Annotated in this window: 55 protein-coding genes and 1 tRNA gene (2 of these 56 only partly in view); 32 read left to right on the plus strand and 24 right to left on the minus strand. The window is 71.8% G+C overall.

The genetic code is table 11. The annotated features are described in order from the left end of the window. Positions 1-254, plus strand: the 3' portion of a protein-coding gene (locus ACFY1S_RS02720; RefSeq protein WP_357980217.1) for a YqgE/AlgH family protein. 337 nt of this gene lie to the left of the window's left edge; 254 of the gene's 591 nt are visible here — the last part of the coding sequence; the start codon falls outside the window, past its left edge; its stop codon occupies positions 252-254. An 87-nt stretch (positions 255-341) separates the two neighbouring features. Continuing rightward, positions 342-414, plus strand: a tRNA-Ala gene (locus tag ACFY1S_RS02725). A gap of 137 nt (positions 415-551) precedes the next feature. Here the strand turns inward: ACFY1S_RS02725 and ACFY1S_RS02730 are convergent. Beyond that, positions 552-674: a 50S ribosomal protein L36 gene (locus ACFY1S_RS02730; RefSeq protein ID WP_030490864.1), complete on the minus strand. Its 123-nt coding sequence runs from the start codon at positions 672-674 to the stop codon at positions 552-554. Between the two features lie 138 nt (positions 675-812). Here ACFY1S_RS02730 and ACFY1S_RS02735 point away from each other — a divergent pair, with 138 nt between their 5' ends. Continuing rightward, a complete protein-coding gene (locus tag ACFY1S_RS02735; RefSeq protein ID WP_387112092.1) occupies positions 813-1712 on the plus strand; it encodes a lytic polysaccharide monooxygenase in 900 nt (299 codons plus the stop codon). Between the two features lie 64 nt (positions 1713-1776). Here the strand turns inward: ACFY1S_RS02735 and ACFY1S_RS02740 are convergent, their stop codons facing one another. Together ACFY1S_RS02740 and ACFY1S_RS02745 are read right to left on the minus strand one after the other, a co-directional pair. Continuing rightward, a complete protein-coding gene (locus ACFY1S_RS02740; RefSeq protein ID WP_387112094.1) occupies positions 1777-2835 on the minus strand; it encodes a Kelch repeat-containing protein in 1059 nt (352 codons plus the stop codon). A 47-nt stretch (positions 2836-2882) separates the two neighbouring features. Further along, on the minus strand, positions 2883-3311 hold the full coding sequence (locus ACFY1S_RS02745) for a DoxX family protein (protein WP_387112096.1): 429 nt from the start codon (positions 3309-3311) through the stop codon (positions 2883-2885). A 111-nt stretch (positions 3312-3422) separates the two neighbouring features. Between ACFY1S_RS02745 and ACFY1S_RS02750 the strand changes: the two genes are divergently transcribed. Further along, positions 3423-3998, plus strand: a complete 576-nt coding sequence (locus ACFY1S_RS02750; protein ID WP_387112099.1) for a TetR/AcrR family transcriptional regulator — start codon at positions 3423-3425, stop codon at positions 3996-3998. Between the two features lie 98 nt (positions 3999-4096). On the opposite strand, the gene mgrA is transcribed toward ACFY1S_RS02750, so the two are convergent. Continuing rightward, positions 4097-5092: an L-glyceraldehyde 3-phosphate reductase gene (gene mgrA, locus ACFY1S_RS02755; RefSeq protein ID WP_387112102.1), complete on the minus strand. Its 996-nt coding sequence runs from the start codon at positions 5090-5092 to the stop codon at positions 4097-4099. Between the two features lie 70 nt (positions 5093-5162). Between mgrA and ACFY1S_RS02760 the strand changes: the two genes are divergently transcribed. From ACFY1S_RS02760 to ACFY1S_RS02795, 8 genes are all read left to right on the plus strand, one after another. Continuing rightward, complete coding sequence (locus ACFY1S_RS02760; protein ID WP_387112104.1) at positions 5163-6143, plus strand: aldo/keto reductase; 981 nt, start codon at positions 5163-5165, stop codon at positions 6141-6143. A 5-nt stretch (positions 6144-6148) separates the two neighbouring features. After that, positions 6149-6646, plus strand: coding sequence for a hemerythrin domain-containing protein (locus ACFY1S_RS02765; RefSeq protein ID WP_387112107.1), 498 nt, complete (start codon positions 6149-6151; stop codon positions 6644-6646). A 55-nt stretch (positions 6647-6701) separates the two neighbouring features. Then, entirely contained in the window at positions 6702-7946 is a 1245-nt protein-coding gene (locus ACFY1S_RS02770; RefSeq protein WP_387112110.1) for a histidine kinase, read from the plus strand. Continuing rightward, on the plus strand, positions 7943-8593 hold the full coding sequence (locus tag ACFY1S_RS02775) for a response regulator transcription factor (RefSeq protein ID WP_357980237.1): 651 nt from the start codon (positions 7943-7945) through the stop codon (positions 8591-8593). The genes ACFY1S_RS02770 and ACFY1S_RS02775 overlap by 4 nt, the downstream gene beginning before the upstream one ends. Before the next feature lie 76 nt (positions 8594-8669). Continuing rightward, positions 8670-9746 (plus strand): hypothetical protein, encoded by a 1077-nt coding sequence (locus ACFY1S_RS02780; protein ID WP_387112112.1) that lies wholly within the window; start codon positions 8670-8672, stop codon positions 9744-9746. 58 nt (positions 9747-9804) lie between these two features. Further along, positions 9805-11265 (plus strand): magnesium chelatase, encoded by a 1461-nt coding sequence (locus tag ACFY1S_RS02785; RefSeq protein WP_387112115.1) that lies wholly within the window; start codon positions 9805-9807, stop codon positions 11263-11265. A gap of 2 nt (positions 11266-11267) precedes the next feature. Further along, positions 11268-13220, plus strand: a complete 1953-nt coding sequence (locus ACFY1S_RS02790; protein WP_387112118.1) for a VWA domain-containing protein — start codon at positions 11268-11270, stop codon at positions 13218-13220. A 28-nt stretch (positions 13221-13248) separates the two neighbouring features. Continuing rightward, positions 13249-13713 (plus strand): hypothetical protein, encoded by a 465-nt coding sequence (locus ACFY1S_RS02795; RefSeq protein WP_387112121.1) that lies wholly within the window; start codon positions 13249-13251, stop codon positions 13711-13713. A gap of 148 nt (positions 13714-13861) precedes the next feature. On the opposite strand, the gene ACFY1S_RS02800 is transcribed toward ACFY1S_RS02795, so the two are convergent. Further along, positions 13862-14869 carry a GlxA family transcriptional regulator gene (locus ACFY1S_RS02800; protein WP_387112124.1) on the minus strand — a complete coding sequence of 336 codons (1008 nt, stop codon included), beginning with the start codon at positions 14867-14869 and terminating at the stop codon, positions 13862-13864. A 1-nt stretch (position 14870) separates the two neighbouring features. On the opposite strand from ACFY1S_RS02800, the gene ACFY1S_RS02805 reads away from it, so the two are divergent. Further along, positions 14871-16226, plus strand: coding sequence for an MFS transporter (locus tag ACFY1S_RS02805; RefSeq protein WP_387112127.1), 1356 nt, complete (start codon positions 14871-14873; stop codon positions 16224-16226). 13 nt (positions 16227-16239) lie between these two features. Here ACFY1S_RS02805 and ACFY1S_RS02810 read toward each other — a convergent pair whose 3' ends face one another. The 3 genes from ACFY1S_RS02810 to ACFY1S_RS02820 are packed head-to-tail and all read right to left on the minus strand — an operon-like array spanning position 16240 to position 17784. After that, the gene (locus ACFY1S_RS02810; protein WP_387114254.1) at positions 16240-16944 is read right to left on the minus strand and encodes an RICIN domain-containing protein; all 705 of its coding nucleotides are present in this window, start codon (positions 16942-16944) and stop codon (positions 16240-16242) included. Between the two features lie 46 nt (positions 16945-16990). Continuing rightward, positions 16991-17275: a DUF427 domain-containing protein gene (locus tag ACFY1S_RS02815; RefSeq protein ID WP_387112130.1), complete on the minus strand. Its 285-nt coding sequence runs from the start codon at positions 17273-17275 to the stop codon at positions 16991-16993. A 38-nt stretch (positions 17276-17313) separates the two neighbouring features. Next, entirely contained in the window at positions 17314-17784 is a 471-nt protein-coding gene (locus ACFY1S_RS02820) for an aminoacyl-tRNA deacylase (protein ID WP_387112132.1), read from the minus strand. Between the two features lie 94 nt (positions 17785-17878). Between ACFY1S_RS02820 and ACFY1S_RS02825 the strand changes: the two genes are divergently transcribed. From ACFY1S_RS02825 to ACFY1S_RS02860, 8 genes are all read left to right on the plus strand, one after another. Continuing rightward, complete coding sequence (locus tag ACFY1S_RS02825) at positions 17879-19276, plus strand: FAD-binding oxidoreductase (protein ID WP_387112135.1); 1398 nt, start codon at positions 17879-17881, stop codon at positions 19274-19276. Next, positions 19273-20616: a class I SAM-dependent methyltransferase gene (locus ACFY1S_RS02830; protein WP_387112138.1), complete on the plus strand. Its 1344-nt coding sequence runs from the start codon at positions 19273-19275 to the stop codon at positions 20614-20616. The genes ACFY1S_RS02825 and ACFY1S_RS02830 overlap by 4 nt, the downstream gene beginning before the upstream one ends. A 100-nt stretch (positions 20617-20716) precedes the next feature. Then, positions 20717-21274 (plus strand): helix-turn-helix domain-containing protein, encoded by a 558-nt coding sequence (locus tag ACFY1S_RS02835; RefSeq protein WP_364367605.1) that lies wholly within the window; start codon positions 20717-20719, stop codon positions 21272-21274. Further along, positions 21267-22130, plus strand: coding sequence for an SRPBCC family protein (locus ACFY1S_RS02840; protein WP_387112141.1), 864 nt, complete (start codon positions 21267-21269; stop codon positions 22128-22130). Before ACFY1S_RS02835 ends, ACFY1S_RS02840 begins: the two co-directional genes overlap by 8 nt. 121 nt (positions 22131-22251) lie before the next feature. Next, positions 22252-22485, plus strand: coding sequence for a zinc-ribbon domain-containing protein (locus ACFY1S_RS02845; protein ID WP_387112144.1), 234 nt, complete (start codon positions 22252-22254; stop codon positions 22483-22485). Positions 22486-22843: 358 nt separating this feature from the next. Beyond that, complete coding sequence (locus ACFY1S_RS02850) at positions 22844-25201, plus strand: putative bifunctional diguanylate cyclase/phosphodiesterase (protein ID WP_387112146.1); 2358 nt, start codon at positions 22844-22846, stop codon at positions 25199-25201. A 50-nt stretch (positions 25202-25251) separates the two neighbouring features. After that, positions 25252-26010, plus strand: a complete 759-nt coding sequence (locus ACFY1S_RS02855; RefSeq protein WP_387112148.1) for a MerR family transcriptional regulator — start codon at positions 25252-25254, stop codon at positions 26008-26010. 55 nt (positions 26011-26065) lie between these two features. Continuing rightward, positions 26066-26836, plus strand: coding sequence for a hypothetical protein (locus ACFY1S_RS02860; RefSeq protein ID WP_387112151.1), 771 nt, complete (start codon positions 26066-26068; stop codon positions 26834-26836). Positions 26837-26843: 7 nt separating this feature from the next. On the opposite strand, the gene ACFY1S_RS02865 is transcribed toward ACFY1S_RS02860, so the two are convergent. Continuing rightward, on the minus strand, positions 26844-28172 hold the full coding sequence (locus tag ACFY1S_RS02865; RefSeq protein ID WP_387112155.1) for a serine hydrolase: 1329 nt from the start codon (positions 28170-28172) through the stop codon (positions 26844-26846). A gap of 156 nt (positions 28173-28328) precedes the next feature. On the opposite strand from ACFY1S_RS02865, the gene ACFY1S_RS02870 reads away from it, so the two are divergent. Beyond that, positions 28329-28613, plus strand: a complete 285-nt coding sequence (locus ACFY1S_RS02870) for a putative quinol monooxygenase (RefSeq protein ID WP_387112157.1) — start codon at positions 28329-28331, stop codon at positions 28611-28613. An 8-nt stretch (positions 28614-28621) separates the two neighbouring features. Here ACFY1S_RS02870 and ACFY1S_RS02875 read toward each other — a convergent pair whose 3' ends face one another. Together ACFY1S_RS02875 and ACFY1S_RS02880 are read right to left on the minus strand one after the other, a co-directional pair. Continuing rightward, on the minus strand, positions 28622-30157 hold the full coding sequence (locus tag ACFY1S_RS02875) for an SLC13 family permease (protein ID WP_387112160.1): 1536 nt from the start codon (positions 30155-30157) through the stop codon (positions 28622-28624). Between the two features lie 52 nt (positions 30158-30209). Then, positions 30210-31805, minus strand: coding sequence for a gluconokinase (locus tag ACFY1S_RS02880; RefSeq protein WP_387112163.1), 1596 nt, complete (start codon positions 31803-31805; stop codon positions 30210-30212). 194 nt (positions 31806-31999) lie between these two features. Here ACFY1S_RS02880 and ACFY1S_RS02885 point away from each other — a divergent pair, with 194 nt between their 5' ends. The 6 genes from ACFY1S_RS02885 to ACFY1S_RS02910 all read left to right on the plus strand — a co-directional run bounded on the left by ACFY1S_RS02885 (position 32000) and on the right by ACFY1S_RS02910 (position 37513). Next, positions 32000-33142, plus strand: coding sequence for a hypothetical protein (locus ACFY1S_RS02885; RefSeq protein WP_387112166.1), 1143 nt, complete (start codon positions 32000-32002; stop codon positions 33140-33142). A gap of 45 nt (positions 33143-33187) precedes the next feature. Continuing rightward, positions 33188-33715 (plus strand): hypothetical protein, encoded by a 528-nt coding sequence (locus tag ACFY1S_RS02890; RefSeq protein ID WP_387112168.1) that lies wholly within the window; start codon positions 33188-33190, stop codon positions 33713-33715. A gap of 128 nt (positions 33716-33843) precedes the next feature. Beyond that, positions 33844-34974 carry an epoxide hydrolase family protein gene (locus ACFY1S_RS02895; RefSeq protein WP_387112170.1) on the plus strand — a complete coding sequence of 377 codons (1131 nt, stop codon included), beginning with the start codon at positions 33844-33846 and terminating at the stop codon, positions 34972-34974. Positions 34975-35077: 103 nt separating this feature from the next. Continuing rightward, positions 35078-35848 (plus strand): metalloregulator ArsR/SmtB family transcription factor, encoded by a 771-nt coding sequence (locus tag ACFY1S_RS02900; protein ID WP_387112172.1) that lies wholly within the window; start codon positions 35078-35080, stop codon positions 35846-35848. Next, positions 35829-36224 carry a VOC family protein gene (locus ACFY1S_RS02905; RefSeq protein ID WP_387112174.1) on the plus strand — a complete coding sequence of 132 codons (396 nt, stop codon included), beginning with the start codon at positions 35829-35831 and terminating at the stop codon, positions 36222-36224. Before ACFY1S_RS02900 ends, ACFY1S_RS02905 begins: the two co-directional genes overlap by 20 nt. A 95-nt stretch (positions 36225-36319) precedes the next feature. Beyond that, entirely contained in the window at positions 36320-37513 is a 1194-nt protein-coding gene (locus ACFY1S_RS02910) for a hypothetical protein (RefSeq protein WP_387112177.1), read from the plus strand. 25 nt (positions 37514-37538) lie between these two features. On the opposite strand, the gene ACFY1S_RS02915 is transcribed toward ACFY1S_RS02910, so the two are convergent. Next, positions 37539-37967, minus strand: coding sequence for a VOC family protein (locus ACFY1S_RS02915; RefSeq protein ID WP_387112180.1), 429 nt, complete (start codon positions 37965-37967; stop codon positions 37539-37541). Positions 37968-38042: 75 nt separating this feature from the next. Here ACFY1S_RS02915 and ACFY1S_RS02920 point away from each other — a divergent pair, with 75 nt between their 5' ends. Continuing rightward, on the plus strand, positions 38043-38342 hold the full coding sequence (locus tag ACFY1S_RS02920) for a multiprotein-bridging factor 1 family protein (RefSeq protein ID WP_387112183.1): 300 nt from the start codon (positions 38043-38045) through the stop codon (positions 38340-38342). A gap of 10 nt (positions 38343-38352) precedes the next feature. Here ACFY1S_RS02920 and ACFY1S_RS02925 read toward each other — a convergent pair whose 3' ends face one another. The 5 genes from ACFY1S_RS02925 to ACFY1S_RS02945 form a co-directional block, all read right to left on the minus strand. Further along, entirely contained in the window at positions 38353-41436 is a 3084-nt protein-coding gene (locus tag ACFY1S_RS02925; RefSeq protein ID WP_387112187.1) for a DUF3427 domain-containing protein, read from the minus strand. 247 nt (positions 41437-41683) lie between these two features. Then, positions 41684-42202, minus strand: coding sequence for a flavoprotein (locus ACFY1S_RS02930; protein ID WP_387112190.1), 519 nt, complete (start codon positions 42200-42202; stop codon positions 41684-41686). Positions 42203-42316: 114 nt separating this feature from the next. Next, positions 42317-44026, minus strand: a complete 1710-nt coding sequence (locus ACFY1S_RS02935; RefSeq protein ID WP_387112193.1) for a PQQ-dependent sugar dehydrogenase — start codon at positions 44024-44026, stop codon at positions 42317-42319. 28 nt (positions 44027-44054) lie between these two features. Then, on the minus strand, positions 44055-45110 hold the full coding sequence (locus ACFY1S_RS02940; RefSeq protein ID WP_387112196.1) for an SMP-30/gluconolactonase/LRE family protein: 1056 nt from the start codon (positions 45108-45110) through the stop codon (positions 44055-44057). A 212-nt stretch (positions 45111-45322) separates the two neighbouring features. Beyond that, positions 45323-46204: a fibronectin type III domain-containing protein gene (locus ACFY1S_RS02945; RefSeq protein WP_387112199.1), complete on the minus strand. Its 882-nt coding sequence runs from the start codon at positions 46202-46204 to the stop codon at positions 45323-45325. Positions 46205-46464: 260 nt separating this feature from the next. Here ACFY1S_RS02945 and ACFY1S_RS02950 point away from each other — a divergent pair, with 260 nt between their 5' ends. Next, complete coding sequence (locus tag ACFY1S_RS02950) at positions 46465-47151, plus strand: hypothetical protein (RefSeq protein ID WP_387112202.1); 687 nt, start codon at positions 46465-46467, stop codon at positions 47149-47151. On the opposite strand, the gene ACFY1S_RS02955 is transcribed toward ACFY1S_RS02950, so the two are convergent. Then, a complete protein-coding gene (locus tag ACFY1S_RS02955; protein ID WP_387112205.1) occupies positions 47056-47424 on the minus strand; it encodes a DUF4180 domain-containing protein in 369 nt (122 codons plus the stop codon). The two genes, ACFY1S_RS02950 and ACFY1S_RS02955, sit on opposite strands and share 96 nt — an antisense overlap. Then, positions 47417-47869: a helix-turn-helix domain-containing protein gene (locus tag ACFY1S_RS02960; RefSeq protein ID WP_387112208.1), complete on the minus strand. Its 453-nt coding sequence runs from the start codon at positions 47867-47869 to the stop codon at positions 47417-47419. Before ACFY1S_RS02960 ends, ACFY1S_RS02955 begins: the two co-directional genes overlap by 8 nt. Before the next feature lie 128 nt (positions 47870-47997). Between ACFY1S_RS02960 and ACFY1S_RS02965 the strand changes: the two genes are divergently transcribed. Then, positions 47998-51213: an ATP-binding protein gene (locus ACFY1S_RS02965; RefSeq protein ID WP_387112211.1), complete on the plus strand. Its 3216-nt coding sequence runs from the start codon at positions 47998-48000 to the stop codon at positions 51211-51213. 25 nt (positions 51214-51238) lie between these two features. On the opposite strand, the gene ACFY1S_RS02970 is transcribed toward ACFY1S_RS02965, so the two are convergent. After that, positions 51239-52207: an alpha/beta hydrolase gene (locus tag ACFY1S_RS02970; RefSeq protein ID WP_387112214.1), complete on the minus strand. Its 969-nt coding sequence runs from the start codon at positions 52205-52207 to the stop codon at positions 51239-51241. A 38-nt stretch (positions 52208-52245) separates the two neighbouring features. Beyond that, entirely contained in the window at positions 52246-52551 is a 306-nt protein-coding gene (locus ACFY1S_RS02975) for an antibiotic biosynthesis monooxygenase (protein ID WP_364367513.1), read from the minus strand. 157 nt (positions 52552-52708) lie between these two features. Between ACFY1S_RS02975 and ACFY1S_RS02980 the strand changes: the two genes are divergently transcribed. Beyond that, a complete protein-coding gene (locus ACFY1S_RS02980) occupies positions 52709-53614 on the plus strand; it encodes an AraC family transcriptional regulator N-terminal domain-containing protein (protein ID WP_387112217.1) in 906 nt (301 codons plus the stop codon). A gap of 64 nt (positions 53615-53678) precedes the next feature. Here ACFY1S_RS02980 and ACFY1S_RS02985 read toward each other — a convergent pair whose 3' ends face one another. The 3 genes in view from ACFY1S_RS02985 to ACFY1S_RS02995 are tightly spaced (at most 25 nt apart) and all read right to left on the minus strand, a layout consistent with a single transcriptional unit that may run on beyond the window. Continuing rightward, positions 53679-54536 (minus strand): ABC transporter permease, encoded by an 858-nt coding sequence (locus ACFY1S_RS02985; RefSeq protein ID WP_387112220.1) that lies wholly within the window; start codon positions 54534-54536, stop codon positions 53679-53681. Next, entirely contained in the window at positions 54533-55546 is a 1014-nt protein-coding gene (locus ACFY1S_RS02990; protein ID WP_387112223.1) for an ATP-binding cassette domain-containing protein, read from the minus strand. Before ACFY1S_RS02990 ends, ACFY1S_RS02985 begins: the two co-directional genes overlap by 4 nt. A 25-nt stretch (positions 55547-55571) precedes the next feature. After that, positions 55572-55844: the end of an NADPH-dependent FMN reductase gene (locus tag ACFY1S_RS02995; protein WP_387112226.1), read on the minus strand. 282 nt of this gene lie beyond the right edge of the window; the window shows 273 of its 555 coding nt (coding positions 283-555); the start codon falls outside the window, past its right edge — the gene reads right to left on this strand; its stop codon occupies positions 55572-55574.

The raw sequence follows: 55844 nt of genomic DNA on the forward strand, positions 1-55844 counted from the left end.
CGATCGACCTGTCGGTCGACCCGGAGCGGCTGCGGGAGAGCATCGGCGGCATCCGGGTGTTCGCCGGCTACTCGGGCTGGGGCAGCGGCCAGTTGGAGCAGGAGATCGAGGACGGTTCCTGGTTCGTGCTGGACGCGCTGCCCGGCGACGCGTTCGTCGACCGTCCGGACGACCTGTGGCCGATGGTGCTGCGCCGGCAGGGCGGGATGATGGCGGCGGTGGCCCACTTCCCCCCGGACGTGGCGCTGAACTGACCCGGCGGTGGGGGCACCCCGCGAGATGACCATGCCGGCCGGTCTGTGTATAGTTTCCCAGTGCCCGGGCGACCGGGACGACAGCAAGGGGCCGTGGCGCAGCTGGTAGCGCACCACACTGGCAGTGTGGGGGTCAGGGGTTCGAGTCCCCTCGGCTCCACCTTGCGGACGCGGGTGAACGGCCCGGTTGATGATCATCAACCGGGCCGTTTCCTGTTGTCCACCCGACGCGAAAACGCCCTGACCGGAGTGACCCGGTCAGGGCGTTCGTCGACTGTATGTCCGGTAAGGGCGGGATCAGCCCTGGCGGCTCTTCCACTGCGGGTTCGCGCGGTTCACCACGACGACCCGGCCCCGACGGCGGACCACCACCGAACCCGGCTTCTGCTTCAGCGCACGCAACGAGCTACGTACCTTCATGTCTGCCTCCTCGGCCTGGGGGTCTGGCCTGAATCCGTACCGCCTATCGGAACGCCGGGGCCGGTGCCGGGATTCCCGGCCACCCGGCGTCGAACCTTTGACCTCCCGCGCCCGTACCACTGCCCGGGAGGTCACGCCATGACCATGCGCCGAGTGCTAGCCGCCGTGCTGGTCGCTGCCGCGACCGTGCCGCTGGCCGGCACGCCCGCCGCCGCGCACGGCGCCCCGACCGACCCGGTGAGCCGGGCGGCGGCGTGTGGACCGCAGGGCCGGTACGCGACGACCGCCGCCTGCCGGGCAGCCGTCCGGGCCGGCGCTGCCGTGCGCGAGTGGGACAACGTGCGCGTCGCCGCGATCAACGGCCGGGACCGGGAGCGGATCCCGGACGGCGAGCTGTGCAGCGGAGGCCTGTCCGCGTACCGGGGACTGGACCTGCCCCGGGCCGACTGGCCGTCCACCGAGCTGATCCCGGGCGCCACGTTCACCTTCCGGTACCGGACCACCATCGAGCACCGGGGCACCTTCCGGCTCTACGTGACACGCCCCGGCTACGACCCCCGCGAGCGACTCACCTGGGCGGACCTGGAGGCGCGCCCCTTCCTCACGGTGACCGACCCGCCGGTACGGGCCGAGGCGTACCAACTCGCGGGCCGGCTGCCGGCGGGCCGCGAGGGTCGGCACCTCATCTACACGATCTGGCAGAACTCCACCACACCGGACACCTACTACTCCTGCTCCGACGTGGTGTTCCGCAAGGCGAAGAGCAGTGCGACGAAGAGTGCGCCCGCTGCTCCGCGTACCGCCGCGAGCCGGCCGGCGGGCACCGAACCGGAGGTGGCGGCGGCGGCCGACCCGGGTGTGCCTGTGGCGTCGGTGACCGACCTCGGCAACCGGTGGCCGGTGCTGGCCGGCGCTGCCACCGTGCTGCTGCTGGCGTTGCTGATCACCGCCGGCTGGCGACGCCGGAGCGTCGCGGCGCCGGCCGGCCGGCAGTGCGGGGTACGCAACCACCGGGCCGGGCGGCGCCGGATCTGGTGACCCGACCCGCCCGACACCCGGTGGCGCTCAGTCCAGGTGCCTGTCGAACGGCACCTGGCCGGCCTCACCCGAGGTTCAGCTCCAACGTGTCGGCGCTTGCCCCGCCGCCGCAGGTGAGCGCCCCCGCCACGAAGTAGCCGCGATCGCCGACCCGGGCGGCGCCCAATCCGTGCCGGCCCTGCGGCAACGGCGAAAGCGTGGTCCAGCGGTCCTTGCGGGGGTCGTACGCCGTCACGTCGTCGTAGGTGGTCTCGTCCGGCCTGCACTCGCCGCCGGCGTACACGATCCGGCCGTTGAGCACGACTGCGGCTCCGGCGGAGCGGGGCGTCGGCAATGGGGCTGCCCTGCTCCACCGTCGGGTCCGGGTGTCGTAGACGTCATGGCGTGCGAGGCTGTCCTCCCCGTCTGCGACCCGGCCGCCGAACACGTGCACGCGATCGCCGAGGACGGCGACTCCCGCGTGGTCGCGCGGCTCGACCGGCAGTGGCTCGGCCGTGGACCAGCTGCGTCGCGCCGGGTCGTACGTCAGGTGGGTCCGGACGGTGCCGTACCCCATGGAGATCGGCGGATCCGGCAGGGTGACGACGGTGTGAGAGTCCCGTCCGCCGAGCAGGTGCAGCTTTCCGTTCACCGCCGCGACGCCGACCGAGCCCAGTTTCTGGGGCATGTCCGGCAGCCGGCTCCAAGCGTCGCGCAGCGGGTCGTAGGCGTAGGCCACCTGCTGCGGGTGCATGTGCACGATGTCGGTGAAGCCACCGAAGGCGTACAACTTTCCGTTCAGCCCGGCCACGCCGACGTGCGTGAGAGGGCGCGGCAGGGGTGCGTGCTGCCGCCACCTGTCGGTACGCGGGTCGTAGCTGGTCACCAGGGTCGTCGCCCACGTTGGCTGCTCGTCGCCGTTCTGCACGGTGCCACCGACGACGTAGACGCGGCCGTCGAGCGCGGCCACCCCTACCTCCGCCCGTGCCGTGTTCATCGGCGCCCTGTCGCTCCACACAGCTCGATCGTGGCCGGTGGGTGACTGTGCCTGCGCGCTGTCGGCCGACGTCACCTGCCCGAGGCCGGCGACGGACAACGCCGCTGCCGCCAACGTCGCCGCGACGATGCGATAGTGCCTCTTCAACTCTGCTCCAAAGTGGGTAGTGGCCGACGGCTCGGTGGTGCGGTGTGTCATGCCCGAGGCGCGATCGGGGCCTTCGCGTGGCGACCCCAGGCGACGAAGAGCGCGAGCACGATGAACAGGACGTTGACGGGCGTGTCCGCGGCCTCTCCCCGGGAGAGGTGGAAGACGATCGCGGAGGCTTGCAGCGCGACGCACCCGAGAGCTGCGAGCACTGTCACGCCGGGCCTGATCCGGGTGAGTGAGGGCAGGAGCACGCCGATCCCGCCGAGGATGTCGAGTGCCGCGGTCGCGTAGAACAGGCCCGGTGGGACCTCGCCTGCCCAGGCGAACGCCTCGGCGACCCGCTCGATGGGCGTGACGATTTTCCAGACGCCGCCACCCGCGAAGATCAGCGCGAGGGCTCCCTGGGCGGCCCACAGGCCGATGGTGAGTGCGCTGACGGGCGGTGTCCGCAGCGTTTGTGCAGGGTCGGTCATCACGAGGTCCTCTCGGGGAAGCATGCTTCTAAAACTAGCCTAGTCGCTCAGTAATGAACAGTCTGTTTGGAAGTTGTCGGATGGTTTGGCTGTTCGGTAGGGTCGGTGATCGTGGAGCAGGAAGCCGACAGCGTCGATCCGAGGGTTCAGCGGACCCGGCGGGATGTCGTCGACGCGGCCACGGCGCTGTTCCTGGAGCAGGGTTGGGCGGCGGTGACCCACGCCGAGGTCGCGCGCCGGGCGGGCTACTCCAAGGCGACCCTCTATGCACACTGGCCAACGCGCCTGGACCTGGTTCGGGCGTCGGTCGATCAGATGTGTGCCGCGGTCGGGCACCCCCAGTTGACCGGCGACCTACGCCACGACCTGATAGCGGGCTTGCTCGACTTCGGGCAGGACCTCGCCGACGGGCACCTGGTCAGGGTTTTCGGCGGGCTCCTTGAGCGGGCCGGCAGTGACCCCGTCGTCGATGAGCTGCGCGAGCGGCTCTACGCGGCCGGGACCCGGTCGCTGGACTCGGCCCTCCGCTCTCACCTGCGGGCCGAGGATGTCGAGCCTTCGCTGGCGCTCCTGGTGGGCGGGGTGCTCGTGCGCGCGGGTTTCCAGGCTCGACCGGCGGATCGGCCCTTCGTCGAAGACCTTGTCGATCGGGTCCTGGCCGCGGCGAGGCGGGACGACGCGCGATAACCGTCCGGCCGTTGCCGGGACACCCTGCCCGACAACCGCGTCGGCCGGCACCCCCGGGAAGGGTGCCGGCCAACGTCGTATCGGGGTATCGCGGGCGCTCAGCCCAGCAGTCGGTCGATCTCGGCCAGTTCGTCGGCCGTGAAGTCGAGGTTGTCGAGCGCGGCGATGTTGGTCTCCAACTGCTCGACGCTGCTCGCGCCGATGATGAGGCTTGTCATCCGCGGGTCACGCAGCGCCCAGGCCAGCGCGAGCTGCGCGAGTGACTGGCCGCGCCGCTCGGCGAGCCCGCCGAGCCCCCGGATGGTGGCCATCTTCTCGTCGCTGAGGTCGCTCTCGTTGAGAAAGACGCTGGTACGCACCCGCGAATCCGCCGGGATGCCGCCCAGGTAGCGGTCGGTCAGCAGGCCCTGAGCGAGCGGGCTGTACGCGATGCAACCGGCGCCTACCTGCTCCAGCGTGTCGAGCAGGCCGTCGTCCTCGGTCCAGCGGTTGAGCATCGAGTACGACGGCTGGTTGATCAGCAGCGGCGTGCCCAGCTCGCGCAGGATCGCGGCCGCCCGCGTCGTCTGCTCCGAGTTGTAGTTCGAGATGCCCACGTAGAGCGCCTTGCCGGAGCGGACGACGGCGTCCAGCGCGCCCATCGTCTCTTCGAGGGGGGTGTCCGGGTCGAACCGGTGCGAATAGAAGATGTCGACGTAGTCGAGCCCCATCCGGCCCAGCGACTGGTCCAAGGAGGAGATCAGGTTCTTGCGCGAGCCCCACTCGCCGTACGGTCCGGGCCACATGAGGTAGCCGGCCTTGCTGGAGATGACCAGCTCGTCCCGGTACGGCTTCAGGTCGGTGGCGAGGAGCCGGCCGAAGTTCTCCTCCGCCGAGCCGGGCGGCGGGCCGTAGTTGTTGGCCAGGTCGAAGTGGGTGACACCCAGGTCGAAGGCGCGCCGGACGATGTCGCGCTGCCGTTCGAACGGGCGGTCCGGGCCGAAGTTGTGCCACAGCCCGAGGGAGACGGCGGGCAGCCGCAGGCCACTGCGTCCACTGCGCCGGTAGGTCATGGTGTCGTAGCGGTCATCCGCGGCGAGGTAGGTCACGATCATGAGCCTAGCTCCGGCCGGCGGTGCCGGAGATCGGGCTTGCGAAGCCGGACACCGGGGTAGTTTCGACGCCATGCGGTTCATCTCGCTCGACACCCCCAAGCCGTTGTCCAAGATCGGGTTGGGTACCTGGCAGTTCGGCTCCCGGGAGTGGGGCTACGGGTCGGACTTCGAGCGGCAGGCGGCCCAGATCGTCCGGCGGGCCGTGGAGTTGGGCGTCACGGTGTTCGACACCGCCGAGATCTACGGCTTCGGCCGCAGCGAACGGATCCTCGGTGCCGCCCTCGGCGACGACCGACCAAAGGTCACCGTCGCGTCCAAGATCTTTCCGGTGGTGCCGGTGGCCGCCGTGGTGCAGCAACGGGCGGTCGCCTCGGCCGCCCGGCTCGGCGTCACCCGCATCGACCTCTACCAGGTGCACCAGCCCCACCCGCTGGTCGCCGACCACACCACCATGCGCGGCATGCGCGTGTTGCAGGACGTCGGGCTGGTCGCCGAGGTCGGGGTGAGCAACTACGGGCTGCGCCGGTGGCAGGTCGCCGAGGCGGCGCTGGGCCGGCGGGTGCTCAGCAACCAGGTCCGCTACAGCATGCTCGACCGCGCCCCCGAACAGGACCTGCTGCCGTACGCGCGGCAGGCCGGCCGGGTCGTCATCGCCTTCAGCCCGCTGGCGCAGGGCTTCCTGTCCGGCCGCTACGACGCGAAGAACCCACCCTCCGGCGCGGTCCGGCGGGCCAACCCGTACTTCCTGCCGGAGAACCTGGAACGCGGCGCCACCCTGATCGAGACGCTGCGCCAGGTCGCCGACGCGCACGACGCCACCCCCAGCCAGATCGCGCTCGCCTATCTGCTGCGCCACCCGAACGTGCTGGCCATCCCCGGCGCGTCAGGGGTGGAGCAGATGGAACGCAACGCCGCCGCCGCGGACATCGACCTCGCCGACGACGAGTACGCGGCGCTCGCCGAGGCCGCGAAACGCTTCCGACCGGTCACCGGCCTCGCCGCGATGCCCGCCATGGTGCGCGCCCGGCTCGCCGGCTCAACGGGAAAGTGAGCACAGTGGACGACATCACCGCGCTGATCCTGGACGACCACGCCGCCTTCCGGCGCGGCTTCGCCCGCCTCGACGACGCCCGCGACGAGCAGGAACTGCTCGCCATCTGGGATGCCCTCGCCCTGCACCTGGACATCCACGCCGAGGCGGAGGAGGCCATCCTCTACCCGCACCTGGTCAAACACGGCGACGACGGCGAGGACGAGACAGCCGACGCGATAGGCGACCACAACAAGATCCGCGACGCCATCGCCGAGTCGAAGCTGCACCCGGTCGGCTCGAAGCAGTGGTGGGAGGCAGTCGGCACGGCCCGCCGGGAGAACAGCGAGCACCTGGCCGAGGAGGAGGACGAGGCCCTGCCCGACTTCCGCCGGCACGCGGGCTTCGAGCTGCGTGCCGAGTTGGGCCAGCGCTGGCTGACCTTCTACGGCGAGCACAAGAACGGCCGCGACCTGCCGTTCCGCGACAACGACCCGCAGGAGTACGTCGCCGACCACCGCTGAGATCTCCCCGCTGCGGGGGAGTCGCGGGGAGGGGTGGGCGCAGCAGAATGACCGCATGACCTTCCGCGCGGCACTGGCCCCGCTGGTGGCCGGCAGCACCTGGCGACGCGGAGTTTTCCTGCTGCTCGGTGGTGTGCTGGCGCTGCCGTACGGGGTCCTCGCGGTGACCTTCGCGCAACTGCTCACCGACTCGACGATCCCCCGCCCACTGGTGTACGCCCTCCTGGTGATCGCGGGGCTGATCGCCGTGGTGCCGCTGCTGCTGGACGGCAGCCGGGCCCTGGAGATCGCCGCCGTACGGGCGCTGCTCGGCGTCGACCTGCCCGACCCCGCGCCCGGGCACCGCGGCGACCGGGAGAGCCGCCTGCGCAGCGCGCTCTGGATCGCCACGCACCTCACCATCGGCGCGCTGGTGATGATCGCGCTGTTCAGCGCGCTGCCGATGGCGCTGGCTTTCATCGCCCAGCAGTTCGGAGTGGGCGCCGAGATCACCAGCCGGGAGCGGTTCGGCCCGCTCGACGGACGGGACGGCGGCTGGCTGACGCTGACCGGGGTGGCCCTGCTCGTCGGCCTCGGCTACGCGGTCGCCGGGCTCGGCGCACTGGCCGTGTCGATGGCGCCTGTGCTGCTCGGCCCCGCGCAGGCCGAGCGGATCGCCGCGCTGGAGGCGCGGGCCACCCGGCTGGCCGAACGCAACCGACTGGCCCGGGAACTGCACGACTCGGTAGGTCACGCGCTGACCGTGGCCACCCTCCAGGCCGGCGCGGCTCGCGAGGTGCTCGACACCGATCCGGAGTTCGTCGGGCGGGCGCTCGCCGCCATCGAGGAGGCTGGACGGACCGCGATGGACGAGCTGGACCACGTGCTGGGGCTGCTCCGCGAGACAGGTGGCGACAGGCCACCCGCGGCACCGCAACGTACCCTCGCCGACCTGGACCGGCTGGTCGCCGACACACGTGCGGCCGGGCTGACCGTGCACGCGCAGCGCGTCGGCGACCCGGCGCGACTGCCCGCGATCGTCTCCCGGGAGGGCTACCGGATCGTCCAGGAAGGACTGACCAACGCCGCCCGGTACGGGTGCGGGCCTGTGACGCTGCGCCTGGACCTGCGGCCGGACGCGCTGGAGCTGGAGCTGGTCAACACGATGAGCCGCCCCGACCGGGCCGACACGGGGCGGTCCGGTCGGGGCCTGGACGGTATGCGGGAACGGGTGCTGCTGCTCGGCGGTCGACTCAGCGTGGGGCCGGACGGCGACCGCTGGCTGATCCGGGCCCGACTGCCCTACGAGGACGCACGATGACCACGGGTGTGCTCATCGTCGACGACGACGAGTTGATCCGGGTCGGGCTGCGGGCCATCATCGACGCCCAACCCGACCTGCGGGTGCTCGCCGAGGCCGCCGACGGCGCCGAGGTTCCGCCCCTGGTCGCTCGGCACCGGCCCGACGTGGTGCTGATGGACGTACGGATGCCAGGCATCGACGGCATCCAGGCCACCCGCCACCTGCTGGCCACCTCGGCCGACCCGCCCCGGGTGCTGGTGGTCACGACGTTCGCCAACGACGAGTACGTCTACGAGGCGCTGCGCGCCGGCGCCTCCGGATTCCTGCTCAAACGGGCCCGACCCGCCGAGGTGGTGGAGGCCGTACGGGTCGTCGCGGCGGGCGAGTCGCTGCTCTTCCCGGCCGCTATCCGCCAGCTGGTCGGGGCGTACGGGCCGGTCGGCGGCGATCGGCTGCGCGCGGCCCGGCTCACCGAGCGGGAGGCCGAGGTGCTGCGGCTGATGACCACCGGCCGGTCCAACCCGGAGATCGCCGCGCACCTGGTGGTAGGGGTGGAGACGGTCAAGACGCACGTCGGCAACGTGCTGGCCAAGCTGGGTGTCCGGGACCGCACGCAGGCCGTGATCGCCGCCTACGAGTCCGGCTTCGTCACCCCGTCCGGCTGACCGGTCCCCCACCCGGGGGAGCGGATTCACCGCGGGCCGGGAGGGATCCGGCGGGCTGTCGGCCGAGGCTCAGAGCATGACGACAATCACTGCATCCCGAGCCCGTACCGGCTCCCGCTGGCCCGACCGACTCGCCCCACTGGCCGCCGGTTGGCTCGGCCTGTGGGGCGTACTCGCCCTGGTCGGCACACTCACCGGCGCCGGCTATCCGTTCGGCGCGAACGACACCCACGGCGGCGACGTCAACCTGCTGCGCCTGGTGCCGGTGGACCTGGCCACCCCGCTCTTCGCAGGCGTCCTGCTCACCGCCGCGGTGGCCGCCCTGGCCATGAGCCGCCCCGCGGTCCACCCGCCCGGTCCGCTGCGGGCGCTGCTCGCCGGCTACGCCTGGGCTGTGGCGTTCGGACTCGCCGTCGTCGTCCCGGACGCACGGGTGCTGATCGTCCTCGGCTACCTGCCGATCCTGATCGTCGGCGCGCCGTTCGGCTGGCCACCGATCGAGTACTCCGACGTCTTCAACTGGGCGCTGTTCGGCAGGTTCGCCGCGCTGGCCGGCGGGCTGCTGCTGGCCGGGGCCGTGCTCGCCTGGCAGCGCCGCGCCGCAGGGGCCTGCGTCGGTTGCGGGCGGGACGGCACCGACCGGGGGTGGACCACCCCGGCCGCCGCCGCGCGCTGGGGTCGGTGGGCCGCCGGCATCGCGGCGGCGATTCCGCTGGCGTACGCGGTGACCCGGTTCGCCTGGGCGGCGGGCATCCCGCTCGGCATCTCCCGCGAGTTCCTGACCGAGATGCAGGACACCGGACTGGTCTGGGCCGGGTTCGGGCTGGGCGCCTTCGCCACCGTCGGCGCGATCCTCACCCTCGGCCTGGTGCAGCGCTGGGGCGAGCGGTTCCCACGCTGGATGGTCGGGCTCGCCGGTCGCCGGGTGCCGGTGCTGCTTGCCGTGGTGCCGGCCACCCTGGTCGCCATCGCCGTGACCGCGGCCAGCCTGGGGCTGCTCAGCAACCCCAGGTTCTGGGAGCTCACCGGCGAGGTCAGCCTGACCGGGGCGCCGATGCTGCTCTGGCCGCTGTGGGGCGTGGCGCTCGGCGCGGCCACGTACGCGTACCACAGGCGCCGCCGGGGAGCCTGCCGGCGCTGCGGCCGGGGCTGAGGGTGGGATCGGGGGTGCCCCCCGCGATGCCGGGGCACCTCCGCGAATGTGAGCTAGCGTGGGTCGGGTGACTGCGCCCAACCCGGTAATCCCGGTTCCACCGGCCGACCTGCCCGGCACGCTCGGCGTGCTACGGACGGCCGGTCACCAGTACCGCACCGTCAAGCAGGAACTCCGCGACAACCTTCTCGCCCGGATGCGTTCCGGCGAGCCCCGTTTCCCAGGCATCGTCGGCTACGACGACAGCGTGCTCCCCGAGGTCGAGCGCGCGCTGCTCGCCGGGCACGACATGGTGCTTCTCGGTGAGCGCGGCCAGGGCAAGACCCGTCTGATCCGCTCGCTCGGCGCGCTGCTCGACGAGTGGACACCTGTCATTCCCGGCTCGGTGCTCAACGAGCACCCGATGCACCCGCTCACCCCGGCGTCCCGTGCCCAGGTCGCGGAGGCCGGCGACGACCTGCCGGTCGGCTGGCTGCACCGCTCGATGCGCTACGGCGAGAAGCTGGCCACCCCGGACACCAGCGTCGGCGACCTGATCGGTGACGTCGACCCGATCCGGATCGCCCAGGGTCGTACGCTCGGCGACCCGGAGACCATCCACTTCGGGCTGGTACCCCGTACCAACCGTGGGATCTTCGCCGTCAACGAGCTGCCCGACCTGGCCGAACGGATCCAGGTTGCCCTGCTCAACGTGCTGGAGGAGCGGGACATCCAGGTCCGTGGCTACCAGCTGCGCCTCCCGCTGGACCTGCTCCTGGTGGCCAGCGCCAACCCGGAGGACTACACCAACCGGGGCCGGATCATCACCCCGCTCAAGGACCGGTTCGGCGCGGAGATCCGCACCCACTACCCGATCGAGCTGGAGCTGGAGTTGGCGCTGATCCGGCAGGAGGCCGACATGGTCGCCGAGGTGCCGGAGCACGTGCTGGAGGTGCTGGCCCGGTTCGCCCGCGCGGTACGCGAGTCACCGTCGGTGGACCCGCGCTCCGGCGTCTCCGCCCGGTTCGCCATCGCGGCCGCCGAGACCGTCGCCGGCGCCGCGCTGCGCCGCGCCGGACTGCTCGCCGCCTCCGCCGATGCGGACGACCGGGCGGAGGCCGCGGTGGCCCGCGTCGGGGACGCCGTGTCGGTGACCAGCACGCTGCGCGGCAAGGTGGAGTTCGAGAGCGGCGAGGAGGGGCGGGAGATCGAGATCCTTGCCCACCTGCTGCGCACCGCCACCGCCGAGACGTTCCGGGCGCACCTGTCCGGGCTGGACCTGTCCGGCTTCACCGCCCTCGTCGACGACGGCGCGGCGATCGAGACCGGCGAGCTGGTAAGCGCCGCCGAGCTGCTGCGCCAGGTTGGCACCGTACCGGGGCTGGCGAAGGTCCTGGACCGGCTCGGCCTGGGCGACGCGCCCACCCCGGAGGAGGCTGCCGCCGCCGTCGAGTTCGTGCTGGAAGGGCTGCACCTGACCCGTCGGCTCGGCAAGGACGTCACCGACTCCGGGCGCACCGTCTACGGCGGCCGGGGCTGACCGTGGCCGGCAACCGGTTCCGGTACGGGCAGTGGAACGGCGGGCCGGACCCGCTGGCACCCCCGTACGACGTGCGTGCGGCGGTCGACGCGGTCGGCGCCGAGGTGCTGGCCGGCGGCAGCCTGCGCGAGGCGCTGCGTGACCTGCTGCGCCGGGGCCCGCAGGGGCGCGCCGGCCTGGACGACCTGGCCGCCCGGGCGCGGCGACTGCGCCGCGAGGCGATGCGTCGGGGCGATCTGGACGGCGCGGTGACCCGTGCCCAGGCACTGCTCGACCAGGCCCTCGCCGCCGAACGGGACGAGCTGCGGGGCCGCGACGACGACGCGGCGCGGTTCGCCGAGGCGGTGCTGGACAACCTGCCCCGCTCCACGGCGCGGGCGGTGCAGGAGCTGTCCGGCTACCAGTGGGCGAGCGAGGACGCCCGCCACTCGTACCAGCAGATCCTCGACCAGCTCCGCGACGACGTGCTCGGTCAGCGCTTCGCGGGACTGCGCGACGCCGTCCGCGCGTCCGCCGACCCGGCCGCCCAGCAGCGGCTCGCCGAGATGATGGGCGACCTGAACGACCTGCTGGCCCGGCACGCCCGCGCGGAGGACACCACCGACGCGTTCGCCGAGTTCATGCGCCGGCACGGCGACTTCTTCCCGGAGAAGCCGGAGACCATCGACGAGTTGATCGACGTGCTGGCGCGTCGCGCGGCGGCCGGCGAGCGGCTGATGAACTCGCTGTCCGAGCGGCAGCGCGCCGAACTGGCCGGCCTCATGCAGCAGTCGCTCGGCGACCGCCTCGCCGGGGAGCTGTCCGCGCTCGACGCGAACCTGCGGTCGTTGCGGCCCGACCTGCGGTGGGGCCGTGGTGAGCGGGTCCGCGGCGACCAGCCGTTGGACTACGCCGACGCGGCCGGCGCGCTCGGTGAGATCGGCGAGTTGGACGACCTGCTGGACCAGCTCGACCAGGAGCACCCCGGCGCCACCCTGGACGACGTGGACGTCGACGCGGTGGCCCGTACGCTCGGTCGGGACGCCGCCGACGACGTCCGCCGGCTACGCGAGCTGGAGCGGGAGCTGCGTCGGCAGGGCTGGGTGAGCCGGGACGCGGACGGGCTGACGCTGAGCCCGAAGGCGCTGCGCCGGCTGGGCGGGACCGCCCTGCGGCGGGTCTTCGCCGACCTGACCGCCGGACCCCGGGGCCAGCACGACCTGCGTTCGGCGGGTGCGGCGGGCGAGGTCAGCGGCGCGTCCCGCCCCTGGGAGTACGGCGACGAGCAGCCGCTGGACGTCGTCCGCACGCTGACCCGGGCGGTCCGCCGGGCCGGTCCGACGGTTCCGCTGCAACTCGCCGCCGACGACTTCGAGGTGGTGGAGACCGAAAAACGCGCCTCGGCGGCTGTGGTGCTCTGCGTCGACCTGTCGTACTCGATGATCTCCCAGGGTCGTTGGGGGCCGATGAAGCAGACGGCGCTGGCGCTGGCGCACCTGATGGAGACGCGTTTCCCGCAGGACGCGTTGCAGATCGTCGGCTTCGGTCGGGAGGCGATGACGCTCACCCAGCAGGAGTTGGCGGCGGTGGAGCCGGACATGGAGCAGGGCACGAACCTCCAGCACGCGTTGCGGCTGGCGGGGCGGCACCTGCGCCGGCACTCGGACGCCGAGCCGGTGGTGCTGGTGGTCACCGACGGTGAGCCGACCGCGCACCTGGACCCGGACGACGGGGAGGCGCTGTTCCACTGGCCGCCGCTGCCGGAGACCATCGAGGCGACCGTCCGGGAGGTGGACCGGTTGAGCCGCTACGGGGCGACGCTCAACCTGTTCATGCTCGGCGACGACCCGGGCCTGCGCCGTTTCGTCGACGCGGTGGCCCGCCGCAGCCGGGGCCGCATGTTCACCCCGGACACCGACGACCTGGGCGAGTACGTGGTCAGCGACTATCTCCGCTCCCGCCAATCCCGCCGCTAAGTCCGGCCGGGGCGGGTTGACTGGACGGATGGAGAGTGGGGGTTTGCGCCGGGCGTACGGCGGTGTGTTCGCCGAGCTTGACGCCTGGGAGTTCGAGGCGGCTCCGCAGGGGCAGCTCAGCGCCGACCAGATCGTCGCGCATCTGGTCGCCAACGACGAGCTGATGATCCAGGCCACCGAGGCGTTGCTGGCGGGATCGCCGTTCGCCTACTACGAGCTGGAGGAGGACATCCACCGCCCGCAGCTCGACGCGCTGGTCGCCGAGCAGGGCGGCCTGCGCGGCCTGACCGCGCTGCTGCACGGCACAAGCGACCGCCTGTGCGGGCTCGTCGATCAGCTCGGCCTGGCCGCCGAGACCCCTGTCGAGACCCACCTGCGCGAGGGCTTCGACCTCGTCGTCGACGAGCCGCTGCCCTGGTCCCGCACCCTCGACCTGCACGCCCGCGTCCACCTCCCCAAACACCAGGCGCAACTCCACATGCTCCGCCCCTGACCCCACCCCCCACCCCACCCACCCCACCCCACCCCACCCCACCCGCCGATCTTGCACTTGCTGTGCCGACAAAATGGGGTGCATGAGGCAATCCGGCAACCGCAAGTGCAAGATCGGCGGGGTGGGGGGCGGGGTGGGGGGTGGGGGGTCAGGTCTCGACCAGCTCAGGACGGGGGTGGAAGGTGCGGCGGTAGGTGGACGGGGCTACGCCGATGCGCTGGCGCAGCTGTTGACGCAGCGCGGCGGTGGTGCCGAAGCCGCAGCGGCGGGCGATCTGGTCGACGGTGAGGTCGGTGGTCTCCAGCAGCAGCCGGGCGTGGTCGGTGCGCTGTTGCAGCAGCCACTGCGCCGGGCTCAGCCCGGTCTCCGAGCGGAACCGCCGGGTGAAGGTGCGCACGCTCATCCGGGCCTGTTCGGCCAGGTCGCGCAGGGCGATCGACTCGTGCAGCCGCTGCCGGGCCCACTCCCGGGCGGCCGCGGTGCTGGCGTCGGTGGCCCTGGGCACCGGGCGTTCGATGTACTGCGCCTGGCCGCCGTCCCGCCACGGTGGCATGACGCAGCGGCGGGCTGCCCGGTTGGCCACCTCGCTGCCGTGGTCGAGGCGGATGACGTGCAGGCAGAGGTCGATGCCGGCGGCCACCCCGGCCGAGGTGAGCATCCGGTCCTCGGCGATGAAGAGCACCCCCGGGTCGAGGTCGACCCGCTGGTGCAGGCGGCGGAACTGCTCGGCGTACGCCCAGTGGGTGGTGGCCCGCCGTCCGTCGAGCAGGCCGGCGGCGGCCAGGACGAACGCCCCGGTGCAGATCGACATCACACGTGCGCCCCGCTCGTACGCCGACCGCAGCGCGTCGGCCACCTCCGGCTCGATGCTGCCGGCGGTCAGCGCGTTGCCGTCGTGGATGCCGGGGACGATCACCGTGTCGGCGGTGTCGAGCAACTCCAGACCGTGGTCGGGGAGGACCTGGTAGCCGGCCGTGCTGCGGACCGGCCGGCCGCCGGGCGTGCACACCCGCACGTCGTAGAAGTGCGAGCCGTCGGCGCTCCGGGCGGTGCTGAAGACCTGGGACGGGGTGCCGAGGTCGAGGCCGACGACATGGTCGAGGGCGAGGACGGCGATCCGGTGCGGGCGTACGCTCATGGCCCGATTATTGCGCATGATGGCTTTCCGGCCACTCGTCGTGGACCGCGCCCCTGCCGAGACTTGTGACGTGACAGGGAAACGTCGTCTGCACCCCGCCTGGCTCGTCGCCGCCGTCGCCTTCGTGGCGTTGGTCGGCGCCGCCGGCTTCCGCGCCACGCCGTCGGTGCTGCTGCACCCGCTGCACGAGGAGTTCGGCTGGCCACTCGCCACCATCTCCGCCGCCGTCTCGGTCAACCTGCTGCTCTACGGGCTCACCGCGCCGTTCGCCGCCGCGTTGATGGACCGGTTCGGCATCCGCCGGGTGGTTTCGGTGGCGTTGCTGCTGGTGGCCGCGGGCAGTGGGCTGACCGTCTTCATGACCGCGAGCTGGCAACTGTGGCTCTGCTGGGGTGTGCTCGTCGGTCTGGGCACCGGCTCGATGGCGCTGGCGTTCGTGGCCACCGTCACCGGTCGCTGGTTCGTCCACCGCCGGGGCCTGGTCACCGGGGTGCTGACCGCCGGAGGGGCGGCCGGGCAACTCGTCTTCCTTCCGCTGATCGCGGTGCTGGTACGCGACAACGGTTGGCGCACGGCGGCACTCGTCGTGGCCGGGGCGGCGCTTGTGGTCGTACCCCTTGTGCTGTGGCTGCTGCGCGAACACCCGGCGGATCTCGGCCTGCCCGCCTACGGCGCGACCGAGGTCGTGGCGGCACCGCCGCCGGCCGGCGGTGCGGCGACCCGGGCGTTGGGCGCGCTTGCCGCCGCGGCCCGGACCCGGCCGTTCTGGCTGCTGGCCGGCGGGTTCGCGATCTGCGGCGCGACCACGAACGGCCTCGTCGGCACCCACTTCGTGCCAGCCGCGCACGACCACGGCATGACCGAGACCACCGCGGCGGGGCTGCTCGCGCTTGTCGGCCTGTTCGACATCGTGGGCACGATCGCCTCCGGCTGGCTGACCGACCGGGTGGACAGCCGGCTGCTGCTCGGCGCCTACTACGCGCTGCGGGGGTTGTCGCTGCTGGTGCTGCCGAGCCTGTTCAGTGGCACTGCCCGGCCGAGCATGCTGGTGTTCATCATCTTCTACGGCCTGGACTGGGTGGCCACGGTGCCGCCGACGGTGGCGCTGTGCCGGGAGTACTTCGGTGGCGCGGGAGCGGTGGTGTTCGGCTGGGTGTTCGCCGCGCACCAGCTCGGGGCGGCGGTCGCGGCGACGGGGGCGGGGCTGGTCCGGGATCGGCTCGGCGACTACGCGCTGGCCTGGTACGTGGCCGGTGCCCTGTCGATAGGCGCCGCCGGGCTGTCGCTGCTGCTGCGTCGGAGGCCGGGTCGGCCCGTGCCGGAGGCCGTCCTGGCCGCCGCCACCGCGCCCCGGGCCTGGAGCTACCGGGGCTGAGCGGGTCGGACGGTCAGCCGAGGGTCCACTGTTGGGCGGGGCTGCCGTCGCAGGCGCGCTGCCGGATCTCGTCGTCGGGCTCGTCGCCGTCGTCGTCGGCCTGCCCGCACTTGCCGCTGTGCGCGGCCACCAGCAGCACCGGGCCGGTGCCGGTGGGGGACAGCCGCCATTGCTGGTTGGCCCCGCCGTGGCAGGGGAACTGGAGCAGCCGCGCGCCGTCGTCGGTGCTGGCGCCCTCGACGTCGAGGCACTGCCCGTGGGCGGCGTTGGTGAGCGACACCACGTCCGCGCCGGCCGGGTTGACGACCCACTGCTGCTCCGGCCCGCCGGTGCAGACGGCCAACTCGGCTCCCGCCTCCTTGTCGTCGCCGTCGAGCCCCAGGCAGAGCCCGGACGCGACCCGCAGCACCCGGGGCCCGGTGGTCGGCGCCACCGAGGGCGTCGGTGACGGTTCGGCGGACGGGGTCGGGCTCGGCTCGGCCTCCGGGGTGGTGGGCTCCGCCGCGCTGGACGGCGCGCCGACCGTGGCCGGCACCACCGGATCGCCACCGCCGCCGAGCAGGCCTGTCGCGAAGACCACCCCGAGGAGTACGCCCACCAGCCCTACCCCGAGCGCCACCCGCAGCAGCGGGTCGGCGAGCGGGCCGGAACGTGCTGCCCGTCGACGACCGCCGTAGACGGTGCCGGCGGGGTCGGGGCGTTCCTCGGGCGCGGACATACGGGTCATCCTCACCCACCGCCGTCGGCCACGGCCAGTCGGTGGGTCAGTCGACGACCCGGACGTCCTTCCAGAACGCCACCCGGTCACGCACCATCTCGGCGTCCGGCTTGGGGTCCGGGTAGTACCAGACCGCGTCCTGGCTGCTGCTGCCCTCGTGTTCGAGGGAGTAGTAGGAGGCGGTGCCCTTCCACGGGCAGACGGTGTGTGTCGCGGACTCGCGGATCAGGTCGTCACGCAGGGCGGAGCGGGGGAAGTAGTGGTTGCCCTCCACCAGCACGGTGTCGTCGCTCTCGGCGACGACCAGGTCGTTCCACACGGCTTTCGGCATGCCCCAACACTAGGCCGTCCCGACGCCCGTGGCAGTCCTCAGCGGGTGGGCTGCGGGTCGGTGACGTCGGCCACCGTGGCGTCGAGGGCGGTGATCGCGGCGTCGGCGTCGACAGCGATGGCGAGGCCCCGTTCGCCGGCACCGAGGGTGATCTCCCGTCCGCGCAGCCGCTCGTCGGCGATCACCGGCCAGGCAGTGCTCGCGCCGAACGGGGTGATCGTGCCGCGTTCGTAGCCGGTGGCGGCCAGGGCGCCGGCGGCGTCCGGCATGGAGAGCCGGTGCACGCCGAGCAGGGCGCGCAGCTTGGGCCAGGAGATGACCCGGTCGCCGGGGGTGAGCACGAACAGGTGGTCGTCGGCGCCCCGACGGACGACTATCGTCTTGACCACGTCCGCGACGGCCACTCCCCGGACCGCCGCGGCCTCGGCCAGGCTGCCTACCGCGCCGTGACTGACCAGCCGGTACGGCAGTCCGGTGGCGTCCAGGGCGGCGATCGCGGGCGACGGCATGACCGCCACGGTAACCGCCGGGCCTGCTGCGGGACGGGAAACGACCGGTGAGGACATCCCACGATTTCCCGGGGTGCAGGCGTAAGGTGATCACATGCGCGCTGAGCGTGTGGATCACCCCATTGACCATGATGAAGCGGTGGACACGCTGCGGCGGTCGTACGCCGCGGTGCCCACTGGCGAACCTGTCCGGCTCGCCAAACGCACCTCCAACCTGTTCCGCCCCCGGTCCGCACCACGGACCCCGGGCCTCGACGTCAGCGGCCTGAACGGCGTGCTCGCGGTCGATCCGACCGGGCGCACGGCCGACGTGCAGGGCATGTGCACGTACGAGGACCTGGTCGACGCGACCCTGCCGCACGGGCTGATGCCGCTGGTGGTGCCGCAGTTGCGCACCATCACGCTTGGCGGCGCGGTGACCGGCCTCGGGATCGAGTCGACCTCGTTCCGCAACGGCCTGCCGCACGAGTCGGTACGGGAGATGGACATCCTCACCGGCACCGGTGAGATCGTCACCGCCCGCCCCGAGGGGGAGCACGCCGACCTGTTCGCCGCGTTCCCCAACTCGCTGGGCAGCCTCGGCTACGCGACCCGGCTGCGCATCGAGCTGCAACAGGTCGGCCGGTACGTGGCGTTGCGCAACATCAGGTTCACCACGCTTGAGGCGCTCACCGACGCGATAGCCGAGGTGACCGCGACCCGGTCGTGGGCCGGCGAGCCTGTCGACGCCATGGACGGGGTGATGTTCAGCCCCGGCGAGGCGTACCTGGTGTTCGGCACGTTCACCGACGCGGCCGGCCCGCCCAGCGACTACACCGGCCAGGCGATCTACTACCGGTCGCTGCGCCAGCGCACCCGCGACGTGCTCACGGCGTACGACTATCTCTGGCGCTGGGACACCGACTGGTTCTGGTGTTCGGCGGCGTTCGGCGCGCAGCACCCGGTGGTGCGTCGACTCTGGCCGTCGCGGTACCGGCGCAGCGACTTCTACCACCGCCTGGTCCGGCTGGAACACCGGCACCAGGTGGCGGCGCGGATCGACAGGCTGCGCGGCCAGCCGGCCCGGGAACGGGTCGTGCAGGACGTCGAGATCCCGCTGAACGAGACGGCTGACTTCCTGCGCTGGTTCGCCAGCACAGTGGGGATGAACCCGGTGTGGCTGTGTCCGCTGCGACTGCGTGAGCCGGCGGGTCCCGGTTCGGCGCGGTCCTGGCCGCTGTATCCCCTCCGGCCGGGGCAGGACTACGTCAACATTGGGTTCTGGGGGAGCGTGCCGATCGCGCCGGGCGCCGCCGACGGCGACGTCAACCGCACGATCGAACGCATGGTGTCGGAGTCGGGCGGCCACAAGTCGCTCTACTCCGACGCGTACTACGACCGGGACGCCTTCGATCGCCTGTACGGCGGCGACACGTGGCGGGCGGTGAAAGACCGCTACGACCCGGACCACCGGCTGACGGGACTGTACGAAAAGGCGGTAGCACGAGCATGAGCCTGACCGACAGAGATCAGGGGGCGGCGAGCGTCCCCGCCACCCCGCCGGCGGGGGGCCGGCACACGGGTCCGACCGTCGCGGATGTCGTCCGCGCCGTCACCGCCGGGCCGCTGCCGGTGCGGATCACGGGGTACGACGGCAGCGCCGTCGGCCCGTCCGACGCGGGCATCACCCTGGCGATCCAATCCGAGCGTGGGCTGTCGTACCTGCTCACCGCCCCCGGCGACCTGGGCATGGCCCGGGCGTACGTCAGCGGTGACCTGGCGTTGCAGGGGGTGCACCCGGGCGACCCGTACGAGGCGTTGCGGGTGCTCAAGGACGAGCTGCGGTTGCGGCCACCGTCGCTCACCGACGGGCTGGCGCTGGTTCGTGGGCTGGGCTGGGAGCGACTGATGCCGCCGCCGGCTCCGCCGCAGGAGGCGCTGCCGCGTTGGAAGCGTGTGGTGAACGGGCTGCGGCACTCGCGGGTGCGGGACAGCACGGCCATCTCGCACCACTACGACGTCTCGAACGCCTTCTACGAGAAGGTGCTCGGCCCGTCGATGACGTACACCTGCGCGGTGTACAGGTCTCCCGACGACACGCTTGAGCAGGCCCAGGCGGCGAAGTACGACCTGGTCGCCGGCAAGTTGGCGCTCAAGCAGGGGATGCGGCTGCTGGACGTGGGCTGCGGCTGGGGTGGGATGGTGCGCCACGCCGCCCGCGAGTACGGGGTGAAGGCGCTCGGGGTGACCCTGTCGAAGGCGCAGGCGCAGTGGGCGCAGGCCGCGATCGAGCGGGAGGGGCTGACCGGGCTGGCCGAGGTGCGGCACCTGGACTACCGGGACGCGCCGACTGAGCAGTTCGACGCGGTCTCGTCGATCGGGTTGACCGAGCACATCGGGGTGCGCAACTACCCCACGTACTTCCGGGCGCTGCGGGACCGGCTGCGACCGGGCGGGCGGCTGCTCAACCACTGCATCACCAGGGCGGACAATCGGGCGCCGCACCGCTCCGGGGCGTTCATCGACAGGTACGTCTTCCCGGACGGGGAGCTGGCCGGTCCGGGTCGGCTGATCAGCGAGGTGCACGACGCCGGGCTGGAGGTGCACCACGAGGAGAATCTGCGCCAGCACTACGCGCTGACGCTTGCCGCCTGGTGTCGCAACCTGGTCGAGCACTGGGACTTCTGCGTCTCCGAGGTGGGCGCGGGCACCGCCCGGGTGTGGGGGCTCTACATGGCCGGGTCGCGGATGGCGTTCGAGCGCAACGGCATCCAACTGCACCAGGTGCTGGCGACCCACAACGGCCCGGAAGGTGTGAACGGCTACCCGCTGCGGCCCGACTGGTTGCCCTGACCATCTACTGAACGCCGCCTGGAGCCGCGTCGAGAAAGTCGGCGCGGCTTCTCGCGAACCGATTGACAAACAAGTTTTGTACGTACAAACTGATTTTGCCATGAGAGACGTCCTGTACCTGGAGCAGATCGAGCAGGCCGAAGCCCTGCTCAAGCCGCAGCGCGTCGAGGTGCTGCGGCAACTTGCCGAACCGCGCACCTGCACCGAGGTCGCGGCCCGACTCGACCAGACGCCACAGCGCGTCTACTACCACGTCAAGCAGCTCGTCGCGGCCGGCCTGGCCGAGCTGGTCAACGAGCGCAAGGTCCGCGGGATCACCGAGGGCATCTACCAGGCGGCCGCCCGGTCGTACTGGCTGTCCCCCCGGCTGGTCGGTCGGATCGGGCTGCGCAAGGCCCGCGACGAGCTGAGCCTGGGCTACCTGCTCGACCTGATGGAGGAGGTCCAGGCGGACATCGCCGCCCTGGACCGGGCCGCTCCCGAGCTGCCCTCGATCGGGGTCTCCGGCGAGATCCGGGTGCCCGCCGAGCAACGCCCCCAGTTCCTGCACGACCTGCAAACGGCACTTCAGGACCTGTTCACCCGCTACGGCGGCAGCGAAGGCGACGCCTTCAAGCTGGCCGTCGCCTGCTATCCGAAAGGGAACGACGATGAGTGAACCGTTGAAGCTGCAGGCCCGCCTGTCCGCGCCCGTCGGACGCGTCCGCGCGGCCCTGACCGACCCGGCTGAGCTGCGCGTCTGGCTGGCCGAACACGCCGAGGTCGAGCTGCCCCAGCGGTACGAGTTCTGGGGCCGCTACACGCCCGAGGGCGACGCCCCGCACCAGCGGCTGCTGCACGCCGACGACGACACGCTGCGCTTCAGCTGGCTGCTCGACGGGGTGGAGACCACCACCGAGTTCCAGTTGACCGCCGACGGCCCGGACAGCACGGTGCTGACCCTGACCCAGAGCCACTTCGACTTCGCCGAGGCGATGAGCGGCTCCAGCATCCGGGGTGTGCTCCAGACGTACTGGTCGCTGGGCATCGCCAACCTGGCCGCCCACCTGGAGGGCGCGCCGCTGCTGCCCCGCACCGACTTCACCTCCGCCGACCTGCGCGGTCAGCTGGTCATCGCCGCCCCCGCCGACAAGGTGTGGGAGTCGTTGACCGACTCCGAGCAGGCAAGCGCCTGGTTCGGCTACCCGATCGGCATCGAGCCCTGGGTCGGCGGCCGGTACGCCATGGGCGGCTTCGAGAACGGGTACGCCGCCAAGATCGTCGACCTGGAGCCAGGTCGCCGGATGTCCGTCGACTGGGGCCCCACCGGCGTCACGAACTGGGAGCTTGCCGAGTCCGGTGGCAAGACCACGCTGACCTTCGTGCAGAGCGGCTTCGACGAGACCAACCCCCCGTACGCGGCCTGGAGCGGGTCGGTGGCCGGGCTCGCCGAGCTGCGCCGCTTCCACGAGGTGCCGGCCTGGCAGCCGATCTGGCTCCCCTCCGAGGTGCCCGGTCTGGAGCCCGCCGGCTGATCCATCCCCACCGATCGCACCCGGCAGTCCGGCCTGATCCACACGATCTCGCCGGGCTGCCGGGTGTGATCGGTGGGGCGGAACCTGTGACTTTTCGCTGTGGAGTGGGTATTGGCGGGCGATGTTCTTCATCTTCGGTCTGCGTACCAAGGTCGACCGGTCCGGCGTCGTGCAGCAGGTCTGCCGACACTGCGGCAACCACGCCGCGCAGGTGATCACCCGCCGTTCGACGAAATTCTCCCTCTTCTTCATTCCGCTCATCCCGATCCGCAGCAGGTACGCCCAGCAGTGCACGTTCTGCGGGGCGCAGTACGAGATCTCCCGGTCCGACGCCGAACGTCTCCCGGTCGGCTGAGCGTCGATGGAGCGCTTCCTCTGCTGGCTGATCCGTCGGCCGCCGCCGTCCTCCGTCCCGCCGGTGCACACCGCCGTACGCCGGCCCTGCACCCCCGGCCGGCGCAGGCGCCGTCGTGCCCGCCGTCCCCTGGCCGGCACCAGCCTGCCCCGCTCACCGTGGAACCGCTCCGCCGGCCGCTGACCACATCCGTCGCACATCCACGCCCACCGGTCCGGACCACTCCGTTCTGGCCGGATCGGCCCGACGCGCGCGGCCTTCCGGACCTTGGCGTGCGCCGGGGAGCTGGCTAGGCTTTCGGGGTTTGCCGTGGACGGGTCCGCCGAGGGTGCACGCACGACGAAGAGCCGGAGCGGCCGTGTCGCGACAGGACGTGAAGCAGGCGGCGGGTGAGCCGACTCCTGCCGAGCCGACCCTTCCGGCGCCGGCCCCGGGCGCGCCGGCCGTCGGGCAGCCCGGCGGCGGGCGGGCGGTCACCGCCGTCGCGCCGGCCCGGCTGGGCCGCGCCGGGCCGGTCGCTGCGGGGTCGGTTGTTCTCGTGGAGGCGTTCTGGCTGGTCGCGGCGCTGCCCGGGGCCGCCCTCGTCAGCGACGTGGGCGGGATGCTTGTCGCCGGGTGGGCCACGGTCGCGTGCGCCCGGGTGGCCCGCCGGCATCCGGCCCCGCTGCGCCGGTTCTGGACGCTGCTCGCCGTCACCATGGCGCTCGCCGCGTGCGGCCGGGCGATCTGGACGGCGCAGCGACTCGTCGGCGGCGACCTGCCGCACACCCCGCTGGTCGGGGCGGTCTTCACCCTCGGCATCCTCACCGGCACCGCCGCGCTGCTCAGCTCCCCCTCCGCGCCACGGACCGGGGTCGGGCGGGCCCGGACTCTGCTGGACGGTGTGATCGTCGCGCTGGCCCTGGTGCCGGTCGGCTGGGTGCTGGTGTTCCGGGGGGTGGTCGCCGCCGAGCTGGCCGACCCGGCGCGCACGTTGGGGCTGCTCTACCCGATGTTCGACCTGATGCAGCTCACCATCCTGGTGGCGGTCTCCGGCCCGGCCCGGCCGATGTGGCGTCCCATGAGCGTGCTCGCGGCGAGCCTCACCCTCCGGGTGGTCGCCGACGTCGTGTACGTCTCGCTTGTCGCCCGCGCCGACTACGCCGCAGGGCATCCGATCGACCTGTGCTGGCCGTTGAGCTACCTGCTGATCGGCCTGGCCACCAGGTACCCGCCGCCGCCGGACTGCGACGGCACCGACGAGACCGCCGAGTCACCGCTTCCGCCCTGGTGGCGGGTCGCCCTGCCGTACCTGCCAGTGGGCGGGGCGATCATCGCGGTGCTGCTGGCCCGGCGGCCCACCGGGCAGACCCCCCAACTGATCTTCGTGACGATGATGGTGCTGCTCGCCGCCCTCGCCGTACGGCAGGGGTTGGCCGCCAACGAGAACCTGCGGCTGGTGGCCCGGCTGCGCCGGCTCGCGTACGGCGACCAGCTCACCGGGCTGCCCAACCGCCTGCTGTTCAACCGGCTGCTGCGGCTGGCCCTGCGCGACAGGCGGCAGGTGGCCGTGCTGCTGCTCGACCTGGACGGGTTCAAGCAGGTCAACGACCGTTTCGGGCATGCCACAGGCGACACTCTGCTGACCGGGCTGGCGGCCCGGATGCGCGCCGCCGTTAACGACGACGGCACCATCGCCCGGCTGGGCGGGGACGAGTTCGCGGTGCTCGTGGACCGCGACCGGGGGGTGTCGCCGGAGCGGCTCGCGGAACGACTGCTGGACGCCCTGCGCCCCGTGGACGGCGACGACGACGTGGGCGTGCACCCGTCGGCGAGCATCGGCATCGCCGAGTACGGCCCGCAGCACACCTCCCACACCGACCTGCTGCGGGACGCCGACATCGCCATGTACGCGGCGAAGGCGGCAGGCAAGTCGTCGTACCGGACGTGCACGTCGGGGCTGCGCGAGTCGGCCGTCTCCCGCGCCGAGCTGATCGCCGACCTGCGTCGGGCGGTGGACGAGGAGCAGTTGCACCTGGAGTTCCAACCCATCGTCGACCTGTGCACCGGGGCGGTCCGCAGCGCTGAGGCGTTGGTGCGTTGGCGGCATCCGCGGCTCGGGATGCTGCCGCCGGCGAGGTTCCTGCCGCTGGCCGAGGAGACCGGGTTGATCCTGCCGATCGACAGATGGGTGATCCACGAGGCGTGTCGGGCGGCGGCGACGTGGCGGGTACGGGCGCCGGAGGCCACGGTGGCGGTGAACATCGCCGCCGCGCACCTGCGCCGGCCGGATCTGATCGCCACAGTCACCGCGGCCACCGCGGGTGCCGGGCTGGCGCCGCGCGGGTTGACCCTGGAGTTGACCGAGTCGGCGCTGATCGAGGGCACCGACGCGGTGCTGGAGCGGCTGCACCAGCTCCGGGAGCTGGGCATGGCCATCGCCATCGACGACTTCGGCACCGGCTACTCGTCGCTGAGCTACCTGCACCGCATCCCGGCCACCGAGTTGAAGATCGACCGCTCGTTCGTGGCCCGGCTGGGGTCGGACGACCGGGCGTACGCCACGGTGGAGATGATCACCCGGCTGGCCGGCGCGTTCGACCTGACTGTGGTCGCCGAGGGGGTGGAGACCGAACGCCAGCACGAGGCGGTCCACGCGATCGGCTGCCCGCGCGGTCAGGGCTATCTGTACGGGCGGCCGGACGGCGCCGCGACGGTGGGTCAGAATCGGGCTTGACCCTCACGCGACGGCAGGCGGGAGCCTGGTTCCCGGAAGGGAGGGGAACCATGGCGTACACGGTGGGTCAGGTGGCGAGGGTGGCCGGCGTCACGGTGCGGACGTTGCACCACTACGACGAGATCGGTCTGCTCTCGCCCAGCGGACGGACCTCGGCCGGTTACCGCCGCTACGACGACGCGGACCTGCAACGGCTGCAACTCGTTCTGTACTACCGGGAGCTGGGTTTCCCGCTTGAGGAGATCGCCGCGATCATCGACGACCCGGCGGCCGATCCGGCCGCGCACCTGCGCCGCCAGCACGAGCTGCTGACGGTACGGATCAAGCGGTTGCAGGAGATGGTGACGGCGATCGAGTTCGCGATGGAGGCGAGCAAGTTGAACATCCAACTCACTCCCGAGGAGCGGTTCGAGGTCTTCGGTGACTTCAGGCCGGAGGAGCACGAGGCCGAGGCGGAGCGGCGCTGGGGCGACACCGACGCGTACCGGGAGTCGAACCGGCGGGCCTCGCGCTACAGCAGGGACGACTGGCTGCGGATCAGGGCGGAGAACGAGGACTGGGGCCGACGGATCGTCGCGGTGCTGGCCTCGGGCGCTGCGGCGGACAGCCCGGAGGCCATGGAGCTGGCCGAGGAGCACCGGCAGATCATCGGTCGCTGGTTCTACGACTGCTCGTACGAGATGCAAACCGGCCTGGCCGACATGTACCTGGCCGACGAGCGGTTCACCGCGCACTACGAGAGCATCGCACCTGGCCTGGCGGCGTACCTGAACGAGGCGATCCACGCCAACGCGATCAGCCGCGCGTGACGCGGTGCGGTCCGGCTAGTCTGGCCGGACCGCACCCGCCCCCGGGGAGATGACCGTGCAGAAACCGAAGCTGATCGCCGCCGGTGCCGTCCTCGCCGTGGCGGTCGCCGCCGGGGTGTGGGCCCTGGTCGCCGCGGGCGACGAGCCGGACGCGCCTCGCCCGACGGCGTCGGTGGACGCGGCCGACCCGGTGGGTGTGCTGAGGGCCGCCGCGGCGAAGGCCGACGAGCAGCCGTACAAGCTGACCGTGGGGACCGGCGGCGCGGACGGCGACGCCACTGTGGTGCTCTGGGACCCGAAGGCGAAGCGCGGTCTGGAGACCACCTCGCTGAAGGTGCCCACCGGCGTGGTGAAGATCGAGCGGTTGACCACCGGTCCGGACGTCTACGTGCGGGTCACCGCCCCCGACCGTCGCGTCCCGGTCTGGGACGGCAAGACCTGGTGGCACGTGGGCGCGCCGGGTGCGCCGGCCGCGAAGCAGGGCCTGGACAACACGCGCCTGGCCAGCACCCTTGCCGCGCCGGCCGGGGTCCGGCAGACGGGGGTACGGGAGTACGCCGGCACGTTGGATCTGCGCGGCAGCGGCGAGGTGCTGGGCAGTGGTGTCGGTACGGTGCTGGGGGACCGGGCCGGCGCGGTGCCGTTCACCGCGTCGGTCGACGAGCAGGGGCGGCTGGTCCGCTACCGCATCGAGTTGGCCAGCCAGCAGTCGCAGACGGCCCAGCTCGACCTGACGTACTCGGATTTCGGGCTGTCGGTGACTGCCGACCCGCCGGCCGCGGACGTGGTCGGCGAGGACCCTCCGGCGAACATCCCCGGCGCCTGACGGTCCGTCATTCCTCGACGGCGCCCTCGGTGGGGGTGACCAGGAAGTCGTAGACGGTGCGGGCCATCCGGCGGACCGTCTCGTCGCCGGTGGCCATCGGCCCGGCGGTGAGGAACGCGACGGCGGTCTCGGTGCCGGGGATCAGGTAGTAGCCCACGTCGTGGGAGGCGTCGGGGAGGTCGCCCGTCTTGTGCGCGACAGGCACGCCGGGTGGCAGCGCCGCCGGGATCTTGGTGTTCAGGGTCTGCTCCCGCATGAAGCCGATCATCAGGTCGCGGGAGGCGGGAGTGAGGATCTCGCCGTCCCAGACCGCGCCGAGCAGGGACACCACGTCGTCCGGGCTTGTGTAGTTCTCCTCGCCGCGCTGGGCGGCGGCGCTGTCGAGCATCCGGCGGGCCAGGATGGTGGACCGCTGGTTCATCGAGTCGATCAGGGCGTTGACCGGGGCGAACCCGCCCAGGTAGGTGATCAGCACGTTCGCCGCGATGTTGTCGCTGTACTTGATCAGATATTGTGCGAGCCGGTGCAGGGTCACCACCTGCGGGAACGTCTCGTACTGGAGCTGGCCGGTGCCGCCGACCACATCGGCCGGGGTGACCAGCACGCCCTCGTCGAGCGACACCTGTCCACAGTCGACCCGGCGGAGCAGCTCGACGAGGATCCACAGCTTGATGACGCTTGCGGCCTTGGGGCGCAGCGATCCGTTGACCGCGATCTGCTGGTCGCCGTACCGGCCGGACAGGTCGCGTACCGTCGCTCCGGCCGGGTTGAGGCTCGCGTCTGCGACGACCCGGGCGAGTTGCCCGCTGAGTGGGAACAGCCGGGCTCCGGCCACCGGGTCGGTGGGCGGCTGCGGGCTGGTGACCACCACGCCTGTCAGCTCCACCGGCTGTGCCTGCGGTCCGGAGACGATGAGCGCGCCCTCGGTACGCCCGACCAGGGGCACCCGGTAGTGGAACCGTCTGCCGTCGACTGTCACAGCGCCGCTGGCCACGCCGGCGGCCACCCGCATGGTCGGGTCGGCGACCCGGCCGGTGTCGCCGTCGCAGGCGCGGTAGCGCACAGTGCGCCCGAGCGGGTCCACCGCGAACGCCCCGCCGGGGAACGACAACCACGACACCTCGCTGGTCGGCGGCCGCTCCGGCGTCGGGTCCACACCGGGCTCGTCGCCGGGCTCACCGCCGTACCCCGGCTCGGTTTGCTGCGCAGGATCCGTGCCGGGCCCGCGACCCGGGTCGTCGGCGGTGGCCGGCCCGGTCGTCGCGACGACAGCGAGCGCGATCGCCGCCGTCAGCAGCTTCAGCCGTACGCCGGAACTTTTGTCGCTTTTTCTCACGTTCGCACGATAAGGAGCGCGAGAGGTCGCTGAGGCCAGCGGGAACGCCGTCACCCGTCCGGGCGGCGATGTCCCTCTCGGTGACATACCTCAGCGGTATAAATATGACTCCGCGGTATCAGGCGCGTCAGCAATCACCCGACCCGAGGGACGCCCATGTTGATCATTGCCGGCAGTCTGCGTGTCGAGCCGGGCGCGCGCGACGACTATCTGGCCGGGTGTCACCAGGTCATCGCGCAGGCTCGCGCGACCCCCGGCTGTCTGGACTTCCTGCTCGCGGCCGACCCGCTCGACCCGGGCCGGATCCACGTCTACGAACGCTGGGAGTCCGCCGAGCAGTTGGCGGCGTTCCGGGGCTCCGGGCCGAGCGACCCACAGACGGCGGCCATCCTCGACGCCGACGTCAGTCGCTACCTGATCTCCGGCGTCGAGGCGGCCTGACCGGGACGCTACAACAGCAGGTCGAGCAGGAGTACGCCCAGGAAGCCGACCACGGAGATGATCGTCTCCATCACCGACCAGCTCTTGATGGTCTGCCCCACGGTCAGTCCGAAGTACTCCTTGACCAGCCAGAAGCCGGCGTCGTTGACGTGCGAGAAGAACAGCGAGCCGCAGCCGATCGCCAGTGCCAGCAGGGCAACAGCCGGCCGGTCCATGCTCGCCGCGAGCGGCGCCACGATGCCCGCCGCCGTGATCGTGGCGACTGTCGCCGAGCCGGTGGCGACGCGGATGCCGACCGCGACGAGCCAGCCCAGCAGCAGCGGGGAGAGGCTCGCGTCCTTGGCGGCGTCGGCGACCAGGTTGCCGACCCCGGCGTCCACAAGCACCTGCTTGAACCCGCCGCCGGCCGCCACGATCAGCAGGATGCCGGCGATCGGCGGCAGGGAACCGCCGATCACCGACGAGACCTGGGACCTGTTGAACCCCGCCTGGTAGCCGAGCGTGAACATCGCCAGGATCACCCCGGCGAGCAGCGCGACGATCGGCGTACCGACGATGTCCAGCGTCTTGCGCCCCGCCGTGCCCTCGTCAAGCGTCAGCTCGCCTATCGCCCGCAGCAGCATCAGCACCACCGGCAGCAGCACGGTGATCACCGCCGGCCAGAACGCAGGGGTGCGCCGGGCCGTCTCGGTGCCGCTGTCGTCCACCGGCGCGCCCGGCCGGCCCCCACCCGGGTTGACCAGGTCGTCATCGGTGAGCAGGTCACCGTCCACATCGCGCTGCTCCGCCCCCGCCGCCGACCCGGCCGTCCGGTCGGCGTCGCGGCGGGTCGGCAGCAGGGCGGCCGGCGCGGTCGCCGGCACGTACCGGGCGATGACGGAGCCGAACACCGGCCCGGCGATGATCACCGTGGGGATCGCCACGAGCAGGCCCAGCCCGAGCGTCAGACCCAGGTCGGCGTCGAGCGAGGAGATCGCCACAAGCGGGCCGGGGTGCGGCGGCACGAGGCCGTGCAGCACCGACAGGCCGGCCAGCGCCGGAATGCCGATCTTCATGAGTGGTACGTCGGTGCGCATCGACACGAGCAGCACGATCGGCACCAGCAGCACCACGCCGACCTCGAAGAAGAGCGGCAACCCGATGAGCGCGGCCACCCCGGCCATCGCCCAGGGCAGCGCCCGGCCGGAGACCCGGTTGACGATCCGGCCGACGATGCCGTCCGCGCCGCCGGACTCGGCGAGCAGGCCGCCGATCATCGCGCCGAGGGCGATCAGCAACCCCACGCCGCCCACAGTCGAACCTACCCCGGCGGTGAACGAGGTGATCATCTTGTCGGGCGCGACGCTGGCGACCACGCCGAGCACCGCCGCTCCGAGGATCAGCGACAGAAACGGGTGCACCTTCGCCCAGGCGATCAGCAGCACCACTGCCGCGATACCGAGCAGGGCGGCGACGACGAGTTGGGCGTCACCTGCGGTGGTCACCGGTTCGGCGGGCGCGGCGAGGGTGGTCAACGGTGCGGCGAGGGCGGGGGGTGGGGGCACGGGGATCACGACCTTCGGGACGGGGTCGGCCCGAGACGGGCCGGCCGAAGGATCACATCGGGGGTCCAGCTGAGGGTTCGGGTTCCGCGGGCAGGCCGGGTGCCAGCCGGCGCATCGAGGTGAAGGTGGGCACCAGCGCGTCGTACAGCTCGGCGAAGAGCGGCAGCAGCGACGCGTACGTGGCCGAGGCGGCCGGGTCGGGGTGGACCGTCTCCTCGATCCGGACGAGGTCGGCGGCGACGTCGATGCTGGGGATCAGGCCCAGCGCCTGCATGCCGAGCAGCGCCGCGCCGAAGCTCGACCCCTCGTGCGCGGCCGGGAAGCTCACCGGCAGGCCGAGCACGTCGGAGAGGATCTGCCGCCACAGGCCGCTGCGGGCGAAGCCGCCCCCGGCGCGGATCTCGCGAACCTCGTTGCCGGCCGCGCGTACCGAGGCGAGCACAAGCGCGAGCTGTTGGCAGACCCCCTCCAGCGCGGCCCGGACCAGGTGCTCGCGGCGGTGCCCGTGGGTCAACCCGACGTACGCGCCGCGCGGCAGCGCACTCCAGTGCGGCGCCCGCTCGCTGTGCAGGTACGGAAGCATGATGAGCCCACCCGAGCCCGCCGGTGCCCGGGCGGCGAGGGCGACCAGCTCCTCCTCGGAGTGCTCGCCGAGGTCCGGGGCGAGCGCCTCGCCGGCCCACTTGAGCACGATGCCGCCGTTGTTGATGGCGCCGCCGACGGCCCACCTGTCCTCGGTCAGCGCGTAGCAGAACACCCCGCCGAGCGGATCCACGCTCGGCTGCTCGACCATCACCCGCATCGCCCCGCTGGTGCCGATCGAGCAGGCCACCATGCCGGGGTGGACCGCGCCGAGGCCCAGGTTCGCCAGGGGCCCGTCGCCGGCGCCGACGACCACCGGGGTGCGCTGCGGCAGGCCGGTCACCGACGCGGCCTGCGCGGTGAGACCGGGCAGGACGGCAGTGGTGCCGACGAGCTGGGGGAGCTGCTCCTCGGTGATGCCGGCGATGGTGAGCGCCTCGCTGTCCCACTCCAGCCGGTGGATGTCCATGAGGCCGGTGGCGGAGGCGACCGAGTGGTCGACGACAAGCGCCTCGCAGAGCCGCAGCAGCACCCAGTCCTTGATGCCGACCCAGTGCGCGACGCGTTCGAAGAGCTTCGGCTCCTGCTCGGCGAACCACAGCAGCTTGGGCAGCGGCGACATCGGGTGGATCGGGGTGCCGGTACGCCTGTGCAGCGCCAGGCCGGACGGCACCGCCCGCAGTCGCTCGGCCTGTCGGGTCGACCGGGAGTCGGCCCAGGTGACCGACGGGGTGAGCGGGTTGCCGTCCGCGTCCAGGCCGATGAGGCTGTGCATCGCGGAGCTGAACGACAGCCCGGCCACCGGTTCGACCAGTTCCGCCACGACCATGCTTGTCGACCTGAGCACCGCGTCGAGGATGAGCTGCGGGTCCTGTTCGGCGTACCCGGGCTGCGGGTCGTCCAGCGGGTAGCCGACCGAGTGGCTGCCGAGCTGTCGTCCCTCGGTGTCGTACGCGACGGCCTTGGTGCTCGTGGTGCCGATGTCCACGCCTATGACAACGGCGGGCCGGGTGTCGTCCGGCACGACAGTCACCCCCTCGGTACGGCGGTGCGGCGGCGTCGCCACCCGGCTGCGGCTGACGTTACCGAGACGGGGACCGCTCCGCACGGCACGGCGAATCGACGCAGCAGTATCGGCCTATCGTGCTGGTTGCTCCGCCGATCGGATATTTCGTCCGTTCTGGCGTGTCCGGGCGACGCGCCGGTCCTGTTAACACTGTGACACCCCAGATTGGTGGCCTACGCGGCGAAGGAGTCGGCGTGGCAAAGACTGATTCGACGGGTTCCACGTGGCGGTACCGGTGGGCGCACCGGCAGAACGTGCGGCGGGTCAGCACGTACCGCGGCGCCGAGGCGGCCTGGCGCCGCCGGGATGACGAGTTACGGCGACTACGCGCCCTTGCCGCCGACTTCCAGGGCTCCGCCGCGGCCGGCGAGGGCCTGCCCCTGGAGCTGGCCGCCGACGAGGTGGTGCTGTGGGCGTTGCCCGCTGCGCAACTCGTCGAGGTGCGGCACACCACGGTCCTGCCCGCGCCGGATCTCACCGTGGCCCCACCGGACGCGCCGCTGCGTCCACGCCGGCCGGACGGCGTACGCGTCACCGACGCCGGCATGGCGGTCATCACCAGCCGCCGCCTGGTGCTGCTCGGCGGACGCGGTAGGCGTGACTGGGCGTACGGCCGGATGACCGGCCTGGCCCACGACCCGACGGCGCCTGTCACCCTGATCCAGGTGCTCGACCGGCGGCGCACCTCCGGGTTGCTGCTGCCCACCGACGCCGCGCCGGACTTCCGGTTCAAGCTGACGCTGGCGTTCGCCGACGCGATCGAACAGCGCGCCGCGGTGCTCGCCCAACTCGACGAGCTGATCGCGGAGCACGCCCAGCTCAAGCCGTTCCGGCCGGCCGTGGCCACGCCCGCGCAGGCCCGGCTGACCGCGCGGGTGCCAGGTGGGCGGCGGACCGTCGCGGTGGCCGCGGCCGTCGCGTTGCTGGTGCCGGCGGCGCTTATCGAGTCGGACCCGTCGGACCCGACCGGCGGCGCGGAGGTGGCCGCCGCCGCCACCCCGGCGCCCACGCCCAGCCTGGCCCCCGCGCTGATCCACCCGGCGACGCCCAGGCGCAGCACCGCGCCGAAGCCGACGAAGTCACCACGCCCGTCGCCGAGCACCAGCCGCGACGCGCGCTGCGGAGCACCGGAGAACCCTCTGGGGTACGACTTCTGCGGCGGCACCCGGATCCGCCGGCCCGCCGCCGAGGTCTGCGACTGGTTCGACTGCGTGCCTGAGTTCTGGGCCGGTCGCGGCTACCTCGTGCAGTGCCGGGACGGTTCGGTGAGCCTGACCGGCGGCCGGTCCGACGCCTGCGCCGACCATCGAGGTGTACGCCGTACCATCTCGAAGTGATCGATTTGGGGACGAATGTCCCCTTCGGTCGGCGAGAATGATCGGGTGGAGATCCGGTCCGACGACGGTGCCCGGGTGAGGATCCGCCCGGTCGGCTACCAGCCCGGCATCGACCCGCCCGACGAGCCCGACCGGGCCGCGCCGGGCTGGCGGGACTGGCTGCTCATCGAGGTCGACGCGCGCACCGCCGACGGCCAGACCTGGTCGCACCACTACCCGAGCCTCATGGTCGAGGAGGCCCGGGCGCTCGGCGGCTGGCTGCACGGGCAGGCGTCGGCGGCGCTCGGGCCGGACTGTCCGCCGGCCACGGTCCGCTTCACCGAACCCAACCTGGCCCTGCGGACCCGGATGATCCGCCGCCGGCGGCTGGAGCTGACTGTCGAGTTCTCCGCCGAGTCGCTGCCGCCGTGGATGCGCCGCCCGGCCACCGCCGTATATCCGCTGGTCCTCACCGTCTCCGCGGACGCCCTCGCCGTCGCCGCCGAGCAGTGGGTGGCGCACTGCGAGGCGTACCCGCCGCGCGTCCGGTCGCGGTTCCCGGCCCGGGGTCGGCTCCCCGACCCACTGAGCTAGAGTGATCGTCGTCAGCCGCAGAGGAGGTGAGCCCGATGACCACCGATCGTCATTCCCGGGCGCTCCTCTCCGCCGTCCCCCTCAGCTGACCTTCCGCGTCGGGGAGCGCCCTCCTTATCGGAGGACCAATGTCTCACTCCCCGTTCCGCATCGATGTGTCCGATGCGGTCCTCGACGACCTGCGTGCCCGTCTGGCCCGTACCCGTTTCACCCCCCGCGTCGGCGACCGGCCGTGGCAGGGCGGCGTCGACCCCGACTACCTGCGGGACCTGGTGTCGTACTGGCACGACGGATTCGACTGGCGAGCCCGCGAAGCCGAACTGAACGCGTACCCCCAGCACCTGGCCGTCGTCGGCGGCCGGAAGCTGCACTTCCTGCACGTCCGTGCCGACCGCCCGGCCGGTACGCCCGCACCGCCGCCGGTGCTCCTCAGCCACGGCTGGCCCAGCAGCTTCGTCGAGATGCTGCCCCTGGTCGACCGGCTGACCAGCCCTGCCGGCGGCGGGTTCGACGTGGTGGTGCCCTCGCTGCCCGGCTTCGGCTTCTCGGAGCTGCCCGACGGACCGGTGACCCGGGCGGTTCTCGCTCGGACGCTGCACGAGCTGATGACCGAGGTGCTCGGCTACGAGCGGTACGGCGCCTTCGGCGGCGACGTCGGTGGGGTGGTCACCGGCTGGCTCGGTGCCCTGTACCCGGAGCACGTGGCCGGCATCCACATGATCCATCCACCGTTCCCGGCGAGCTTCGACGCCCGACCGCTGTCGCCGGCCGAGCGGGCGTTCCTGGACGCCGAGGCCGTGTACGACGAGACCGACGGCGGCTACAGCGCCATCATGGGGACGCGCCCGGACACCATCGCGGCGGCGCTTGCCGACTCACCGGCGGGCCTGGCGGCCTGGCTCGTCGACAAGTACCGCGACTGGAGCGACAACCGCGGCGACCTGGCGAACAGCTTCGACACCGACACCCTGCTCACCATCATCACGCTGTACTGGGTCACCGGCACGATCGGCTCGTCGTTCCGGCAGTACGCCGACTTCGCACACAACACCCCGCGGCCCGACATCACCGTGCCCGCCGCGTTCACGGTGAGCACCGAACCGGCGATGGCCAACTTCCCGCGCGAGATCGCCGAGCGTGCCTGCACCGACATCCGGCACTGGAGTGAGCCCGGCCGGGGCGGGCACTTCATGCCGCTGGAGGAGCCGGATCTGTTGGCCGGTGAGCTGAGGGAGTTCTTCACCTCGCTGCAGAGGTGATGTCCGGCGGCGGAGCCGACCCGACGTGGGTGGGCTCCGCCGCCCGGCACTGGTCGTCCCTCGATCCCTATTGCATCAAATCAATTTGATGTAATCTGCGACGGTGACGACAGAGGCGCCCGACACCATGGCGCCGCCCGGGTTCGTGACCGCCCTCGGGCACCCGGTGCGGTGGCGGCTGGTCAGCGAGCTCGCCCACAGTGACCTCGCCGTGCATGAGCTGGCGGCACTGCTCGGCCAACCTCAGAACCTCGTCTCGTACCACCTCGGCAAACTCCGCAAGGCCGAGCTGGTGACCGCGCGGCGCAGCAGCGCCGACGGCCGCGACACCTACTACTCGCTGGCCCTGGCCCACTGCGGCGACCTGCTGTCCGGCACCGGCGCCGCCCTGCACCCCGGGCTGCGGCTCACCGCGCCCGCGCTGGTCACCCCGGTGACCGGACGAGTGCTGTTCCTGTGCATGGGCAACAGTTCCCGTTCGCAGATGGCGGAAGCGCTGCTGCGGGAATGCAGCGCCGGTGCCGTGGCGGCCTACAGCGCCGGAAGCCGGCCCAAGCCGATCCACCCCCACGCGATAACGACAATGGCGGCGCGCGGCATCGACCTGGTCACCGCGCGGCCCAAACACCAGGACGAGTTCACCGGTCAGCGGTTCGACGCCGTGATCACCTTGTGTGACCGGGTCAAGGAAGTCTGCCCCGAGTTCCTCGGACATCCACGGCTCATGCACTGGAGCATCGTGGACCCGGCGGCAGATCCCGACGGGCTGCCCGCCTTCGAGCGGGTCGCTGACGACCTTGCCCAGCGCATCGATTTCCTGCTGCACACGCTCTCCGCCAACGAGAGAAGGCATCATGACCAGCCCCATCGATGACAACACCGTCAGCGTGCGCTACCTCGTCGACGACGTCGCCGTCGCGATCGACTTCTACACCACCCACCTCGGGTTCACCTCGGCCAGCGCGTTCCTGCCCGCGTTCGCCGACGTCCGACGCGGCAACCTGCGGCTGCTGCTGGCCGGCCCGGACAGCTCCGCGGGCCGGTCCATGCCCGACGGACGCCGTCCGCACCCCGGCGGCTGGAACCGCATCCATCTGATCGTCGCCGACATCGACGCGGAAGTCGCCCGGCTGCGCGCAGCCGGCGTCACCTTCCGCAGCGACGTCATCACAGGTCCGGGCGGCCAGCAGATCGTCCTGGACGACCCGGCCGGCAACCCCGTCGAGCTCTTCGCGCCCGCCCCCGCCTGACCGCCCGTCAATTCTCTCCTTTCGGGACCAAAGGGGAGCATCGATCGCGTCCGCGTTGCCTGTCACGTACGTGAGCGGTTGTACCGCGTGTGACCGTGACCTCACTGGCATCGTCCCCGTGGCGCATCGCGTGGGCCGAGCGCGAGAACGACAGGCGTCGGCGCGCGTACCGCGACGCCACCGACGCCTGGCTGCGCCGCCACGACCACCTGGTCCGGCTCCGCATCGAAGCCGCCGGCTTCCTCGGGTGTACGCGGCCCCGCACCGGCCTCCCGGTCGACCTCGACCACGACGAACTCGTCTTCCGCGTCGTCCCCGTCGCCGAACTGGTCGAGGCCGAGGCGCGGCACATCCCCGGGCTACCCACACCCGGCCCGTGCACCTTCAGCGAGACGCCCGGCGGCTCCCTGCCGGCGGGCCTGCGGGTCGTTGACACCGGCTTCGCCGTCGTGACCAGCCGCCGGGTGGCGTTCGCCGGCCGGGAGCACCGACGCGAGTGGCGGTACGCGGACCTGGTCGGCGCCGCCCACCACCCCGACGTGCCGGTCACCCTGCTGCCCGACCACAGTCGACTGTCCGGGCTGCTGGTCCCGGCGGGCGCGGTGGTGAACTTCCGCTTCTACCTCACCCTCGCGGCCACCGACGATCGCGCCGCCCTCACCGCGCATGTCGACGCGCTGCTCGCCGCTCATCAGGCCGCGCGGCCCACACCGCTGCCGCTGGCGGGTCCGGAGGAGGCGCCGCCCACGGCGGTACGTCCCGACCGCCGCTTGACCGCCGTCGCCGCCGTCACGGCAGTGGTCATCGCGACCCTGGGACCGGGTGCCTTCGGGTCGGGCGGGCGTTCTGCGGAGGCGGTTGCGGTCATGGGCGTGCCGACGGCCGTGCATGTCGAGGTGCCGGCACGCCCCATCGGCCCGGTCCTGCCCGGCGGGCCCGTATTGCCTGGCGGGCCGGCCTCTCCTCTCGGGCCGGCCGTGCCGGTGGCACCGGTGCGGCCTTCGGCAGGGTTGGTGGGGCGTGCGGCACCGAGTGCGCCGGCCCGGCCGGTCGTCAGGGCGTCTCGCCCGGCGACTCCCGCTCCATCCGCCGTACCGCCGGCCCCGCCGGTGCCGACCCCCGGCCCGGCTCGGACGGCCTCGCCCTCACCGGCGCTCCCTACGCCCAGCGCATCGGTTACGCCGAGCCCGACGCCGTCGCCATCCGACTCCGCGATGTTGACGGTCTGCCTGGACCCCCGTCAGCTCCCGCTGGTGGCTGGGCTGCTGTGCCCGTCTGTGGAGCCGTGAGTCTGCTCGGTCCGCTGGATTCCCGTCAGGTGGTGGCGTTGAAGTCGGGGAGGGTCAGGGTGCCGTCCGGGCCGAGCTGGAAGCCCGGATTCCAGGCGATCTCCCACAGGTGGCCGTCCGGGTCGGTGAAGTAGCCGGCGTAGCCGCCGTAGAACGTCTCCCGCGCCGGTTGGGTCACCTCGGCCCCGGCCTTGGTCGCGGTGGCGATCACCTCGTCGACCTCCTCCCGCGAACGGACATTCTGGGCCAGGCTGATCGCGCCCGTACCCGGCCCCTGAATGCCGGCGTCGTCGGCCAGCTTGTCCCGGCCCCACAACACCACGGCCAGCCCTCCGGCCTGGAAGAAGACCGTCTCCTCGACCTCCTGGCCCCGCCAGCCGAGCTGCTCGTAGAACGCCTTCGCCCGTGCCACGTCCGTGACGCCCAGGGTGACCAGACTGATTCGCTGCTCCATGGTCGCAACCTAACGTTCAAGGGGCCCCTTTGGAGCTCCACCCCATAGCATCAATGCTATGAAGTGGGTGGAGCGATGAGTGATCGCTTGGACTGGAACGACCTGCGTGAGCGTTGGATGGCGGAGCCAGGTGCGGCCGAGACTTACGAGGCCACCCGGATCGCCTTCGAGCTTGGTCAGGAGGTGCGTCACCTGCGGGAGGGGCACGGTTGGAGTCAGAGCCAGTTGGCGCGAGCCGCGGGGATGACCCAGTCTGCGGTGGCCCGCTTCGAGACGGGCGGCACCGTGCCGACCCTGCCGGTCTTGGAACGCCTCGCGCGTGCACTCGACCAGAGGCTGGATGTCAGGTTCACGCCGAACGCAGACGCGGCCTGAACGGCCGAGGCTAGGCGGCTATCGCCCGGGCGGTGGCGTACACGTCGGCGGGTAGGGCGTGGTGGAGTCGCCACAGGATGCGCATGGGTCGGTCGCCCGTGTGCGACTCGTACGTCATCGTGCCGGCGTAGAGGTACGGCGGTGCGCCCAGGTCGCGGTCGGCGGTCCGGGTCTCCCGAACGAAGAGATGCACGGGCGAGCCGCCCGTTGTGTAGCGCTGCCCGGTCGCCGACGCCGCCGAGGTGGTGCTCTGCGACTCCCACTGGAACAGCGTGTCGGTGATGGCCCGGTCGGCGTACATGGTGGTGGGGGAGTAGTGCGCCTCGGACTTGACGAGGGTGACGAAGAACAGGTCCGCTCCGGCGTCGGGTAGCCACTTCACCCCCTCGCGCAGCGAGCCCGGGTTGATCATCCCGAAGGCGGCGCACGCCTCGTTGCGGCTGTACCTGGCGTGCACCCGCAACGGCACCCCACCCGCTGCCACTGTCGGTGTGACCCGATGGATGCGGTCCCGCAACACCTCGGCGACCTGCCGCAACTCGGTGCAGCGCGCCGGCTCCTTCCACAGCCGCGCCAGCCGTTCATCGCATGTCATGAGGGGTGCGTTCGGTCCCCAGAGACTGAAGTGCAGCATGTCCAGGAGTCGGCTGTTGCCCGCGTACACCTGCTGGCCTGGCGCGGGCGGTCCGGCCGCGACCCGGGTCAGCAGCTCCAGCCGGTCGGAGTCGTCGGTGTGCAGCATGCGCTCGATGGCCCGGCCCAACTCCCGGTCGTCCGGGCCGGGCGCGGACGTCTCGATGCCGGCGAGCCGACGTAATCCCGTCCAGCCGCCGACGCTCGCCGACCGGTACACGTCCTCGATTTCCAGGCCCGTCTCGCGCAGGAACGTCGTCAGGCTGACGTCGCCGAGTTGTCGGAGTTCGGAAACCAGGCCGGCCTTCGAGGTGGGGAGAGCCGACTTCAGGTTGGCGAGCACCACCTCCTTCGCCACCCGATCGAGCTCGACGTGGCAACCGCTGGGCAGGCTCGGGAAGTCGTCCCGGACGGCCTCGGTGATCGCCCGCCGGCTCACCCCGGTCAGGGCACGCCAGCGCAGGTCGAAGCGGAAGTTGGCGTTCTGCCCGCCGATGAAGTCGATCACCGTGAGGCAGGGCTTGTCGTCGTCCAGGCGCAGGCCACGACCGAGCTGTTGGAGGAAGATCGTGGCGCTCTCGGTGGGCCGCAGCATCAGGATCGTGTCGACCATCGGCAGGTCGACGCCCTCGTTGAACAGGTCCACGGTGAAGAGCACCCGCAGGTTGCCCGCCTTGAACTCCCGCAACAACCCGGCCCGGTCGGTGCCGGCCCGCGAAGTCACCGCCGCAGCCGGTACATCGTGCTCGTTGAACCAGTTGGCCATCAACTCGGCGTGCCCGATGCTCACGCAGAACCCGAGCGCGCGCATCCGCCCGACGTCCACCTTGTCGCTTACCGCGCGCAGCACCGACCGCGCCCGCGCGTGGTTGCCGGTGTAGACGACGTCCAACTCCGCCGGGTCGTAGCCCTGGCCGCGCTTCCAGGCGAGGTGCGACAGATCCACGTCGTCGTGCAGCCCGAAATACTGGAACGGCGCCAACAACTGCCGCTCCAACGCGTCCCACAGATGCAGCTCGACGGCCGCATGACCGTCGAACCACCGGCGCACATCACCGCCGTCGGCCCGGTCGGGGGTCGCCGTCAGCCCCAGGAGTACGCGGGGACGCAGTCGCTCCAACAGCCGCGCGTACGTGGGTGCCTCCGCGTGGTGGAACTCGTCCACGATCACCATGTCGTACGCCTCCGGGTCGACCTCCCGCCTGTGCAGCGACTGGATGGAGGCGAAGACGTGCTTCCAGCCGTTCGGCTTCTCGCCCGCGACAAGCATCTCGCCGAAGCTGCCGTCCCCCATGACCTGCCGGAACGTCGACATGCTCTGCCGCAGGATCTGCTCCTGGTGGGCCACGAAGAGCAGCGAATCTGCCCTGCCGGCGCGGTGCAGCCGGCGATAGTCGAGGGCGGCGACCACTGTCTTGCCGGTGCCGGTCGCCATCACCACCAGGTTGCGCCACCGGCCGTGCACCAGTCGCTCCGCGTCCAGGTCGGCAAGGATCTCGGCCTGATACGGGTACGGGCGCACGTCCAGGTTCGAGATCTCGGTCGGCGACTGATCGCGGCGCTCTCCGCTGAGTGCTTGCCGTAGCCGCTCGGCGTCTCTCGCCGTGTCGTACGTCTCGAACGCCGGATCGTTCCAGTAGTCCTCGAACGTCGCAGTGAACGTGTCGATGACGTGCGGCTGCTCCATGTTCGAGATGCGTACGTTCCACTCCACGCCGTCCACAAGCGCGGTCCGCGACAGATTCGACGAGCCGACGTACGCGGTGGTGGTGCCGTTGGACCGGCGGAACAGCCATGCCTTGGCGTGCAGCCGGGTGGTCCTCGTTTCGTACGACACCTTGATCTCGGCGCCCAGTTCGGCGAGCCGGTCGAGCGCTCGCTGGTCGGTCGCCCCGAGGTACGTGGTGGTGATGATCCGGATTTTGCCGCCTCGGGCGATCAGCTCGCGGATGGCCGACTCGACGACCCGCAGGCCGTACCACTTGATGAACGCGCAGAGCAGGTCGACGCTCTCGGCCGACGCCATCTCGTGGTTGACCTCGTGGCCGATCCGGGGCTGGTGACGGCCGTTGACCAGCAGCGCGCCGGTGGAGAGGGGCGTGGTGGGACGGTCCGGAAAGCTGGGCTGTGCCGGCGGGATTGGTGGGGCGGCGATGGCGTGCAGCAGGTGCCTGGCATCAGTCACCTGATCCTGCTCCGTCGCCGCCTTCGGGCTCAGGGCCGCGATGGCATCGGCGATCCGATTCGCCATCTCGACCTGCTGGCGCAGCCTGTCGTCGCCGTTCGGGACCGACCCGAGGGCGCGGGCCGTGAGGGTGGCGATATGGCGGGCGAGGGCCTTGTGCGCGTCAGTGGGGTCGAGCTTGTGATGTTGGATCAGGGCGGGGTCGACGTGTTGGAGGCGGGTGGCCAGCTCACCGGTGATCAGGTGCTCGTAGACGCCGCGCGCAAGATCCGTCATTCCGCAACCTAACTACACGACCCGCCTACCCGTGGGGCGTGGCGTCCGGTCACCTGGGCGGAACTTGCCGCGCAACTGTCAAGGTCACCTCACCCGAATGGCGACTCACGCAACGGGGAGTGCGGGTAGAAGTGTGACCGAGTGCAGACGCTCGTAGGCCAGGCCAACTCGATATGGGTGGCCGTGAAGAGTCGAGCTTTGCGGCCACTCCACGAACGCACCCGCTCGATCAGCTCACCGACTGGGTTCAGTTCCGTCGGACCGAGCGCAGCGCCTCAATGACCACGGCCCACCGTTGCGGCCCAGGCGGCGGGTTCAGCGGCTTCCCGTCCGCCACCACGACACCGGCCGCGCGCAGCACCGCCACGTGACCCGCGTACGCCGGGTGCCCCGCCAGTTCCGCCTTGACGTGCGGAAACGCGAGGATCGGCAGACCTGCGCCCAGCGACTCGTTGAGCACGCCGAGCGCCAAAGTGTCGTTGATGCCCAGCGCCCACTTCGCCATCGTGTTGAACGTGACGGGCGCGGCCACCACCACATCGGCGGGCGGGTGCGGTTCCGGATCGCCGGGCATGCGCCACTCGACGCGTACGAGATAGCCGGTCTTGTCCTGCAACGCGGCCCGGTCGAGCCAGGCTGCGGCGGTCGGGCTGACGATCATGCATACCCGCCACCCGTCGGCGATCAGCAGGTCGACCAGCTCGTGAATGTGTTCCGCCGGACCTGCGGCGCAGACGACCAGATAGAGCACCCGACGTTCCGTCATGCCCGCAGTCTGCCCGACTCGGCGATCTCGCAGTCGAGCCTTGCCCGGCGACGGATGCGCGCGGACGGGATCCCGTCCGCGCGCATCCGTCTGTCCGAGGGCTGTGCCGCAGGACTAGCCGAGGGTGACCTTGAGGATCTTCTCGTTGCTGTTGTTCGGGGTGCTGTCCTTGTCTCCGCCGGTGCTGGTGGTGAGCCACAGGTTGCCGTCGAGGGTCGGCTCGACGGTGCGCAGCCGGAAGTACGTGCCGACGAAGTACTGCTGGACGTCGGTGAGGGTGTTGCCGCTGATCACCGCGCGGTACATCCGGTTGCCGCGCAGGCAGGCGGTGTAGAGCACGTCCCGCACGATCGCGATGCCACTGCACGAGGCCTCGGCGACCGGGTACGTGTGGATCGGGGCCGTGAAGGTCGGGTTCGCGCAGTCGCCGACGGTGCCCTCGCAGGCGGGCCAGCCGTAGTTGCCGCCCCGGACGATGATGTTCGTCTCGTCCTGGACGTTGTTGCCGAACTCCTGCTCGAAGAGCCGGCCCTGGGAGTCGAACGCCAGCCCCTGCGGGTTGCGGTGGCCGTAGCTCCACACGTGGTTGCCGAAGGGGTTGTCCGGCGGCACTGTGCCGTCCGGGTTGAGGCGTAGCACCTTGCCGCCCAGGTCGTTGACGTCCTGTGCCCGGTCCGGGCTCTGACCGTCGCCGGTGGCGGCGTAGAGCTTGCCGTCGGGGCCGAAGCGCAGCCGGCCGCCGTTGTGGTACTTGTTGCGCGGGATGCCTGTGACGAGCACCTGCGCGGTTTCGGTGCGCAGCGCGGTGTCGTAGCGGATGCGCACGATCCGGTTGTCGGTGGTGGTGGTGTGGTAGATGTACAGCCACCTGTCGGCGGCGAAGTCCTGCGACACGGCCAGCCCGAGCACGCCACCCTCACCGTTGGTGCCGGCGACGTTCGGCACGGTGCCGATGCTGTGCTTGCCGGTGCCGTCGGGATTCATGGCGACGATGTCGAACAGGTCGCGCCGCCCGTACAGCACGCTGCCGTCCGGTAGCTGCACGAGCCCCCAGGGCAGGTCCCGTTCGGTGGTGACCACTGTGGTGCCGCAGACGGCGCTCGTGCAGGCAGCCCCGGTCCGTACGGTCACCGCGGTGCTCGCCGCCGAGCTGTTGTTCTGGGCGTCGCGGGCGACGACCGTGTACTGGAAGCTCGTGTTGACGGCCAGCCCGGTGTCGGTGAACGAGGTGGCTGGTGGCTTCGTGGCCGTGCCGGCGGTGGAGCCGACAGCCGTACCGTCGCGCAGGATGGTGTAGCCGGTGACCGCGACGTTGTCGCTCGCGGCCGACCAGGTGAGGGTCACGTCCGTGCCGTTCACGGTGGCGGCGAGATTGGTGGGCGTGGTGGGCCGCTGGGTGTCGCGCTGGCAGAACGGCGGGGTGATGGTCAGGGTCGCGCTGGCCTGGGACACATTGCCGGCGGCGTCGCGGGCGTTGACGTACCAGCCCCAGGTGCTGCCCTGCACGGCAGTGAGGGTGGCGGTCAGGGTGCTGCCGCTGACCGAGGTGACCAGCTGGCCGTCGTGGTAGATGTCGTAGAACGCGACGCCCACGTTGTCCCGGGACGCGTACCAGGCCAGCGTGACGGACTGGCATGTCGTCCGGGTGCTGCGCAGGTTGGTAGGTGGGGTGGGTGGCGTGGTGTCCGCGGCGAGCCGGGCGAACCCCGGGCTCGCGGTGGCGGGCCCGGCGGCGTTGGCGGGGGCGCCGGCCAGGAGGGTGCCGGCGCACGCCAGCAGGGTGAGTGACGCCAGATGTCTGAACTGGCGAGATCTGGTCCGCACGGGAGATGTCCCTTTCCGAAAGTCCTGATCAGTACGGGTAGCCGGGGATGTTGAGCCGCACGCTGTACAGGCCTGAGTCGTTCCTCGGGCCCGAGGTGACGAAGAGGGTCTGCCGGTCGGGGCCGCCGAACGCCACGTTCGTCGTACCCGTGGTGCCGGACCGGATCGTGCCGAGCTGGGCGCCAGTGGGGGAGTAGACGTGGATCAGGGAATCCGAGCCCGACGCCCAGTACACGTTGCCGGCGCAGTCGATCGTGCCGCCGTCCGGGCCGCCGATGTAGTTCACGAAGACGCTGCGTGCGCCGGTGCTGCCGTCCGGCTGGACGGCGTACTTGTAGATCTTGTTCTCGGAGTAGGCGGCCACGTACAGGGTGGTCCCGTCGGGCGACAGCGAGATGCCGTTGGGCTGGCGCAACCGGTCGTCCACGAGCGACACCTGGCCACCGGCGACGCGGAAGACGCTGGTACGTCCGCTCATCTGGTCCGGGCGGTTGCCGCGCTGGAAGTTGGGGTCGGTGAAGTAGACGACCCCGTCCGAGCGGACCGCGACGTCGTTTGGTGAGTTGAACGCCCGGCCCTGGTAGTTCGCCGCGACGGTGTCGCGGGCCCGGTCGCCGAGCCGGTACGACGACACGTTGCGCTGGTCGTGGGTGGCCGCGACGATCTGCTGGCCGTCGGCGCTGAGTGCCAGGCCGTTGCTGCCGGCGTTGGCGATGAAGGTGTCGAAGGTCGCCGGTGGGGTGAAGCGGCGGATCGTGGACGGCTGGACGTTGTACGGCCCGGTGCCGGCGGCCATGTCGGAGAAGAGCAGATAGCCTCCGTCGGCAATCCAGACCGGCCCTTCGAGGAACGAGAATCCACCCTGGATCTTCGTGGCCGTCACGGAACTGGCAGGCAGCGGTGGGCCGTAGCCGGTCCCCGTCGGGCAGGCCCCGGGCGGTGTGCCGGGCGGGTTGGCGGCCGCAGCGTGAGCGCTAACATCCGCAGCGCGCGGCGGTGCGCCGGCAGCGGCGGGCAGGGGTGCGGTGCTGAGCGCGAGGCACAGTCCGGCCAGGGCGGCGGTGGTGGTGGGACGCCAGGTCATCGAATGCTCCAATCGGCGTCGGCGGTTGCGTGGGCCGGCGGAGGCGCGTGGTCGCGGGGCCGGCGCGGCGTGGGGGCAGCCGTCGATGTGGTCGTTCGGGAGCCTAAGTGACCCACCGTCGACACGCATTGTTTTCCGGAACATTTCGCAAAGACCCTGATCGATGTGAATCAGCGCGGTGGAATGTGTTTCGAGGGTGCCCGGTGGGCGCGTCAGGCGTACGTGTCGCCGAACTCGCGTACCCCGTCGACATCCAGCGTGATCTTGTCGTTCCCGGTCCACTGGCCGGTGGCGGCGAGCCAGCTCGGATCGTCGCGTTCGTCGATGTCACTCCAGCCGTGCCGATGGTGGCGGAGCTGGATCGGCCCGGTCGACGCGCCGGGTGCGAGCACCCCGTCCGTGAAGGTCAGCTCGACCCAGCCGGGGACGGGCGTGCCCGGCGGCGGATAGGGCGGCGCTGGCGTCGACAACGCCGATGGCGCGCCCGGCGGAATGAAGAACTGCACGGTCTGCCGGATCGTGCCGCAGCCCAGTGCGGCCCAGTCGCAGTTCGGCACCAGCGACGTGTTGCCGCCCTCGAACCGCAGGTGGTAGCGCACCCGTACCGTCGTCAGGTCGAGCCGCCCGGTGCCGGTGTTGGTGACCCGCAGGACGTGCTGGATCTGGTTGTTCGTCGGGGACCAGTCGAGGTTGAGGTAGCTGACCGTCGCGCGGCCGTCGGCGGTCCGCACGGTGGCGGCGGGCGAGGTGTCGGAATAGCCGCCGAGCGCGCGGGCGGCAACAGCGATCCGGTACGTCGTGCCGGGCGCCAGGTCGGTGAGCGTGATCGTGGTGTCGGTAGTGGTACCGAGCCAGCGGTACGTGTTCGGGCCCAGCGGGACCTGTACCTCGTAGTTGATCGGCTGCTCGGCGGCCGGATCGCCGATCCAGGTGGAGGGCGTCCAGGCGAGCGTGAGCTGGTGTGGCTCGTTGGCCACCACCACCGGGCTGCCAGGGGTGCTGATGGCCGGGCCGTCGGCGCGGGCGGCGGTGATCGCGAGCAGGCTCGCCAGCGCGGCGACGGCGACAGCGGCGGTGACGCGGCGAGCGGACATACGCGAATGCTAGGGCGACGCGGACCACGGCCATAGCGAGATGTCAATATGTGGTCAATGCGAACGGCCCCGCGTCACCGCGCGCTCTCCAGGCGACCGGGCGTGGCGACTACGCCCCCTGACCGGTCGGCTCAGGAGCTCGGGCGGCTGGTCCTGAGCACCGCTCCGGCTCGATACCGCGATATGGCGTCGGCGGACGGTGCGGGGGAGCGCCCGTCCGTAGCGTCCGAACCGCAGGCACGCGACTGAGGAGGGCGACTGTGGTGTTGTCGGAGGAGGAGGCGCCGGTCACCGTGCGCGTCGACCGCTGGCGGGCAGGGCTGCCACCGGACGCGTGGCCTGACATGCTTCCGGCGAGCGGCGTCATCGCGCGCCGGGACGTCTTCGCGGTGGCCGACGCGTACCGGGCCGGATCGGCGAGCGCGCGGCAACTGCTGACCGCCGTGCTGGTCTGGGCTTACGGCCCCATCGGGTACGGCCCGTGGCGCGCCGCCAGGTCACTCGACGCCGACCCGGCCGGCAACCGCCTGGCGTACGCGCTCGAGGAGTCAGCCTCCAGCGAGGACGCGCTGCGTACGGCGTACCGCCGTTTGCGCGACCCCGACCAGGCGCGGCTGCCGTGGTTGGGGCCGGGCCTGTTCACGAAGGTCCTCTACTTCGCCGGCTATCGGCGCGGGGCCGGTGGTGTGCAGCCACTGATCCTCGACCGCGTGGTCGCCAGCCGCCTCCCCGCGGAGGCCGGCGTCCGCCGCCGCAACGGTTGGTCGGTCGAGGAGTGGCTGGCGTACCTGCGCTGGGCGTCCGAGCGGGCGCGCGCCGAGGGCGTCGAACCGGACGCGGTGGAGATGGCGCTACGACGCGGCCCGCAGGCGGTCGTCGAGCGCGTCGAGGTCGCTGACGAACCAGACGTGTCCGGCCCTGTTCGACTCGTGCACCAGGGCGCGTAGCGCCGAACTCTCCGACAGCTGCGCCGAGATGTCGCCGACGACGGCGAGTCGCAGCCGGTAGTTGACGAACTTCTGCATGACGTCGCCGGCGAAGCGGGTGCCCAGCGAGAAGAAGCGTTCGTCGAGCCGGTTGGCAGGTACGGCGACCACCTGGGCGCCGAGAAAGGCCGCGCCGATCAGGTCCAGCGCGTCCTGTTCGGTGGCGACGGTCGGGCCGGCCGGGTCGCAGACCAGCACCTGCACGCCCGCGCGTTCCTGGATCTCGTCAGACATCGTGGACCTCCCGGTCGATCAGGCCGTTGTCGGCATTGAGGACGGCGTCGAGCAGGTGCAGCAGTTCGGCGGTGGCGGCCGGATCACCCAGGATGATGATCTTCATGCGGTGGCGTTCCTCGTCGTGCACCGTCTGCACCCGCAGCGGGTTGGCCTGGTCGTGGCCGGTGTTGGCGCTGGTGAGGACGAGCGTGCCGAGCCGGTCGGCGGCGGCCCGGTCGACGCCGTCGATCTGCACGATGCTCGACACCTCCGCCTGCCCGACGACGCTGGTCGCCGTCGGAGTCCGCCCGGTGAACGCGTCGAGATCACTGGCGGCGATCCGGTACTGCTTGCCGATCCGCACCGCCCGCAACCGGCCGGAGCGGATGTAGCCGCGCACCGTGCGCACGTGCAGGCCGAGCTGGTCGGCGACCTGCTCGACCGAGTACATGTCATCCTTCATCGTTCCCTACCGTACCTCAGATAGGGAAGTTTAGGTAAAGATGCGGCCCTGGTGCGTCTGCGGTATCGGCGGCCTGGCGCGCATAACCGATCCGCGCTGTCGGACGGGTCCAGTAGCGTCTGGAAACCATGGACGCGCGGCTCGGCGACGCCATCATCGGGCGGGATCACCCCGCAGGGCTGTTGCGCGCCGAGCTGGACCGGGCGGCCACCAGCCACGGCGGCCTCGTCCTGGTCACCGGGGAGCCGGGCATCGGCAAGACGACACTCGTCACGTGGGCGGCCCGGGAGGCCCGCCAGCGCGGGGCGCTCATCCTCGGTGCCGCCTGCTGGGATTCCGACAGCGCTCCCGGCTACTGGCCGTGGGTGCAGGTGCTACGCGCCCTGCGCCGCTCCGCCGACGACTGGGCGGTCGCCCGGCCGGACGCCGAACCCGCCCTCGCGGCCCTGCTCGGTGAGAGCGGCACCGGTGACGTGCCCAGCCTCGCCGCCGCCTGGACGGCCGAGGGTGGCGGCCGCGACGTCGCCGACCAGGAGGCGTTCGCCCTGTACGACAGGGTGACCGCCGCGCTGGTCGCCGTCTCCCAACGCCGGCCGGTAGTGGTCGTGCTCGACGACCTGCACTGGGCCGACCCGGCGTCGCTGCGGCTGCTCGGGTTCGCCGCCCAACACACCTGGTTCGAGCGGCTGTTGCTGATCGGCACCTACCGCGACGCGGAGGTCGAGTCGGGCGAGCACCCGCTGCGCCCCCTGCTGATGCCGCTTGTCGCGAAATCCTCGATGATCACCCTCACCGGCCTGACCCGCGACGACGTGGCCGCGCTGATGACCCGGACCGCCGGGCGGCAGCCCGACGCCGACCTCGTCGACGAGGTGCACCGACGCACCGGCGGCAACCCGTTCTTCGTCGAGCAGACTGCCCGCCTGTGGCACGCCGACGGAACCACCGGCACCATCGCGCCAGGCGTACGCGAGGCGGTGCGGCGCCGGCTGGCCCAACTGCCCGCCGCGGTCGTCGAGACGCTTACCGTCGCCGCCGTGCTGGGCCGCGAGTTCCACAGGCAGGTTCTCGCGGCGAGCGCCAGCGCCCCGGCGGCACAGGTCGACCGGCTGCTCGACCGTGCGGTTACCGCCCGGCTGGTGACCGCCCGCGGTGGCGGCCGGTTCGCGTTCGCCCACGACCTGGTGCGGGAGACCCTGTACGACGGGCTCGCCGACGACGACCGGCAGGCCCGGCACGCAGCGATCGTCCGGGCGGTCGACGACCTGCGCGAACTCACCGACCGTCTGATCCCGGCCGACCTGGCCCGGCACGCCTACCTCGCCGGCCCGGCGCTCGGCCGGGCACGGGTCGCCGAGCTGCTTGTCGCCGCCGGGCGGCACGCGTTCGGCCGGATGGCCATCGACGAGGCGGCTGTGCACTTCCGGCGGGCACTGGAGGTCGTTGAGGACCGGACGCAGCGGGTGCGGATCCTCGTCGAGTTCGGTGAGGTGCAGTACCACCACGCCGGGCGGGACGAAGCCGCGCAACTGCTCACCGAGGCCGCGACGCTGGCCCGCACACTCGACGACCCGTTGCCGCTGGCCCGGGTCGCGCTCATCGCGTACCGCTCCCGCCAGGTGGAGACCGTGCGCTCGCCGGAGTCGACGGAACTGGTGCGCGAGGCGTACCGGCGGCTCATCGGCGAGCCCGACGCCGACGCGTCGGTCGGCACCCTGATCGCCGACCTGATCACCGCCACCGAAACGATCGCCCGTCGCGGTCGGGACGACGAGGCGCTCACCTTCAGCCTCTGGGCCCGCCACGACACCACCTGGGGGCTGGGCACCGCCGCCGCCCGCGCCGAGCTGACCACCGAGATCCGAGCCGTGGCCCGGCGAACGGGCGACCGGGAAACCGAGCTGTGGGCCACCTCGCTGCGCTGGGTGGCGCTGCTGGAGCTGGGCGACCCCCGATTCGTCGAGGAGTTCCGCGCCTTCGTGGCCGCCAACGAGCAGGGCGACCTCGCCCGGCACCGGATGGCGGCCACCGTCGACAGCGGGATCATCGCGGCCTTCCGGGGTGACTTCGCCGAGGCGGACGAACAGTTCGACGTCCTCACCGACATCGCCGACCCGAGCCACGCCGAGTTCGCCTTCATGGGCCACCACCTGTTCTGGTCCCGACTGCTGCTCCAGGGCCGGTTCACCGAGGTCGACACCCTGCTGGACAAGCTGGCCCCCGACGACTACCCCTACCGGGAACTGCTGCGGGCGATCAGCGCAGCCGAACGCGGCGACGACGAGACCGCCGTCCGGCTGACCGCAGGCATCGAGGCGTCCGGCATCCGCTATCCGCGCCCGGTGTCGTCGCTCTGGGCGCGGCTGAGCGCGCAGGCCGCCGCCGCGTCCGGCGACCCCGACCGCTGTGACGCCGCGCGGGCCGCGCTCGCCCCGCACCATGGCCAGTGGGCGGTGGGCCTCTTCGGCTGCGACATCAGCGGCCCCATCGACCACTGGCTCGCGGTGCTCGACGCCGCCCAGGGCCGCTGGGACGACGCCGTCGCCGGTTTCACCGCCGCCCGGGACAGCGCCGACCGGCTGGGCTCGCGCCCCTGGTCGCTCCTCGCCAGCGCCGGCCTCGCGAACGCCCTGGCCGGTCGAGGTCACCCCGGCGACGCCGCGACCCTCGCCGCGCTGCACGGCGCAACGGCCCGGGAGGCGACAGCCCTGGGCATGACGCAGGTGCTCGACAGGCTCCCGGCCGCACCGCCGGCCGACGTCGGCAAGCCGGTTCAGGCCGTCCCGCCCGCCACCGACGGGTACGAGTTCCGCCGCGACGGCCCGGTCTGGCAGCTCTCGTACGCCGGAACCGTGGTGCACCTGCCCGACGCGAAAGGGCTGCACGACCTGTACCTGCTGCTCAGCCGCCCGGGCCGCGACGTGCCGGCGGTGGAACTGCTCGACCCGGCGGCCGGTCCGGAGCTGGTGGCCGCCCGCCGGATGGGTGGCGACCCGGTCCTCGACGACGAGGCCAGGGCCCACTACCGGCGGCACCTGGCACGCCTCGACGAGGAGATCGACCGGGCCGCCGCACGCGACGACGACCGGAAGGTGGCCGCGCTGGACGCCGAGCGGGCAGCGCTGCTGGACGAGCTGCGGGCCGCGGCTGGGCTGGCCGGCCGGAGTCGCCGCCTCGGCGACGAGGGCGAACGCGCCCGCAAGACGGTCACCGCGCGGATCCGGGACACGCTGCGCAAGCTCGACGAGCGGCACCCCGCCCTCGCCAACCACCTGCGCGACTCCGTCTCGACCGGCAGCACGTGCCGTTACCTGCCGACCGAGCCGCTGCCCTGGCGGCTCTGAACCAACGGCCGCCGTGGGCCCCGCTTCAGCCCCTGAGGTCGGGCGTGGGATCCAGGACCCGGGCGAGCCAGCCCGCCTGCGCGCGCCGGGCCGCGTCCGAGACGCGGACCTGCGGAAACAGCGCCGAGAAGCCGTGGAAGCCGCCCGCCCAGAGGTGCAACTCCGCCTGGCCGCCGGCGGCCCAGATGCCTGTCGCGTAGGCCACGTCCTCGTCGCGGAAGACCTCGGCCGTCCCGGCGTCGATGTAGGTGGTCGGAAGGCCGGACAGGTCGTCCGCCAGCGCGGGTGAGACGTACGGGGAGACGTTCTCGTCGGGGTGCCCGCCGAGGACGCTGCGCCACCCGAACTCGTTCATCTCGCGGGTCCACACGCCGTCCGGCCCGCCGTACTGTTGGCTGGAGACGGTGTGGTTGCGGTGGTCGAGCATCGGGCACGACAGCAACTGGGCGGCGATGGCCGGGGTGCCGAGGTCGCGGGCCATGAGCGTGACCCCTGCCGCGAGGCCACCTCCGGCGCTGGCGCCGGCCACGACGATCCGGTCCGGGTCGATGCCGAGGTCTGCGGCGTTCTCGGCCACCCAGAGCAGGCCCCGGTAGCAGTCGTCCACAAGTGTCGTGCCTGTTGCTTCCGGCGCGAGCCGGTAGTCCACCGTGATCACGACGGCGCCGAACCGGTCGAGCCATTCCAGCGGGACGTCGATGTTCGAGAAGCGATCACCCCACATCATTCCGCCGCCGTGGATCCAGTAGATGCCTGGCGCTCCTGCGGCGCTGTCGGTGGGGCTGAAGATGGACAGCGGGATCGGGGTTCCGTCGTCGGCCGGGACGGTGACCTCGCGTCGCTCGACCGCGCGGCCCTCCAGGTGACTCTCGATCGGCGGCTGGGGAAGGTGGCGCAGCAGTTCGATCACTTCGGGGCCGAGGGGCGGCAGGGGCGGCAACTCGGCCAGGGGCGCGAGCAGCTCGGGGTCGATGGCAGGTCGGGCGAGGTTCATCGGGATCCTTTCGGGGTGATGGGCCGGGGATGGCTGGTTCAGAAACTCGCCTTGCCGCCGACCGGCACCGCGTCGGTGTACGCGGACTCGCCGGCCAGCAGCGGCTGAAGCTTCGCGACAAGGGCCTGGGCCTGTTCGCCTGCGAAGAACGCGCGGTGCGCCTCGGCGCTGGTCCAGCCTTCGACGATGTGGACGACGTCGGGGTCGGAGGCTGAGCGGGACACCAGGAAGACGACGCAGTCGTCGTGGGGCATCGAGGGCGCGTCGAGCAGCAGCTGGATCAGCTCGTCCGCCCGGCCCGGGTGGGCGGTCATGGTGGCCTGGAATCCGTGCTGAACAGTCATCGAGGAGGCTCCTGATCGTTTGGGTGGCGCTTCACCGCCGGGAACTGACACTCCAATGGAAGCATCGCCACCAGCAGAATCGTTAGAAGGATGCTCGCGGCTTCTTGCCTGATCCTCTCGTTGGCGGGAAAATCGTCCCTGTGCTTCAATCGGGGCCGTGGACCTCGACGAGTTGCGGGCGCTGCTGGCCCGGCACGCCCGGCCGGACATGAGCACCGCCATCGACGGGGTGCTGATCTCGAAGGTCGAGCAGCAGACCACACCGACCACGTCGATGTCGGGCACGGTGCTGGCACTCATCGCCCAGGGCGCCAAGCGGATGGCATTGGGCGACCGCGTGTACGAGTACCGCGCCGGCCAGTACCTCGTCGCGTCGGTCGACCTGCCGGTCACCGGCTACTTCACCCAGGCCAGCGCTGACACTCCGGCTCTCGGGTTCGGGCTGGTGCTGCACCCGGCCACCGTCGCGGAGCTGCTGTTGCAGGCGGCACCTGGCGATCTGCCGCCCCTCGCCGGGCCGACACCGTCCGGGATGGTGGTAAGCGACGCCCCCGACGAGCTCGGTGACGCGGTGATCCGGCTGCTCCGGCTCCTGGACCGGCCCCGGGACGTCACGGTGCTCGCGCCCCTGATCAAGAAGGAGATCCTGTGGCTGCTGCTCACCGGGGAGCAGGGCGCGGCCGTCCGGCAGCTCGGTCTGGCCGACAGCAGTCTCAGCCACATCGCCCGGGCGGTGCGGTGGATCCGCGACCACTACGCGCAGCCGTTCCGGGTGGAGGATCTGGCCCGGCTGTCCGGGATGAGTGTGTCGGCGTTCTACCGCAACTTCCAGGCGGTGACCGCGATGAGTCCGATCCAGTTCCAGAAGCAGGTCCGGTTGCAGGAGGCACGGCTCCTCCTCGCCACCCATCCCAACGACGTGACGGGGGTGGGCATCCGCGTCGGCTACGAGAGCCCGTCGCAGTTCAGCCGCGAATACCGTCGCCAGTTCGGCGCGCCGCCCAGCCAGGACGCCACCCGCCTGCGGGGCATCACCCGGGCCGAGGTGCCGGCGGTCGTCTGACCGCCGACGGACACGCCAACGACGGACGGGCGCCGCCACGGTCGTGACGGCGCCCGTCGCAGGGTCAGCGGCGGTTGTACCTGTACATCGTCAGGGTGCCGAAGACGAGGACGAACCCGGCGCTCCACACCAGCAGCCACATCGTGGCCGACGGGTCCGACTCGCCGCTCATCGTTCCGCGGATCGCCGCCACCAGCTGGGTCACCGGGTTGACCTTCACGAACGCCTGGAGCCAGCCCGGCATGGTGCCCGGGTCCACGAAGACGTTGCTGAGGAACGTCAGCGGGAACAGCACCATCATGCTGACGCCCATCACCGACTTCTCGGTGCGCAGGATCAGCCCGAAGAACGTCCACACCCAGGAGAAGGCGAACGAGAAGACGACCAGCAGCCCGATCCCTGCGGCGACACCTACCACCCCGCCGGCGGGCCGGAACCCGAGCACCAGCCCCAGGCCCAGGATCACCAGGGCGGCGAGGATGTAGCGCAGCACGTCGCCGAAGATCATGCCGACCAGGGCGGACGGTCGCCACACCGGCAGCGTCCGGAACCGGTCGAAGATGCCCTTCTCGATGTCGGTGTTGAGGCCGACACCTGTGTACATCGTGATCATCACGACGCTCGTCACCATGATGCCCGGCAGGAAGAACTGGAGGTACTCGCGCGGGCTGCCGGCGAGGGCCCCGCCGAACAGGTACGTGAACATCAGCACCATGATCACCGGGAACGCGGTCACGTCGAAGAGCTGCTCCGGCACATGCTTGATCTTCAGCAGGGCCCGCCAGCCGAAGGTGAGCGACGCGCCCAGCGCGGTCGGCCGGGGCGGTCGGGCGCCTGGCGCGAGGACCGTCGCCAGCGCCTCGGCGGACGGGACGTAGACGGACGGGGCCCGTTCGGTGGTGGTGGTCGTGGTGTCGGTCATCGGGCTGCCTCCAGCTCGTCGTCGCGCTCGTCCGCCGGCACGGCGGGATGGTCGGTCAGAGCCAGGAAGACCTCGTCGAGGCTCGGCTGGCCGAGGGAGAAGTTGTCCACCACGATGCCGGCCCGGGCCAGCTCGCCCAGCGCCCGAGAGGCCTGGGCGCTGGCGTCGAGGTCGGTGCCGGCCTCGCCCACCCGGGCCGTCAACGCCACCGGATCGGCGGCGAGCTGCACCGGCACGTTCAGCGCCTCACGCAGCACCTTCTCCGCCTGGGGCCGCTGAGCGGGGTCGCGCAGTCGCAGGTGGACGGTGCCGGAGCCGATCGACGACTTCAACTCGCCAGGGGTACCCTCCGCGATCACCCGGCCGTGGTCAACGACAGCGATCCGGCCGGCGAGCTGGTCGGCCTCGTCGAGGTACTGAGTGGTCAGCAGCACAGTCGTGCCGTGCGACACCACCGCCCGGACGATCTCCCATACCTGGTTGCGGCTGCGCGGGTCGAGACCGGTCGTCGGCTCGTCGAGGAAGAGCAGATCGGGTGTGTTGAGGATGCTCGCGGCGATGTCGATGCGCCGCCGCATCCCGCCCGAGTACTTCTTCACCTGGCGGTCACCGGCCTCGGTCAGACCGAACGCGGCGAGCAGCGCCGCCGCGCGATCCCGCGCGGCCGGCTTGCGCAGGCCCAGCAGGCGGGCCAGGAGCACCAGGTTCTCCGTACCGGTCAGATCCTCGTCGACAGACGCGTACTGGCCGGTGAGGCTGACCCGGCTGCGGACCTTGTCGGCCTCGGTGACCACGTCGTGGCCGAAGACCCGCGCGGTGCCCCCGTCGGGGCGCAGCAGCGTGGCGAGCACCCGGACCGCTGTGGTCTTGCCCGCCCCGTTGGGGCCGAGCAGGCCGTAGACCGTGCCGGCGGGCACCTGGAGGTCCATCCCCGCCAGCGCGCGGGTCTCCCCGAACGAGCGGGTGAGCCCTTCGGCCTCGATGGCCAGGCCGGTGGTGCGTCTATTCATGATCCTTACCTTTCGTCTGTCGTGTTCAGGAGACGTAGGGGCGTGCGGCGCGGCCGTCGCGCAACGCCAGACCCCACCAGCGGAGCTGGCCGAGTAGGACGTCGGTGTCGTGGCGCAGCTCGTCGGTGCGTAACGGTGTCGGCTCGCCGGCGAGCAGGTCGATGCCGACGACGTCGCGCACGGTCATGGCGTGTAGGGCGGTGAAGACCGTGCGCAGGTGATCGACCGCGTGCAGTCCGGTGGACCGGCAGCCGTACGACACGAAGCCGACCGGCTTGGCCTGCCACTCGTCGTACGC

This window comes from Micromonospora sp. NPDC000663 (assembly GCF_042898105.1).
Lineage (GTDB): Bacteria > Actinomycetota > Actinomycetes > Mycobacteriales > Micromonosporaceae > Micromonospora.

What these genes read in the sequence shown, in the direction of transcription:
- ACFY1S_RS02795 (WP_387112121.1), top strand. Translation starts at nt 13,249, where the DNA reads ATGGAGAGTGGGGGTTTGCGCCGGGCGTACGGCGGTGTGTTCGCCGAG.
- ACFY1S_RS02925 (WP_387112187.1), bottom strand. Translation starts at nt 41,436, where the DNA reads ATGACGGATCTTGCGCGCGGCGTCTACGAGCACCTGATCACCGGTGAG.
- ACFY1S_RS02990 (WP_387112223.1), bottom strand. Translation starts at nt 55,546, where the DNA reads ATGAATAGACGCACCACCGGCCTGGCCATCGAGGCCGAAGGGCTCACC.
- ACFY1S_RS02940 (WP_387112196.1), bottom strand. Translation starts at nt 45,110, where the DNA reads ATGACCTGGCGTCCCACCACCACCGCCGCCCTGGCCGGACTGTGCCTC.
- ACFY1S_RS02760 (WP_387112104.1), top strand. Translation starts at nt 5,163, where the DNA reads ATGCGGTTCATCTCGCTCGACACCCCCAAGCCGTTGTCCAAGATCGGG.
- ACFY1S_RS02895 (WP_387112170.1), top strand. Translation starts at nt 33,844, where the DNA reads ATGTCTCACTCCCCGTTCCGCATCGATGTGTCCGATGCGGTCCTCGAC.
- ACFY1S_RS02830 (WP_387112138.1), top strand. Translation starts at nt 19,273, where the DNA reads ATGAGCCTGACCGACAGAGATCAGGGGGCGGCGAGCGTCCCCGCCACC.
- ACFY1S_RS02810 (WP_387114254.1), bottom strand. Translation starts at nt 16,944, where the DNA reads ATGTCCGCGCCCGAGGAACGCCCCGACCCCGCCGGCACCGTCTACGGC.
- mgrA (WP_387112102.1), bottom strand. Translation starts at nt 5,092, where the DNA reads ATGATCGTGACCTACCTCGCCGCGGATGACCGCTACGACACCATGACC.
- ACFY1S_RS02965 (WP_387112211.1), top strand. Translation starts at nt 47,998, where the DNA reads ATGGACGCGCGGCTCGGCGACGCCATCATCGGGCGGGATCACCCCGCA.
- ACFY1S_RS02930 (WP_387112190.1), bottom strand. Translation starts at nt 42,202, where the DNA reads ATGACGGAACGTCGGGTGCTCTATCTGGTCGTCTGCGCCGCAGGTCCG.
- ACFY1S_RS02985 (WP_387112220.1), bottom strand. Translation starts at nt 54,536, where the DNA reads ATGACCGACACCACGACCACCACCACCGAACGGGCCCCGTCCGTCTAC.
- ACFY1S_RS02820 (WP_387112132.1), bottom strand. Translation starts at nt 17,784, where the DNA reads ATGCCGTCGCCCGCGATCGCCGCCCTGGACGCCACCGGACTGCCGTAC.
- ACFY1S_RS02970 (WP_387112214.1), bottom strand. Translation starts at nt 52,207, where the DNA reads ATGAACCTCGCCCGACCTGCCATCGACCCCGAGCTGCTCGCGCCCCTG.
- ACFY1S_RS02730 (WP_030490864.1), bottom strand. Translation starts at nt 674, where the DNA reads ATGAAGGTACGTAGCTCGTTGCGTGCGCTGAAGCAGAAGCCGGGTTCG.
- ACFY1S_RS02835 (WP_364367605.1), top strand. Translation starts at nt 20,717, where the DNA reads ATGAGAGACGTCCTGTACCTGGAGCAGATCGAGCAGGCCGAAGCCCTG.
- ACFY1S_RS02745 (WP_387112096.1), bottom strand. Translation starts at nt 3,311, where the DNA reads ATGACCGACCCTGCACAAACGCTGCGGACACCGCCCGTCAGCGCACTC.
- ACFY1S_RS02960 (WP_387112208.1), bottom strand. Translation starts at nt 47,869, where the DNA reads ATGAAGGATGACATGTACTCGGTCGAGCAGGTCGCCGACCAGCTCGGC.
- ACFY1S_RS02955 (WP_387112205.1), bottom strand. Translation starts at nt 47,424, where the DNA reads ATGTCTGACGAGATCCAGGAACGCGCGGGCGTGCAGGTGCTGGTCTGC.
- ACFY1S_RS02845 (WP_387112144.1), top strand. Translation starts at nt 22,252, where the DNA reads ATGTTCTTCATCTTCGGTCTGCGTACCAAGGTCGACCGGTCCGGCGTC.
- ACFY1S_RS02805 (WP_387112127.1), top strand. Translation starts at nt 14,871, where the DNA reads ATGGCTTTCCGGCCACTCGTCGTGGACCGCGCCCCTGCCGAGACTTGT.
- ACFY1S_RS02770 (WP_387112110.1), top strand. Translation starts at nt 6,702, where the DNA reads ATGACCTTCCGCGCGGCACTGGCCCCGCTGGTGGCCGGCAGCACCTGG.
- ACFY1S_RS02870 (WP_387112157.1), top strand. Translation starts at nt 28,329, where the DNA reads ATGTTGATCATTGCCGGCAGTCTGCGTGTCGAGCCGGGCGCGCGCGAC.
- ACFY1S_RS02915 (WP_387112180.1), bottom strand. Translation starts at nt 37,967, where the DNA reads ATGGAGCAGCGAATCAGTCTGGTCACCCTGGGCGTCACGGACGTGGCA.
- ACFY1S_RS02855 (WP_387112148.1), top strand. Translation starts at nt 25,252, where the DNA reads ATGGCGTACACGGTGGGTCAGGTGGCGAGGGTGGCCGGCGTCACGGTG.
- ACFY1S_RS02815 (WP_387112130.1), bottom strand. Translation starts at nt 17,275, where the DNA reads ATGCCGAAAGCCGTGTGGAACGACCTGGTCGTCGCCGAGAGCGACGAC.
- ACFY1S_RS02735 (WP_387112092.1), top strand. Translation starts at nt 813, where the DNA reads ATGACCATGCGCCGAGTGCTAGCCGCCGTGCTGGTCGCTGCCGCGACC.
- ACFY1S_RS02780 (WP_387112112.1), top strand. Translation starts at nt 8,670, where the DNA reads ATGACGACAATCACTGCATCCCGAGCCCGTACCGGCTCCCGCTGGCCC.
- ACFY1S_RS02975 (WP_364367513.1), bottom strand. Translation starts at nt 52,551, where the DNA reads ATGACTGTTCAGCACGGATTCCAGGCCACCATGACCGCCCACCCGGGC.
- ACFY1S_RS02775 (WP_357980237.1), top strand. Translation starts at nt 7,943, where the DNA reads ATGACCACGGGTGTGCTCATCGTCGACGACGACGAGTTGATCCGGGTC.
- ACFY1S_RS02905 (WP_387112174.1), top strand. Translation starts at nt 35,829, where the DNA reads ATGACCAGCCCCATCGATGACAACACCGTCAGCGTGCGCTACCTCGTC.
- ACFY1S_RS02920 (WP_387112183.1), top strand. Translation starts at nt 38,043, where the DNA reads ATGAGTGATCGCTTGGACTGGAACGACCTGCGTGAGCGTTGGATGGCG.
- ACFY1S_RS02840 (WP_387112141.1), top strand. Translation starts at nt 21,267, where the DNA reads ATGAGTGAACCGTTGAAGCTGCAGGCCCGCCTGTCCGCGCCCGTCGGA.
- ACFY1S_RS02945 (WP_387112199.1), bottom strand. Translation starts at nt 46,204, where the DNA reads ATGTCCGCTCGCCGCGTCACCGCCGCTGTCGCCGTCGCCGCGCTGGCG.
- ACFY1S_RS02825 (WP_387112135.1), top strand. Translation starts at nt 17,879, where the DNA reads ATGCGCGCTGAGCGTGTGGATCACCCCATTGACCATGATGAAGCGGTG.
- ACFY1S_RS02800 (WP_387112124.1), bottom strand. Translation starts at nt 14,869, where the DNA reads ATGCGCAATAATCGGGCCATGAGCGTACGCCCGCACCGGATCGCCGTC.